General features: G+C 39.1%; 35 protein-coding genes and 2 tRNA genes. 13 read left to right on the top strand and 24 right to left on the bottom strand.

Annotated elements, in window-relative coordinates; all coding sequences use genetic code 11:
- Nucleotides 1–262: 262 nt before the first annotated feature.
- The 4 genes from M0R21_08980 to M0R21_08995 form a co-directional block, all read right to left on the bottom strand.
- Nucleotides 263–2,404, bottom strand: coding sequence for a S9 family peptidase (locus M0R21_08980; protein MCK9617952.1), 2,142 nt, complete (start codon nt 2,402–2,404; stop codon nt 263–265).
- A gap of 72 nt (nt 2,405–2,476) precedes the next feature.
- Entirely contained in the window at nt 2,477–3,211 is a 735-nt protein-coding gene (locus M0R21_08985; protein MCK9617953.1) for a geranylgeranylglyceryl/heptaprenylglyceryl phosphate synthase, read from the bottom strand.
- Nucleotides 3,212–3,330: 119 nt separating this feature from the next.
- Nucleotides 3,331–4,782 (bottom strand): outer membrane protein transport protein, encoded by a 1,452-nt coding sequence (locus M0R21_08990; protein MCK9617954.1) that lies wholly within the window; start codon nt 4,780–4,782, stop codon nt 3,331–3,333.
- Between the two features lie 26 nt (nt 4,783–4,808).
- Complete coding sequence (locus M0R21_08995) at nt 4,809–6,494, bottom strand: hypothetical protein (protein ID MCK9617955.1); 1,686 nt, start codon at nt 6,492–6,494, stop codon at nt 4,809–4,811.
- A gap of 124 nt (nt 6,495–6,618) precedes the next feature.
- On the opposite strand from M0R21_08995, the gene proS reads away from it, so the two are divergent.
- Both proS and M0R21_09005 read left to right on the top strand, forming a co-directional pair.
- Nucleotides 6,619–8,094: a proline--tRNA ligase gene (gene proS / locus M0R21_09000; protein ID MCK9617956.1), complete on the top strand. Its 1,476-nt coding sequence runs from the start codon at nt 6,619–6,621 to the stop codon at nt 8,092–8,094.
- 6 nt (nt 8,095–8,100) lie between these two features.
- Nucleotides 8,101–9,033: an AraC family transcriptional regulator gene (locus M0R21_09005; GenBank protein MCK9617957.1), complete on the top strand. Its 933-nt coding sequence runs from the start codon at nt 8,101–8,103 to the stop codon at nt 9,031–9,033.
- A gap of 135 nt (nt 9,034–9,168) precedes the next feature.
- Here the strand turns inward: M0R21_09005 and M0R21_09010 are convergent.
- Nucleotides 9,169–9,242: transfer RNA gene (locus M0R21_09010), tRNA-Arg, on the bottom strand.
- 98 nt (nt 9,243–9,340) lie between these two features.
- Here M0R21_09010 and fbaA point away from each other — a divergent pair.
- Nucleotides 9,341–10,420 (top strand): class II fructose-bisphosphate aldolase, encoded by a 1,080-nt coding sequence (gene fbaA / locus M0R21_09015; GenBank protein MCK9617958.1) that lies wholly within the window; start codon nt 9,341–9,343, stop codon nt 10,418–10,420.
- 46 nt (nt 10,421–10,466) lie between these two features.
- Here fbaA and M0R21_09020 read toward each other — a convergent pair whose 3' ends face one another.
- From M0R21_09020 to M0R21_09030, 3 genes are read right to left on the bottom strand one after another with little or no spacing between them, the layout of a single operon-like run.
- On the bottom strand, nt 10,467–11,318 hold the full coding sequence (locus tag M0R21_09020; GenBank protein ID MCK9617959.1) for a universal stress protein: 852 nt from the start codon (nt 11,316–11,318) through the stop codon (nt 10,467–10,469).
- A 4-nt stretch (nt 11,319–11,322) separates the two neighbouring features.
- Nucleotides 11,323–11,766: an SPOR domain-containing protein gene (locus M0R21_09025; GenBank protein MCK9617960.1), complete on the bottom strand. Its 444-nt coding sequence runs from the start codon at nt 11,764–11,766 to the stop codon at nt 11,323–11,325.
- A 22-nt stretch (nt 11,767–11,788) separates the two neighbouring features.
- Nucleotides 11,789–12,637, bottom strand: a complete 849-nt coding sequence (locus tag M0R21_09030) for a universal stress protein (GenBank protein MCK9617961.1) — start codon at nt 12,635–12,637, stop codon at nt 11,789–11,791.
- 167 nt (nt 12,638–12,804) lie between these two features.
- Here M0R21_09030 and ruvB point away from each other — a divergent pair, with 167 nt between their 5' ends.
- The 4 genes from ruvB to M0R21_09050 are packed head-to-tail and all read left to right on the top strand — an operon-like array spanning nt 12,805 to nt 17,740.
- Complete coding sequence (gene ruvB / locus M0R21_09035) at nt 12,805–13,833, top strand: Holliday junction branch migration DNA helicase RuvB (GenBank protein MCK9617962.1); 1,029 nt, start codon at nt 12,805–12,807, stop codon at nt 13,831–13,833.
- The gene (gene queG, locus M0R21_09040) at nt 13,830–14,753 is read left to right on the top strand and encodes a tRNA epoxyqueuosine(34) reductase QueG (protein MCK9617963.1); all 924 of its coding nucleotides are present in this window, start codon (nt 13,830–13,832) and stop codon (nt 14,751–14,753) included. Before ruvB ends, queG begins: the two co-directional genes overlap by 4 nt.
- 36 nt (nt 14,754–14,789) lie before the next feature.
- Nucleotides 14,790–15,374 carry a gliding motility lipoprotein GldD gene (gldD, locus tag M0R21_09045; protein MCK9617964.1) on the top strand — a complete coding sequence of 195 codons (585 nt, stop codon included), beginning with the start codon at nt 14,790–14,792 and terminating at the stop codon, nt 15,372–15,374.
- Nucleotides 15,375–15,382: 8 nt separating this feature from the next.
- Complete coding sequence (locus M0R21_09050; protein ID MCK9617965.1) at nt 15,383–17,740, top strand: immune inhibitor A; 2,358 nt, start codon at nt 15,383–15,385, stop codon at nt 17,738–17,740.
- A gap of 39 nt (nt 17,741–17,779) precedes the next feature.
- Here M0R21_09050 and M0R21_09055 read toward each other — a convergent pair whose 3' ends face one another.
- Nucleotides 17,780–18,772 carry a glycosyltransferase family 9 protein gene (locus M0R21_09055; protein MCK9617966.1) on the bottom strand — a complete coding sequence of 331 codons (993 nt, stop codon included), beginning with the start codon at nt 18,770–18,772 and terminating at the stop codon, nt 17,780–17,782.
- Nucleotides 18,773–18,954: 182 nt separating this feature from the next.
- On the opposite strand from M0R21_09055, the gene M0R21_09060 reads away from it, so the two are divergent.
- Nucleotides 18,955–19,042: transfer RNA gene (locus M0R21_09060), tRNA-Ser, on the top strand.
- 207 nt (nt 19,043–19,249) lie between these two features.
- Here the strand turns inward: M0R21_09060 and M0R21_09065 are convergent.
- The 11 genes from M0R21_09065 to M0R21_09115 all read right to left on the bottom strand — a co-directional run bounded on the left by M0R21_09065 (nt 19,250) and on the right by M0R21_09115 (nt 38,098).
- Nucleotides 19,250–19,483, bottom strand: a complete 234-nt coding sequence (locus M0R21_09065) for a hypothetical protein (protein ID MCK9617967.1) — start codon at nt 19,481–19,483, stop codon at nt 19,250–19,252.
- 90 nt (nt 19,484–19,573) lie between these two features.
- Nucleotides 19,574–23,638, bottom strand: a complete 4,065-nt coding sequence (locus M0R21_09070) for a choice-of-anchor D domain-containing protein (GenBank protein MCK9617968.1) — start codon at nt 23,636–23,638, stop codon at nt 19,574–19,576.
- 431 nt (nt 23,639–24,069) lie between these two features.
- Entirely contained in the window at nt 24,070–27,939 is a 3,870-nt protein-coding gene (locus M0R21_09075) for a choice-of-anchor J domain-containing protein (protein MCK9617969.1), read from the bottom strand.
- Between the two features lie 112 nt (nt 27,940–28,051).
- Complete coding sequence (locus M0R21_09080; protein MCK9617970.1) at nt 28,052–29,899, bottom strand: AraC family transcriptional regulator; 1,848 nt, start codon at nt 29,897–29,899, stop codon at nt 28,052–28,054.
- 313 nt (nt 29,900–30,212) lie between these two features.
- On the bottom strand, nt 30,213–30,800 hold the full coding sequence (locus tag M0R21_09085; protein ID MCK9617971.1) for a TIGR00730 family Rossman fold protein: 588 nt from the start codon (nt 30,798–30,800) through the stop codon (nt 30,213–30,215).
- Complete coding sequence (locus tag M0R21_09090; protein ID MCK9617972.1) at nt 30,797–31,561, bottom strand: NADH:ubiquinone oxidoreductase; 765 nt, start codon at nt 31,559–31,561, stop codon at nt 30,797–30,799. Before M0R21_09090 ends, M0R21_09085 begins: the two co-directional genes overlap by 4 nt.
- A 10-nt stretch (nt 31,562–31,571) precedes the next feature.
- On the bottom strand, nt 31,572–33,095 hold the full coding sequence (locus M0R21_09095) for an NADH-quinone oxidoreductase subunit C (protein MCK9617973.1): 1,524 nt from the start codon (nt 33,093–33,095) through the stop codon (nt 31,572–31,574).
- Nucleotides 33,096–33,112: 17 nt separating this feature from the next.
- On the bottom strand, nt 33,113–34,546 hold the full coding sequence (locus tag M0R21_09100) for a hypothetical protein (protein MCK9617974.1): 1,434 nt from the start codon (nt 34,544–34,546) through the stop codon (nt 33,113–33,115).
- A 2-nt stretch (nt 34,547–34,548) separates the two neighbouring features.
- Nucleotides 34,549–35,178: a hypothetical protein gene (locus M0R21_09105; GenBank protein MCK9617975.1), complete on the bottom strand. Its 630-nt coding sequence runs from the start codon at nt 35,176–35,178 to the stop codon at nt 34,549–34,551.
- 6 nt (nt 35,179–35,184) lie between these two features.
- Nucleotides 35,185–36,093: an NADH-quinone oxidoreductase subunit H gene (locus tag M0R21_09110; protein MCK9617976.1), complete on the bottom strand. Its 909-nt coding sequence runs from the start codon at nt 36,091–36,093 to the stop codon at nt 35,185–35,187.
- A 10-nt stretch (nt 36,094–36,103) separates the two neighbouring features.
- The gene (locus M0R21_09115) at nt 36,104–38,098 is read right to left on the bottom strand and encodes a hypothetical protein (protein MCK9617977.1); all 1,995 of its coding nucleotides are present in this window, start codon (nt 38,096–38,098) and stop codon (nt 36,104–36,106) included.
- Between the two features lie 244 nt (nt 38,099–38,342).
- Between M0R21_09115 and purN the strand changes: the two genes are divergently transcribed.
- Together purN and M0R21_09125 are read left to right on the top strand one after the other, a co-directional pair.
- Complete coding sequence (gene purN, locus M0R21_09120; GenBank protein ID MCK9617978.1) at nt 38,343–38,924, top strand: phosphoribosylglycinamide formyltransferase; 582 nt, start codon at nt 38,343–38,345, stop codon at nt 38,922–38,924.
- An 89-nt stretch (nt 38,925–39,013) separates the two neighbouring features.
- Nucleotides 39,014–42,331 (top strand): CotH kinase family protein, encoded by a 3,318-nt coding sequence (locus M0R21_09125; protein MCK9617979.1) that lies wholly within the window; start codon nt 39,014–39,016, stop codon nt 42,329–42,331.
- 17 nt (nt 42,332–42,348) lie between these two features.
- On the opposite strand, the gene M0R21_09130 is transcribed toward M0R21_09125, so the two are convergent.
- Nucleotides 42,349–44,127 carry a right-handed parallel beta-helix repeat-containing protein gene (locus M0R21_09130; GenBank protein MCK9617980.1) on the bottom strand — a complete coding sequence of 593 codons (1,779 nt, stop codon included), beginning with the start codon at nt 44,125–44,127 and terminating at the stop codon, nt 42,349–42,351.
- 360 nt (nt 44,128–44,487) lie between these two features.
- Between M0R21_09130 and M0R21_09135 the strand changes: the two genes are divergently transcribed.
- Together M0R21_09135 and M0R21_09140 are read left to right on the top strand one after the other, a co-directional pair.
- Entirely contained in the window at nt 44,488–44,793 is a 306-nt protein-coding gene (locus M0R21_09135) for a hypothetical protein (protein MCK9617981.1), read from the top strand.
- A gap of 136 nt (nt 44,794–44,929) precedes the next feature.
- Nucleotides 44,930–46,285, top strand: a complete 1,356-nt coding sequence (locus tag M0R21_09140; protein MCK9617982.1) for a beta-lactamase family protein — start codon at nt 44,930–44,932, stop codon at nt 46,283–46,285.
- Between the two features lie 97 nt (nt 46,286–46,382).
- Here the strand turns inward: M0R21_09140 and preA are convergent, their stop codons facing one another.
- Both preA and M0R21_09150 read right to left on the bottom strand, forming a co-directional pair.
- Nucleotides 46,383–47,624 (bottom strand): NAD-dependent dihydropyrimidine dehydrogenase subunit PreA, encoded by a 1,242-nt coding sequence (gene preA / locus M0R21_09145; GenBank protein MCK9617983.1) that lies wholly within the window; start codon nt 47,622–47,624, stop codon nt 46,383–46,385.
- On the bottom strand, nt 47,621–48,964 hold the full coding sequence (locus tag M0R21_09150; GenBank protein ID MCK9617984.1) for an FAD-dependent oxidoreductase: 1,344 nt from the start codon (nt 48,962–48,964) through the stop codon (nt 47,621–47,623). Before M0R21_09150 ends, preA begins: the two co-directional genes overlap by 4 nt.
- Nucleotides 48,965–49,120: 156 nt before the next feature.
- Here M0R21_09150 and uraA point away from each other — a divergent pair, with 156 nt between their 5' ends.
- The gene (gene uraA / locus M0R21_09155; GenBank protein ID MCK9617985.1) at nt 49,121–50,419 is read left to right on the top strand and encodes a uracil permease; all 1,299 of its coding nucleotides are present in this window, start codon (nt 49,121–49,123) and stop codon (nt 50,417–50,419) included.
- A 6-nt stretch (nt 50,420–50,425) separates the two neighbouring features.
- Here uraA and M0R21_09160 read toward each other — a convergent pair.
- The coding region (locus tag M0R21_09160; protein MCK9617986.1) for a hypothetical protein at nt 50,426–50,605 on the bottom strand (180 nt) is incomplete at its 5' end.

Below are 50,605 nucleotides of genomic sequence, written 5' to 3' on the forward strand. Positions count from 1 at the left end.
CCACTTTTTTTGGTGATTTTGGAACCGCAATAAAAGCAAATTTTTTATTCATAGCTTTCAAATGCTCCAAAGTTATACTATTGCTGCATTTGAATGGCCTGTCAGCATCATTTTTGTCTATTAAGCCTAAAAATACATTCTTTGGTATATCTCGCAAATTTGGTAGAGCGTCCCGATTCAATCGGGAAGGTCGTGGGTTCAAGTTCCATGAGTGGCTCTGAAAAAGGCAGGCAGTCGTGAAAAATTGACTACCTGCCTTTTTTTACCTGTAAAGGTTGTGGTATTCCGCAATTTTTTTGAATAAATGTGCCCTGTCTACCCCCTGAACATTGTGCTCATGTCCGGGATATACAAAATAATCAAGTTGCTTACCTTTTTCTACACAGGTTTTCACGAATTGCAGGCTGTTTTGCCAAACTACAGTTCCATCCACAGTACCATGAATTATCAAGAGTCGGGTTTTAAGATTGTCAACATAATTCAGCAGACAGGCGTTTTTATACCCTTCCGGGTTTTCTTCCGGTGTGTCCATGTAACGTTCACCGTACATCACTTCGTAATATTTCCAATCAATTACCGGTCCCCCGGCAGTAGCGCATTTAAAAACTCCCAGATTTTTCAGGATCATGGAAATAGTCATAAATCCGCCATAGCTCCATCCGTCAATGTGAAAATCAGTAGTATCCACATAAGGCAGTGTCTTCAGGTACTTTATACCCAACATCTGGTCATCTACCTCAATAGTACCGAGATTTCTGAAAATTGCCTGTTCGAAATCCTGACCACGGTTAGATGTTCCATGGTTATCCATTGTAAAAACAATATACCCATTCTGCGCCATATAATTTAGGAACAAACCTGCATTAGCTAACCATGAATTGGTTATCAACTGACTGTGAGGACCTCCATAAACATACACAAAAACAGGATATTTCTTTGTAGAATCGAAATCCGTTGGAAAAATCATCCTGCAATATAAATTTTCATTATCCTTACTTTTAACGGGAAAAACAGATGTATTACCTAATTGATAGTCATTTAATGGATTTTTGTTTTCAAGAAGAGTTTGTAATACTTTCCCTTTGCTGTCTAAAAGCGCATATTCATTGGCGATGGTATAACTTGTGTAACTATCAACAATATAGTTGCCATTGGCTGAAACATAGGCATTATGTGTTCCTGAAATTCTGGATAGTTTACTTGTTTTTGCTTTTCTGAAGTCGAGCGAATAAATATGTTGTTCAAGGGGGTCTTCCTGGTTTGAAAGGTAATACAAATGGCTGTCGTTCTCATCGGTACCGATAAGTTCGCTCACTTCCCATTTCCCCTTTGTAAGCTGCGAAATCAGTTTCCCTTCAGTATTGTAAAGATATAAATGGTTATATCCGTCGCGGCGGCTCTGCCAAATAAAAAACTGGGGTTTTGTTTTCAGAAAATACAAACCATGTAAAGGTTCAACATACTTTTCATTTGCTTCCTCAAAAAGAGTTTTAACGAATTTACCTGTAGCTACATCATATTGATTCAGCCACATGTGGTTTTGTTGGCGGTTAAGAACCGCAATGAAGATATATTTTTCGTCGGGAGACCATGTGATATTGGTCAAAAATTGGTCAACTGGTTCTCCTGTTTGTAAATAAACCGTATTTTGAGTGGTCGTATTAAACACTCCTACTGTTACCTGGTGGCTCGTCATGCCCGCCATGGGATATTTGGTATTTTCAACAGTAGCAATCCGGGTATCAATATTTACCAAAGGATAATCCGTAACCATAGTTTCGTCCATGCGATAAAATGCAAGCAGATTGCCTTTGGGCGACCAAAAAGTTCCCTTGCTGATACCCCATTCGTTACGGTGTACCCGTTCGGAGCCAAAGACAATTTCTTTATTATTTTCATTGCTTACAGCTGTTTCTGTTCCGTTAACCGTTATGTAAAGATTGTTTTCTTTTGTAAAAGCTATTTTAAAAGATTCATTGTCAATATCAATGTTTTGTGCGTTTTCATCAAAACTATTGATAATATCATATTTTTTTGAAATAAGATTAAAACGGATTAGTTTATTTTTCTGGGTAAAGATGAATGCTTCATTATTTACCCATGTTATAAATGGGCATCTGCGAAGGTTATCAATTTTTAATTCAGATAGTTTTTCATTAATTTCGGAAAGTTTTAGTAATGTGTCTTTTTGCAATGTTTCTGCATTACCTCGTATTATTGCTTTAGAAGTAATGTATGAATATATATTGCTACTCCCTATCCACTGAAAATTTTGTAAAGATGTCGGATACAGACTCCTGTTTGTCATAAATTCTTCCGGATTTAATAATTTGCTCTGCCCTGAAAGAACAATACTCCATATTGTGAAAACTACAAAGAGTAATAATCTGATATTTTTTTGCATTTTATTAACGTTTTATTATTAAAGTGATGATAGATTTTCCGATTTATTGCAGATTTTCCTGGATTTTCAGGATTACATTTTTATTGCATTGGCTATTTCTGTGATAAGTGCAGGTGATTTTTCGATGGCGTTTCCTACAACTACCACATCGGCTCCTGCATCACAGGCATTTTGGGCTTGTTCAGCCGTACAAATACCTCCTCCCACAAAAACAGGAATTGAAATGGCACTTTTTACAGCATTAATCGTACGCGGAGGAATGGCACATTCGGCTCCGCTACCTGCATCCAAATACATCATTTTCAACCCTAACATAGCCCCTGCTATGGCTGTACATACTGCAATATCTGTTTTTTCGGAAGGAATTGGCATGGTATTACTCATATAGGCAGCCGTTGTTAGTCTTCCGCTATTTATAAGCATATAACCCGTAGGAATTATTTCAAGTTTGCTATTTTTTAATACCGGAGCTGCAATTACATGTTTCCCTATGAGGAAATCAGGGTTTCTGCCGGAAATAAGAGAAAGGAAAAGAATGGCGTCGGCGTTATTGCTGATTTGCATCATATTTCCTGGAAATAAAATCACAGGAATATCTTGTTGTTGTTTGAGCAGAAGGATGCATTTTTCAAAGGTATTTTGAGTTAAAAGACTTCCTCCCACCAAAAAAAAATCTACTCCTGCACGCAGGCTTAAACTAACAAGCTGATTAATCCTGTTTTCATCCACTTTATCAGGATCAACCAGTACCGCAAAGAATTTTTTCTTTCCTTGTACCTGTTCAATTTTTTCTGCAATACCGCCCATATTTTACCATCGGAAAATATTTTACAATAGTATAAAATTTTCGGCATTTTTAAGGTTAATAATAAAAAAACCGGCTAATATCAGGAAAGCCGGTTTTGTAAACACATGGTAATTACAGGTTAAAATTTAAATCCCATTGTCATTATGAAATTGTTGTTGTTAATTTCATTTTTTACGGGTTCTGTAAAATAAATCTTGTCGTAAAGATAATAATCCTCATTACTTTCGGTACGAACATATGCAAAATCAACGAAATAAGTCTTTTCACGGAATCCTATCCCGAACGACATTGAACGGCGTTCATAGTCGTTGATATTATTTGCATAGGGAGAGCCATACCATGCATAACCTCCTCTTAAACTCATGCTGCCAAGTCTCCATTCTGTTCCCAGCCGTATATTGTTTTGATCAGTATAACAATTATTTATTGCGTCATTGGCATCGAAAAAATCGCCGTCGTCGGAACGCAATTTGGCTTCAGAATAGTCAAGATATTCATAATCACCGCTAATTAAGCCATAATCGCCGATAATGAAGGCAATGCTTCCCATAAGACGCATAGGAGTTTCGAGGGTATATTCAAATTCACCTTCCGGTGAATTTTTCTTGTATCCCTGTGCATTATCAAAACGTGATGTCATAGAGGCACTCCAGTTGTCTTTCATCCAGTTGTAAAAAGTAGGTGTATGCACTGCGGCACCCAATCTCAAAAAATCAAACGGACGATAGATGATTCCGGCTTTCAGATTGTAGCCATTTCCTTTTGTTTCCAGGTCCTGGTGGTAATCAAACGATTCAAAATAGGGGTTCAGATCATTAATGTCCGATTCCGTATATTTTGATTGCTCAAAGTAACGGAGTTGTGGAAACCCCAGCGTTGCGCCAAAATACAGTTTGTTATCAAAGTTTCCACCAACAGATACTACCAGTTCATTTATTGAGCCATTGGTTGTAATGGATTTGGTTTGTTGCACTCCTCCATTGGGCATATCGGAATTATAATGGTATTCTCCATCGCTGATGGTATCAAAAATAAGATCGGTTTCGTATGCTAACTTTGTATCAAATACATACAAATCATCGGGATTTATTCCATCGGCATAATCTAAAAACGGAGTTAGCAAAGAAGACTTGCTGTTAAACCCGTCAATGTACATACGGTTATTAAAATTGGCAAGGCGGTTTAATCCAAAGCCAAATTGCACATTTTTCCATCCAGCCTTTTCGGCATTAGTAGAAAGTGGAAATACAAAAACAAAACCTACATTGCTGATATTCAAATTATATTTTGAATCAGAAGCTTCAGAATTGCCGAAAGTGGAGGTGGTATTCCCTTTGTAAAAAGAAGGGCTGAACGTAAATTCCGATTTTTTATATAAACCTATTCCCGCAGGATTTGTACTGAGGGTGGAAAAATCGGCTCCCAATGCTCCGAAAGCACCACCCATTGCCATGTAACGGGCTGTTCCTCCAAAGGTGAGTTGCGAATAGCGTAGAGCATCTATTTCTGTTTGTGCCTGGGTAAAGTTATAAAAGCACAACATTATACTTATTAAAACTATTTTTTTCATTTTTTTAATTATATTACGTTATACAATTACCTTCTTCTGCCTCCCGAACCGGATGATCCCGAACCACTGCTGCCAGATGACCGTGAAGGCGCGGAATATGAACCACTGTTAGAACTGGAACGCGAAGGAGCAGTGTACGAATTATTTCCTGAACTTGACCTTGAAGGGGTAAAATGATTTTTGTTTTCATTACCAGAGGAATTATCACTTGATTTCTTTACAGGTTGCGAGTAATTCTGTTGGGCTTCACGGGGAGCAGGACGAGATGGAGTATAATTGTTTGGTTGATAGGTTTTGCGTTGTCCATCAGTTGTTCTTTTTTCTGCAGGTTGGTTTATTTCTTTTCTGATTTGTTTGTTTTCTTCGGGTTTTTGTTCAGGCATTAAACGGTTACGGTATTTAGGAGTGGTATATTCATCTCTTGATCCGGGTTTTGCATAAGTTGGAGGGCTGTAAGGCTGGGGTTTTCTGTTGTCGGATTGACGCACTTCGGTTGGTTTTTTCAATCTTTCACTCTGTGGTTTTATCTCAGGTTGCGTATTACGGCTCTTTTCGTTTTGAATGATATTTTCATCGGGTTTGCTAAACCTGCCGGTATTTCCGCCTATGGGATTGGCTTTACGTTCAGTATTTGGTTTTTCTTTTTGAATAGATGTATTACGGTTTCCGGGCAAAACAGGTTCTGCTGTTTTGTTTCTTTCATTAGTATTTATTGTAGACTCTTTGCCATTTGTATTCGAAAAGCGGTTTTGCTGTTCATCCTGGATTGTCGGTTTTTGTCTTTCCGAATTGGTAGAAATATTATCAATGGTATTTTTGCGTGTTGTAGTGGAAACTTTGGGTTCAGCACCTTGTTTTTGCTTATTTTCCCGCGGATTGAGTTGGGTGTTCCTGTCTTTTTCCAAAGCAAGAGCTTTTTCATAACGTTCACCAAAATTTATATCATTTCTTCTGCCTGAACCACCGCCCGGGGTAGTTCCGCTTGTAGAACTCCGGTCTGTTCTTTGTCCATAATAATGTGAATTATAATCGTAGCTGTTGTAATAAGGGATATAGGGATTGTACCAACTACCATTATAATATCCATCCCAATAACCGTTCCAATAGCCCTGGCTGTATCCCCAGTTATACCCATTACCGTAACCCCATGGTTGGTACCAAAAGAAGTCATTATTATATGCATACGGATAAAACGGACGATACGACCAATAGTAATTAGACCCGGGATACCACCAGTTGTATCCTAAATAAATACTGGTTCCCCAACTGTAGGGATTGTAATCGTACCAATACAAATTGGTATAGTAATCGTTATAATAACTGGGATAATAATAATTGCTGTAAAAACGGCGAAGACGGGCAGAGTAAGCATAGTCGTAATAATCATCGGTATTGTAATAATAATTATTGGTGATATTATTGCCGTTTTCATCCTGGTACGATTCTGTTACCGGTTGGGATTCCTGCAATTGGCTGTTATCAGGTGTGTAATTTTCAACAGGCTGCGATTGCTCTGCTTCGTAATCACTTTCTGGGGTAGTAACATTTCTGTCTTCTACCATTACAATATGTTTTTCTTCTTTTACCTGTTGGGGCTGTTTCCTTTTCGATGAATAATAAACATCGTCATCGTTGCTTGTTGCCTGGTATGCTGTGGTGCACGATGCAAAAACCAACATTATTCCTGCCAGATATACACTTAAGGTTTTCATGGGTTTTTCCTCCGTTATTTTAGTGAATGACCTCATTTTTTGCTTTATTTTTATAATTTTGCTGCTTATAATTTCTATTTGAAATTTATACTGTTAAAAGCAAATATTATACCACAATTTAACTATGGCAAAAGAATTAACGTCGAGGAAAGAAAACTATGCCCAATGGTACAACGACCTGGTTATAAAAGCCGATCTTGCAGAAAACTCAGCTGTTCGCGGTTGTATGGTTATTAAACCTTATGGGTATGCTATCTGGGAAAAAATGCAGGCAACATTGGATAAAATGTTTAAAGATACCGGGCATGTAAATGCTTACTTTCCACTATTTATTCCAAAGTCATTTTTCAGCAAAGAAGCCAGCCATGTGGAAGGTTTCGCCAAAGAGTGTGCCATAGTAACCCATTACCGGTTGAAAAATGCTCCGGATGGCTCTGGCATTATTGTAGATGAAGATGCGAAACTGGAGGAAGAACTTATCGTTCGTCCCACTTCCGAAACCATCATCTGGGACACCTATCGTTCGTGGATTCAGTCATATCGCGATTTGCCTTTGTTGATAAATCAATGGGCTAATGTTGTACGTTGGGAAATGCGTACCCGGCTGTTTTTGCGTACTGCCGAATTCCTTTGGCAGGAAGGACATACCGCTCACGCAACCCGCAAAGAAGCCATTGAAGAAGCCGAGCGCATGCTTAATGTGTATGCCGACTTTGCCGAAAACTGGCTTGCTATTCCCGTTCTGAAAGGCATAAAATCGCCTAACGAACGGTTTGCCGGTGCTGTGGAAACCTATTGTATAGAAGCGCTGATGCAGGATGGAAAAGCATTACAGGCAGGAACTTCCCATTTTTTGGGGCAAAATTTTGCTAAAGCTTTTGATGTTAAATTCCTAAGCAAAGAAAACAAACTCGATTTTGTGTGGGCTACTTCCTGGGGTGTTTCTACCCGACTGATGGGAGCACTCATCATGGCACATTCTGATGATAATGGATTGGTTTTACCTCCCAGATTAGCACCAGTTCAGGTGGTTATTGTTCCCATTTATAAAAATGAGGAACAATTATCCTTAGTTTCAGAAACTGCTGAAAAAATTAAAAAAGCCCTTCAAAACAAGGGAATAAGTGTTAACTATGATAACAGAGACACTTACAAACCCGGATGGAAATTTAACGAACACGAATTCAAGGGAGTACCTGTTCGTTTGGCATTGGGACCAAGAGATATCGAAAACGGAACCGTAGAGGTTGCCCGACGTGATACCCTTGAAAAATCGGTTTATCAACTCACAGATATTGAAGATAAAATCGTTAATTTACTCGAAATCATTCAAAAAAACCTTTATAACAAAGCGCTCGATTTCCGCGAAAACAATACTTTCCGGGCGGATAGCTGGGACGAATTTATAAATATCATCGAAAACAAAGGTGGTTTTGTATTAGCACATTGGGATGGAACTACCGAAACGGAACAAAAAATTAAAGATTTGACCAAAGCTACCATTCGTACTATTCCGTTGAATAACAAGCAGGAAGAAGGAAAGTGTATTTTAACCGGAAAACCTTCCCACCAACGAGTGGTTTTTGCAAGAGCATACTAAAAATCTATGGAATTTCCAAATCCATATCAAAAAGAATACATTGCGCGTATTCATAAAGTAATGGATTATATCGAAGCCAACATCCACCAGCCATTGAATCTTTCGGTACTGGCGGATGTTGCTAATTTTTCACCATTCCATTTCCACCGGATTTTTTCGGCCATGACCGGCGAAACCCTGAATAATTACCTCAAACGAAAACGGATAGAAAAAGCTGCTTCGCTTTTGATTGACAACAGAGAAACTCCCATTGGCGAAATTGCTGAAATTTGTGGGTTTAACAGTCTTTCAGCCTTTGCCAGAGCCTTTCGCGAACGTTTTGAAATGAATGCCTCCGAGTTTCGTAGCAAGAAACATCCGCATCTTAGCAAGAATCGTCAAACACAAAGCAAAATCGGTAAAACGGAACCGGCATCCGAGGAGTACTTTTGGCTTATAAAACCAAACGAAAAATGGAGGTCAATTATGGAAACAAACATTCAAATTAAAGAAATGCCGGCAATGAATCTGATTTGCTGTCGGCACACCGGAGCTTTCGACCAGATTGGAAAAGCTTACGACAAAATTTTTAAATGGGCTGGTGCCAGAGGATTGCTCGACTTTCCCAAAACTAAAGGAGTAACGGTATATCACGACGATCCCAAGGTTACCGAAATCGGCAAGCTGCGCCAGAGTGCCTGCATTACCGTGGAAGGTGATGTGAAAACAGAAGGAGAGATTGGCAAACTAAGTATTCCCGGAGGAAAGTACGTGGTGGGAAGTTTTATAATCAGCCCAACAGAATTTGAAGATGCCTGGAACTCTGTATGTTTGTGGCTTACCGAAAGCGGTTACCAGCCAGCGGATGGTTATCCGTATGAGTTGTACCACAACGAAGGGGATAAATGCCCTGAAAAGGAATTTGTTGTGGACATTTGCATTCCGGTAAAACCGATGTAAGAAAGGAGAAAAAGCCACCTAAATGGTGGCTTTTTTAATGAAGGTGCCCTCCCGGGGAGATTCGCTCGTTCCGCTTATGATCCCCTGGAATGTATGTAAAAAAAAAGTTACCTTTCGGTAACTTTTTACCAGATGTGACCCCGGAGGGATTCAAACCCACGACTTTCAGAACCGGAATCTGACGTTCTATTCAACTGAACTACGGGGCCCCGTTTCTCAGTGTGCAAATTTACATAATTATTAACGATTCTGATTCCTGCATTTTTTGTAATTTTGACTCTTAAAATAAATTCTTAAAAATAAGCTTATGTTAGAAAAAATTTCATCAAAAGTTGCCCCGGGCGTAGCTACCGGCAATGATGTACAAGAAATATTCAGAATAGCTAAGGCAAATCATTTTGCTCTTCCTGCTGTAAATGTTGTTAGTACCGACTCGGTAAATGCGGTGATGGAAGCTGCAAAAGCAGCTAATTCTCCGATTATCATCCAGTTTTCCAATGGGGGAGCCATTTTTTATGCAGGGAAATCTCTTCCCAACGACGGCGAAAAAGCAGCTATTACCGGTGCAATTTCAGGCGCCGAACATATCCACAAATTAGCCGAATTATATGGAATTCCGGTAATTATACATACCGACCATGCTGCGAAAAAACTTCTTCTCTGGATAGATGGGCTGCTGGATATTGGAGAAAAATATTTTAAACAACACGGAAAACCGTTGTTTAGTTCTCACATGCTTGATTTGTCGGTAGAGCCTCTTAATGAAAATATAGAAATATGTAAAAGATACCTGGATCGTATGAGTAAAATAGGCATGACTCTTGAAATTGAACTGGGCGTTACCGGAGGCGAAGAAGACGGTGTTGACAACACAAGTATAGATAGTTCACGCCTTTACACACAACCGGAGGATGTGGCTTTTGCATGGAAAGAGCTTAGTGCTATCAGTCCCAATTTTACTATAGCTGCTTCTTTTGGTAATGTTCACGGTGTTTACAAACCCGGAAATGTTCGTCTGGAGCCTATAATTCTTAAAAATTCACAGGAATACATTCAGAAGAAATACAATACACTGGAAAAACCAGTAAATTTTGTTTTTCATGGCGGATCGGGTTCCGAACCGGAAAAAATTGCGGAAGCAATTTCTTATGGCGTAATAAAAATGAACATTGATACCGATACCCAATGGGCTTTTTGGGAAGGTGTTTTAAAATATTACCGTAAGAATGAAGGTTATCTGCAAGGACAACTTGGCAATCCGGAAGGAGCTGACAAACCCAATAAAAAATTCTACGACCCGCGTGCATGGTTACGCGAAGGGGAGAAAACGATGGTGGAAAGATTAAAAACAGCTTTCCTAAACCTAAACGCGAATAATTGCTATTAAACAAAAAAGTGCCGGAAATTCCGGCACTTTTTTTATTCATCATGTTCTACATCGAAGTTACCATTAACAGTTCCTGTGAATGTAAAATAAGAACTGGTATCGGCGAACGGTTAACCATTTGTTGTGCATAAGTGCCCATCAGCAGATTCGACATGGATTTTTCCTGTTCCGACATGATGGAAATAAGATTGGCATCAACTTTTTCGGCATATTCTATTATTGCAGTGGTAATGTTATCGGCTTCCACCTGGACGCCAACACCTTTTATCCCTTCTTTTTCTAAATGCTTCATCACTTGGCTCGAATATAACAGAACTCTGCTACGCAGTTCATCCACTTTTGAAGTCAATACACTTAATACATGAATTTCCGCATCAAAATAACTGGCTAAAGAAACAGTAAAGGGCACTTTCTGGCGGGTTTCGAGAGTGTTATCAATCGGTAAAATTATCTTTTCCAGGTTCCGCCTGATACTTCTGCCTGCCCTAATGGTAATTACCGGGCAGGGTGCTGCAGAAACAATTTTATTAGCATTGCTCCCAATCCAAAACTCTTCGAAGCCCGAAGCTCCGTGAGTACCGGCTACTATCAGAGTAGCTTCACTTTCCTTTGCCTCCATTACAATTTCGCGGTACACTTTCCCCTCTCTGATTTTAAAATCAATTGTTGACTTTCCGAGTTGAGACTTGTATTTTTTAATTAACAAACCAAATTGTTTCTGCACTTCACTTATCAGTTCGTCCGACTTACCGGAAAAAATTTCTATTTTGGTAACATTCGGATTATTAACCCAAACCATATTGATATTCAAATGGGTTTTGTTAGCAATACTGATAGCATGTTCTAGGGCATTTATAGAACAATCGGAAAAATCAATAGCTACAATAATATCTTTCATAGTTTTAATATTTTAAATAGTTAGTTGTTTTATTTACTTCAACATTTATTTGTTCTTCTTTAACCACATAGGCATTTGGAAAATCAAGAGCTATCTGTTGCAAAAAACCCTGTGCTTCAATCCGAGTTCTGAAGTCTCCTACCCTTACCTTGTAATAAGGTTCCTGAAATGTTATATATGCTTGTATATCCGGATACTTTCCGATAAATTGTTCTTTTGAATCTGTGGCTTTTCTTTTAGAGTAGTTTCCCGATTCAAAAAGAATTTGTATCCGGTATCCTTCTATTCCCGGGAATTTTTCGTTCAATAGTATCTGTTTTTCTACCAATTTTTCTACTCTTTCATCTTGAATCAGTTCAACGGATCCTGATCTTGGATTCTGGGCGAAAATACCGGAACAAACACTTGTAAAAAGACAACTCAACAGATATACTTGTAATTTTTTCATTTTATATTCCTCTTTACAAATTTTATAACGAAAAAAGTTCATTCGGTTGTATGCTCAACACGGGAATTGTAGAATTATTTATCATTTGTTGTGCCGAAGCACCTAACAGGCTTTGAATGGATGCCGATTCCTGCTCTGTCATTATCGAAACAAGACCTGCCTTTATGATTTCGCCATAGTGAAGCGTTGTATTGGTCACATTTTCGGTAGACACAGGTTCAATATATGCATGTAACCCTTTAGATGTAATATACTTAGCTGCCTGCCGTGCCACACTTTCTGTTTTACGGTTTACCGAAGCTATGTTGGTAGAAAACAACGTAAGCAGGTGCATTTCGCTGTTAAAGAAAGAAGCAAGTTGGGTGGTAAACGGTACTTTTTGTATCGTTTCGGGTGTATTGTCTATGGGTAATACTATTTTATCGAGGTTGTTATCGAATTGGAACGACTGCCGGATGGTAATAACAGGGCAGGGCGAAGATACTACTATCCTGAAAGCATTACTGCCTACCCAATATTCTTCGTAGCCGGTAATTCCATGCGCACCCGTAAGAACCAGGTCGGCATTGGAGGCTTTTGCCTGATAAGCAATTTCCTGATACACCTTGCCTTTGCGTTGCCGGTAATAGAGTTTACTTTTATACAAATCTTTTTTGTACCGTTTAACCAACTCTTCCAGATTTTCTTTAGCTTCTTCTTTTATTTCAATGCTTTTTGCTGTTTCGTAAGGGAGTAAAGTGGATTGTCCGCTAATATTATCCACCCAAACCATAAGCAAGTCGCTTCCAATTTTATTGGCAAACATAATCCCACATTCAAGGGCATGAACGGAATCCCTTGAGAAATCAATGCCAACAATGATCTTTTTCATTGTGTGAAATTTTTGTGAATAAATGATTAAGAACAGTCTTCGTATTCCAATCAAAACTTAGTAAAGATAAAAAAAAATTACATTTCACATAGTATTTATAGAAAAACACGGGTAATTTTGTAAAAATTTAAATTTCACGTAGGTTTGTTGCTAATAATTTACAAATAATGAACGAAAACCTGAATCCGGAGGGTAGCAGGCTGAGTGCCGCCGAGAAAGAGATGGAAAAGATGCTCAGACCTGTTGATTTTACTGAATTTTCGGGACAGGAAAATGTGGTGGAAAACTTGAAAATTTTCGTAAAAGCCGCCCGGCAACGTGGCGAAGCGCTGGATCATGTTTTATTGCACGGACCTCCCGGCTTGGGAAAGACTACTCTCTCTCACATCATAGCCAACGAAATGGGAGTAAATTTAAAACTTACTTCGGGTCCCGTGCTCGACAAACCTGGCGATCTTGCCGGATTGCTTACCGGCTTAGAAGCCAACGATGTACTTTTTATTGACGAAATCCATCGCTTAAGTCCTGTAATAGAAGAATATCTTTATTCCGCCATGGAAGATTTTCGTATTGATATACTGATAGAAAGTGGTCCCAATGCCCGTAGTATCCAAATTAACCTTAACCCGTTTACACTTGTTGGAGCTACTACCCGTTCCGGTTTGCTTACGGCTCCCCTTCGTTCGCGGTTTGGGATAAACTCCCGTCTTTCATATTACAATGCAGTAACGCTCGAAAAAATTATTCTTCGCTCGGCAACCATACTTAATGTCCCAATACATACGGAAGCAGCATCCGAAATAGCCCGGCGCAGCCGGGGAACCCCACGCATTGCTAACTTATTACTCAGACGGGTACGCGATTTTGCCCAGATAAAAGGTAATGGAACCATCAACATTGAAATTGCCCATTTTGCTCTTGCTGCTCTTAATGTTGACAAAAACGGACTCGACGAAATGGATACCCGGATTTTGACCACCATCATCGAAAAATTTAAAGGAGGTCCGGTGGGGATTACCACTATTGCCACGGCAGTAGGTGAAGACCCGGGGACCATTGAAGAGGTGTACGAACCTTTTCTTATCCAAGAAGGATACCTGATGCGAACACCTCGTGGGCGGGAAGTTACTGAAATGGCTTTTGTTCATCTTGGAAAAAGAAAAACAAAATCACAACCTAATTTATTCGAAGAATGAATTCAGAAACATCAAAGTTAATTCTGCTGGAAGCCGAAAAACTCGGATTTGAACACTGTGGTTTTGCCCCGTATGAATTTCTTGAACAAGAAGCTAAATATATTGATGGATGGCTGAAAAGGGGATATAATGGTTCGAAAAAATATTTGCAAGATAACTTCGAACAAATTATTGACCCGTCGAAAATTCTACCTGGAGTACAATCGGTAATAGTATTATTAAAAAGTTATTACCCACCATATCTGCAACCTGACTATTGTGCCTATAAAATTTCAAAATATGCCTACGGAAAAGATTACCATCAAGTAATGAAGAAAAAAATATCTCGTTTGTCAAATTTTATCCGTAAAAATTTTACAAATTCACATGCCAGGTCTTTTGTTGATTCAGGAAGGGTGCTCGAAAAAAAATGGGCAGTGAAGGCAGGATTGGGTTGGCAAGGAAAAAACACTCTTTTTATCAAACCAGGTGAAGGCAGCTTTTTCTTTATAGGCGTAATTCTTACCAACCTGGAACTTGATTATAATGAACCCTTTGCACAAGACCTTTGCCGGAATTGTTCCTTGTGCATCAGCAACTGCCCCACTGGTGCATTGGTCAAACCCTATGTTCTTGATGCACGAAAGTGCATTTCGTACCAAACTTTTGAACCCGGTGACGAAATACCTGAAAGTTTCAGGGGAAAAATGAACAACTGGATTTATGGCTGCGATACCTGCCAGGATGTGTGCCCGCATAACCGACATCCCTTTGTTACAACCGACAACTCTTTTATGCCAATACAAAGTATTGTAAACATGACTACTGATGATTGGAATGATTTAAACGAAAATAATTTCGATTCAGTGTTCGAAAAATCTGCAATCAAGCGCTATCCTTTGAAAACATTGAAAAGAAATATATTTTTTTTAGAAAAATAATCTACTTTTGTGTCTTTCCGACATTATCCCTTAACAATGAAGAGAATAATTTTTTACGTATTACCGATAATTTCCGGTATTATCCTTTTCGCCTGTGGGCAGAATTACGTTCCCAAACCTACGGGATATTTTCGTATTGACTTGCCAGAACATACTTACCGTACATTCGATACTACATTTCCCTATACTTTTGAAATTGGAAGGATTACTACGATCGAACACGATAAGTTTTCGCCGGAGGAACCTTACTGGATCAATATTGTTTATCCGAAATTTAAGGGCAGAATACACCTCAGCTACAAAAAAGTTGACAATAATCTGAATCAATATCTCGACGATGCATTCAAAATGGCAAACAAACACATTCCCAAAGCTAATTCCATAAAACAACGCGTCATTAACACACCTGAACACCATGTGTACGGGCTTATTTACGATATCACTGGAAGCGAAACAGCCTCAGCCTACCAGTTTTTTTTAACCGATAGCCTGCATCATTTTGTCAGAGGCGCCCTATACTTCAGCGTAACGCCCAATAACGACTCATTACAACCTGTAATAGAATTTATTAAAAAAGATGTTGAGCATATGATTGAAACTTTTAAATGGACAAATAAATAAATTGAAACATGAGAAAACTATTACTATTAATTCTTGTATTATGCACTACCGGCTTCGGAAGTTTTGCCCAGCAGCAAAAATATTCGAGAGTAAAAATTATTACCGGTGACGATGGTCTTCGTAAATTAGCCTCCCTCGGTATTCCTGCAGAGGAAGGTATACACGGTAAAGGCTATTTTATTTCTGAGTTTTCACAGGATGAACTGGCAAAAATCAGGTCAAATGGTTTTGCAACCGAGGTGCTAATTGACGACTGGCAGGCTTATTACCTCGAAAAAAACCGGCAGGAAATGCAACAGCCCCTCAATGGCGACCCTAAGTTCTCCAAAGAATGGCCTGTACCCAACGGTTTTTCATTGGGAAGCCTCGGCGGTTTTTGCACCCGTGCCGAATTTCAGGCACATCTTGATAACATGGCGGCACTATACCCTAACCTCATCACGGTGAAACAGTCCATCGGCAATACTGTTTTAAATGAGCCGATTTATTTTGTTAAAATTTCCGACAATCCAAATGTTGCCGAAGACGAACCACAGATTCTTTATACCGGGATGCACCATGCACGCGAGCCTATTGGGATGCAACATCTTCTTTATTACATGTATTATCTTCTCGAAAATTACGAAACCAACCCCGAAGTAAAATACTTAGTTGACAATACGGAAATGTATTTTGTTCCTGTTTTTAATGTTGACGGATATTATTATAATGAAACCACCAACCCCAATGGTGGGGGAATGTGGCGTAAAAATCGCACGAACAATGGTGGAGGTTCCTATGGCATTGATCTTAACCGTAATTATGATTATATGTGGGGTTATGATAACAATGGGTCATCGCCTTATCCTGACGACGAAACTTACCGGGGTACAGAAGCTTTTTCCGAACCCGAAACACAGGCTATACGCGATTTTTGCACCAGTCATAATTTTAAAATCGCCATTAACTACCACTCGGTATCAGGCATGCTGTTGTATCCCTGGGGATATACTGAAGATGTTTGTCCCGACGACCAGATATTTTATAAACAAGCCACCATTTTAGCTACCGAAAACCATTATACCTACGGACCGGCAAGCACAACAATTTACATAACCAACGGTGGTTCCGACGACTGGATGTACGGCGAACAAACTACAAAAAATAAAATTTTATCCTATACACCAGAAATAGCAGGTAGCGGATTCTGGCCTACCGTAAGCGAAATCATTCCACTTTGCCAGGAAAACATGTACCAAAGCTGGATGGCTGCCTGGTTTGTACATGGATATGGCTTTATTGAAGATGCTACTCCCGGAATAATTTCCGAACCTGACGGCTATTTGAAATTTGAGGTATCGCAACTGGGAACCGACGACTCACAGGATTTTACCATAACGGTTACCCCACAGAACAATGCCATTAGTACAATAGGAGAACCTGTAATCATTACTGGGTTACAAAGCGGGCAAAGTAAACTGGATTCTATTCCCTTTACCCTTCGCGACGATATTGCCCAGGGTGATTTAATTACCTACTTTCTCACCCTCAACGACGGATATCGGGAAATAACCGATACGTTGACAAAAATATTTGGTACCCCTGTAGTTATTTTTAACGATACCTGCGAAAATCTGAATAACTGGAGTTCTACCTACGGATGGAATACCACAAGCAGTGCTTACCATTCCGCTCCCAAATCCATTACCGACTCTCCAAACGGCAGTTATCAGAATAATACCAATTCCTCCGTCACCCTGACCACCCCGGTTGACTTAGCCCATGCCGGTTACGCAATATTAAATTTCTGGGCAAAATGGGAAACCGAACCAGGTTACGACTTTGTTCAGGTAAAAATTTCTGACGACGGAGGCGCTACATGGACACCTCTTACAGGAAAATATACCAAACCTGGCAGCGATAACCAGATTCCAGGCGAACCTCTGTACGATGGGACACAAAATGCTTGGGTAAATGAAGAAATTGACCTCGGCGATTATTTAGGAGAGGAAGTTCTCTTCCGCTTCACCCTTATAAGCGATGGAGGCGTTACGGGCGACGGATTCTATTTCGACGATTTCCAGGTCATCATTATTGATAACACTACCGGGATTGGCGAAAATAGACCCTTCCAGGCAATGCTTAGCCCGGCTATGCCTAATCCTGCTGATAATTTTACGGCTTTTGGCTATCAGGTTCCTGGCAATGCGCAAAATGCAGCTTTACAAATTTACGATATTACCGGTAAACGGGTAAAAAGTTTAATTTTGAACGAAACTACAGGGCAGGTAAATATTTCGCTGACCGATTTGCTTCCCGGAATGTATTTCTGCAAAATCGAAGGAAATAATTTCCAAACGGCTGTTAAAAAATTAATAGTGAAATAATCTATTCATAAATTTTCCCCATTGATAAAGGCTGGGATTTCAGTCCCAGCTTTTATTTTTCACCTGTTCCGCAACGGCATTTTCGTCTATTTTCATCATGCAGTCGAAATGTTTTTTGGGGCAGCGGGCGTATCCCAATTTGCTGCAAGGACGGCACTTCAGGTTTTTTACCTCTATAATTACAGCGTTTCCGGGGTTCTGCGGAAGGTAAGGATACATACCGAACTGCGGTACGGTGTTTCCCCAGATGGAAACAATCTTTTTATCGAAAGCCGCGGCAATGTGCATTAATCCCGTATCGTGTGTTATCATTATCCGTGCCTGCTTTACCAGCGAAGCCGAACCATGCAGACTGTACATTCCGCAGGCATTTACAACTTTATTGCCAAGAGCCTCCCGTATTTTTTCTCCTTTTTCAAAATCTTCTTTACCACCCAACAGTATCACCGGTTGTTCCAGCTTCTGACAAACGGCAATAATTTTTTCTGCCGGAAGAGCTTTGGTTACCTGTTTGGCTCCAATAGCAAAAGCAACAAAACCGTTCTGGTGGATTGGCGGCAGAGCATATAGATTGATTTCCTTATCTTGTGGAAGGGAGTAATCAAGACCTTTGCCATCATTTGTAACGCCCAGCTTACGGACTGCCGCAAAATAACGATCTACGATATGGACATTAGGCAGCAGGTTTATTTTAAACTTTGTGTACAAAAATTTCCGCAGATTTAATTTGGAGAAACTGCCGAAAGGTTTCCGCAGCTGTAGCAAAACGATAAACGAACGCAGGTTTTTGTGCAGGTCAACGATAAAATCGAAATTTTCGGCTTTCAGTGCAGGGACAACTTCCGTTACATTTTTACCAATCACATGAATTGCATCCAAGTAAGGATTGGCTTCCAACAGCGGAAGGTATTGTCTTTTTGTAAGATAATGTACTTCGGCACCAGGAATCTGCATTTTAAGACAACGTACCACCGGGGTGGTAAGCACTATATCGCCAATGGAGCTGAACCGAATGACAAGAATTTTAGGCAAGCAAGTACGTTTTGATCGGACAAAAATAAGAAAATCCCGCAGTTTGTAGGAAGCATTATTCATAAAGGCGGTTTCGTGGTTTATACAAGAGGGAAAACAAAGGAATGATAATGGCTTATTTTGCGCATTTTACACAATATTTTGCCATTAACAAATTAATCGTACTTTTGCACCGCATTTTTGGAGAGATGGCCGAGTGGTCGAAGGCGCACGCCTGGAAAGTGTGTAATCGTCAAAAGCGGTTCATGGGTTCGAATCCCATTCTCTCCGCTCCGGTTCAAATTGGCGGGTTTAGCCCGCCTTTTTTGTTTTATAAACCATAGCTGTGGAAAAATACCAAAACCCCAGATAGCCATGCCAACAGTATATGATACCAAATGAAATTTGGGGGAAGTTCCGGAAAAATAACTGAGAGAAAATACAAATAAAGGGACCAACCGATTGGTTAGCCCCTTTTTATTTCCAATTAAATACTAATTATTTTTTACGAAATTCATAAATTTTTTTATAGCCATAGGCAGTAGCCATAATAAGCAACATCCCTATGCCGCCACCTATTGGAGCGCCACCGCCCGGAGCAGAACCGTTGATAGGACCGCTGCCACCAGTACCTCCACCAACACCAGAATTGTTGGGATGAGGCTGACTAAAAACTATGGAAGCTATAAAAGTGAATCCGACGATAAGTAGTAATCTGATTAAATTTTTCATGTTCATAAAGTTAAATTGTTATCCAAAATATTTGTTAATATTGGTAACGGCTTTGCTACCAGTAACCAATGACTAACAACCAATATATCACTATTTAATTATTACTTTTTGTGAATAAACACTGTTATTTGTAAACACCTTAATGATATAACAACCTGATATAGTATTCAGAGGCAAACAATATAAGGAAGAGATGTCAATCTGTTTTGTAATTACCGGTTTCCCAAGTATATCGTAAACAATTATTTTTCCGTTCAGAGTTTCCTTGCCAGGATTTACATAAACCATTTTACCACAGGAATAAATGTTTACCTTATTTTCCGATGGATCGTTTATGCCATTAACCGATTTAAAATGAAGATTAAACCGATCAGGATTGTCGCCAATGGAAGCCGTGAAAGAATATGCCGGATTTTGGGTTAAATCCTGAGTGATGTTTAGTGTTTTATCCTCCAGCATAACCGGCGAACTGTTAAAATTAAGAATTTCGGTTGCCCGGAGGGTAAAATTACCATTTACTCCGGCATTTAATTGCAAAGGGATAATCAGTTCGTTTTCCATTTTTGGAAAGGTATTAATTGCCATATTTACATTATCGGTAGTAACAGTAGATAATTGCGGCACATTGGAAACAAACAATTTCCAGCAATCATAAGCATTGTCGGCTCCGGAGGTTGCATTGGCATCAAAACGGACAACGGCTTCGTCGGAATAGTTTCCGTTAGCCACTTGTAATCTTACCAATAGGTTGATATTGTAATCTTTATAAAAAGGAGTATTATTATGAACACGAATCCCATTATCCATTCCAAGTGTGGCAGAAGCCGAGGTTTTTACAAAGAAACCCTGCATCGGCGGAATATAACGGGAACCACCGCTTGCTCCAACACCTTGGTTAGAACCTTCGGCACCTAAGTAATATTTATAATTACCAACTCCAGCGTTCAGGGTGTTATCCCAGAAATAGATGGAGTTGTTCATTTCGGCAGGTTTTGTCCATCCAGATACAGCATCCCAGTCAATTGCCGAAGGATAGGGGTTACCAACCAAATTCCATCCTTCGCCTTGTCCGGTGGTAAATGATAATGGAATAGAATAAGTTCCGTCATTCAGACTTCCGGTAAATTCCAACGTTTTGGTGGTAGGAGCGCCGTTCTGATAACTGTACATGGTGGAATAGCCTTTTCCGATAGTATTCAAAGGTGTTGTTCCGGCTACATCTTCATAAAGGTTCACAGTTTCATTGTATTGTTTTAAATAACAATAACTAAAGACATCACTTGCCTGTGCAATGGAAGCAACAGGTTGCGAAATCAGATGCCATTTGTCGTTATCACCGACTAAAGCCCCTTCGATAGTCTGTTGGACATTGGCGGTTCCGGTTACGGTAAGATTTGCATTTCCCAGCAATGAAGCACCGGATTCTATGGTAAGATTATGGCAGATTCCGGCAGCCGAAAGAGTTGGGTAGTTGGTTAATCCTGCCGGGATAATAACATCAGTAGAAGCTACGGGAAGTTGTGCGTTATCCCAGTTGGAAACATCTGCCCAGTCGTTGCTGATGGTTCCGTCCCACAAACCAGCCTGACCAGTCATGGTAGAAAACGACCAGATGGGACATCCTGTGGCATCGCCTCCGCTATTGAACGGCACAACCTGCCAATAATAAGTTGTACCAAAAGTTAATGGAGCAGCAGGTGAATAGGGCGAAGTTTGAACCGTACCATTTTCGATATTGGTGGGGGCAACTGTACCACCGCCATCGGTTCCGAAATATAATTTATATCCTTGAGGTGTTCCTCCGGTAGCGCCGGCAGACCATGTAAGTGTGGTATTGATGTTTACTTTGCTGGCGGCATTGGCAGGAGCGCCGATAGTTGCCGGTTGCGGTGGCGCAACGTAAATCACAGGTCCTCTTACATAGTCTACATAAAATTTAGCAGAACTGTAAGTCGTGGTGGCGGCTATTGCCAGATAATAATTATTGCCTGCAATAGATGAAAGATCAACGACATATTCTGCCCAGGTAGCGGTAAGTGTATTGGCAATTCCAATATCGGTCCAGGTTATAAGGTCTGGCGAATATTTTACCTGTAAGGTTTGTGTTGTACCTGAATTTGTTTTTGCATAATACTTTAACGTACTACCAGTTATGATGGTAAGTTGTGGGGTGATAAGTTTTTTATCAGAAACCACGGCATAAGGAGTGTAATAAGTACATTTTACGCCCTCGTAATATTGTGAAGATGATTGTCCCCAGGTAGAAGGATCTATGCTCCAGCCCTCGGGTGGGAAACTACCTTCAAAACTTTCTCTCAAAGAACCTTCGGCAAAGGCTGTACCGCTTAAATCGGCGATGTGTGTTTCTTTGGCATTAGCAGCTATTTGCAACTGGGCTGTTTTGTTTCCTGTGGAAGTTGGCGAAAATGAAACGCTAACCGTTGCTGTCTGCCCGTAAACAAGGTTGATAGGATAAGTATTGGCATCACTAAGCGTGAATTGGCTGGCATCGGTTCCCGTAAGGGTAATATCGCCGCTGGCGATGACCAGTGAAGCCTGTCCCTCGTTACTGATGGTAAATGTTTGGGGGGTAGATGTTGTATTGGCAATAATTTCTCCAAAATTTTTGCTGGTTGGGCTCATCAGGAAGATTGCATTTACCGGAATTTCTTCCACCACTACATTATCGAGATAAATGTAATCCACATTGTAATTACTTGTCCCCTGGAAAGCAATTCTCACATTATCATAGCCGGCGCCGGTATAGGCGCTGATGTCTTTTAATTTTTCAGTCCAGGTACTTTGACCGGTTAATCCCGACCAAAGAATATTAGGATACGTATTTCCTCCATCGGTAGAAAGCAATACAGAGAAATCGCCTCCATAGGAATTTTTAAAATAAAATTTTAAACAAGCGGAAGACAATCCGGATAAATCAAGCACTGGTGTGATTAATTTTGATTGATTACCCGAAGGATTATTGGCTGTTTCAAATGCAGCACTCTTTCCTGAATAGCCTCCTGCGCTGCTTCCCCAGCCGTAGGAAGAAGAAGGTGTACGAACTTCGCTCCAGCAATCTGCTGTGGGCGGTACGCTTCCTTCAAAATTCTGGGTAAAAGGATAGGTGATATTTTTACCACAGGGAGTAGTGGCGTTGGCAATTTTTCCAGTAGAATAAGCAAAGGTGCCATCCACAGACCAGGCTTTATAATAATAGGTTGTATTTGATAATACAGGTGTATGGTTGAAAGTTGTCTGATCGCCATTGTACAGCACTGTTCCGCCACCGGTAATGGTATTTCCAGCCGAATAGGATGTGCCATTTGCAGGTGCCCCAAAAGTGTTTGAAGTATTCCATGCAACCATCACATTATCATTTGCCAGGTTTTTAGTCCAGGACAAATCAATTTCAGTAGCATTGGCGGCAGTAGCCGTAAAGGTTACGGGGTTTGCGGTATTCGAAGGTGGGGTAAACGTATATAGTGTTCCATTGGAAAGTCCCGTATTACTTGAAATATTGTTATTTGACGTTGTCGAACTTACAGTACTCAACGAAGGCGTAGCGTTTGGTGTAACGCTCAAATAATGTCCCGAACCTCCTGTAGCATCGTTCATTCCGATTGAAATTGCGGCCATGTAAAATGCAGTTGTATTTCCAAAAATGATTTCTATTTTGTTTGTCGTTTCATATAATTTTACCTGAAAATTCTGACTTGCACTACTACTAGCTTTTGAACATTTTACATTTTTCCATTGTACAGTAAAAATCCGGTTAGGAGATATTCCATCAGTAGTATACTGAATATCACCAGAATAGTTATCATCCCATAATGGTGCAACAAGCGGTTTGTAAGATGTTGATGCTAAATTATTCCCTTTTGCATGATTTGACATTGCTGTACCCAATCCTACCCAGCAATTCGTAGAAATTTTCACCTGAGTATAAGCAATTCCACAATAGTTAAATGAAAATCCGATGTCAATAGCAGAAGATAAATAATCATCTCCGGTAGTAATACCAGTGGTGGAGCCTGTGATTTCTGTGTACGTTCCTGTGCTTCCGGCAAATTGATACTCAGCAGCCGTCTGAGCCATGGTCTTTATGCCGCCAGCCAGAAACAGCAGGATAATTAAAAAAGTAAACGTTTTTTTCATATTTTGAAAATTTTATGAGTAATATTGATGAATTTTAGTGCTTTATTGTAAAATATGTTTAATTTTATTATTCAACGTTTAAATATATTCTGCAAATAAAATCTATCAGATTATATATTTCAGATTAAATACTTATTAATTGGTATATTTGTAAGATTTTATAAAATTTATATTTTTTTGTTGGTCAGTTTATTATAGCATAAATTTAGTTTCAAACTTATATTAATTTTGAAATCCAGACTATGCAGGCTCAATTGGAATGATTTTTTATTGATTGTTTAGCTTATGCGGTAGCATTCTTGTATTTATAAAATAAAGTATATAAAAGTGATTTTTTTATGATTTTTAAAAAATAAGGTTACTCATTGTAAAGAATAACCTTATTTTTTATTAATACTTTATTATAAAGATTTTATAATTTACAAAATGATTTACTTTATTATTATTTTTTTGATAATAATAGCATTATTCACATAAATTTCAGCAAAATATAAACCTTTTGTCAGATAAGAAACATTAAAGACTTTACTGTTACTTGCCACATTTGATAGTGAATAAGAACCTAATATCTGACCCTGAATATTTTTAATTTTAACAAATACATTGTTTATAATTCCTGAAGGAAACTCTAATGCAAAATATCCATCAGCAGGGTTTGGATAAACTTTAATTTCCGAAGCCATATCTCGTTCTGGTACAGAAACCTTAGGAGTAAAGTTAGCTGTTAGCGATCTGTTTGCAATGGCAGAAAATGAATATATTGAATCAGTAGATACTTCCGTTCCGTTTTCCATCCAGTTAACAAATAAATAATCAGCTCCGGGAATGGCTGTCAGAGTAACTGTTTCATTGTAGTTAAATGTACCTTCCCCTGTAACTGTACCACTTTCAACCGGATAAACATTAGCGGTTATTACAAAAGCCTGAATTTCAAAATTTGCCACCAACGAACGATTGGAAGTTACTTCAAATGAATATGTTAAGTCTGTTGATACAATTGTTCCGTTTTCTGTCCAGTTTACAAAATTATAGCCGGTGTCAGGAGTTGCGACTAAGGTTGCGGTAGAATTAGCTACATAGTTTCCGGCACCGGTGATTGTACCACCTTCTTCCGGATTGGCAATAGCAGTAACAGTGTAAGTATTTGTTTGATTTTCAAAAGTAGCCACCAACGAATGGTCGGTTACAACAATAAAAGAGTAAACAGGCGCAGTAGATAAAACTGTTCCATTTTCCGTCCAATTTATAAAATCGTATCCCTGTTCCGGTGTTGCAGTTACCGTTGCGGTATAGCCATAGCTATAGTATCCGCTTCCGGTAGTAGTACCGCCTTCAGCAGGTTCGGAAGAAGTGATAACGTTAAAAGTCTGTAACTCAAAATTAGCCACCAGGTTACGGTTAGAAGTTACAACAAACGAATACACAGAGTTATTTGACACCGTGCTACCATTTTCCGTCCATTTGACAAAGTTATAACCAGTTTGTGGTGTTGCTGTTAGTGTTGCAGTGGTATTTCCAGCATAGGTACCGGCGCCGGTAACCATACCTCCACCCGGAGGATTTGAGGTAGCTGTAATTGTATAATTTATCAAACCAAACCATTCCAGAGCATCCTCTATCGTTGAATTAATATCATTGTTATTGGTAAACTGTGAAATATCAAAACTTAGAAAATAAGATTTATAAATAAGATCATCAAGCCAAATAGCACAACCATTTCCCTTTGAATAGGCATCTCCATCGAAAGGTCCGTCTTCAAATACATAAGAACCCCAGGAATTTATCTCGGGATTGGTAACTTCATTGGCATACCATTCAGGACAATCCCCGTTCATAATTACATCAGGACTGTCAGCATAAACATTTATTTCCTCATCTGTTTCCCCTATTGGTGTTCCTGCCAATCCTTTAATGCTTCCGGAAGCAAATCCTATGGAATCAGGTCCTCCTATCCCATCGTCTCCACCAAAAATAGGTGGATTTACCTGAGCAATATATTCACCACGGATGTAAGCAGTAAAAAACTTTTTTAAAGGTTTTGCATTGGGTTCGGGATACTGCATTTTTGCCATATTATCGGATGCCAGAAATAAGTTTTTAGGAGATGTTTCGGTTCCTGAATCCAGAAAATTCATCAGAGCAACCGATAAAGTATCATGAATGGCAGAGTTACCCGATGAATTCGAATATGCAAAAATTATATTATAGCAATCCGGAAAACGATAAGAGGGATATTCTGCCCAGTTGTAAACATCGTAATCCACGCCTGCCAAATCCAACGCATTAATATATTTTGGATATTCCTTATTTTGATAATCCTGATAACCTGGTTTGTTACCCGGAGTCAAAAACAAAATATTTACACCTGCTGTTGGGAGGATTTTAAATGAGAAATATTCTGTTGGAATATTGGAAGGTAAAGTACCACGATTGTGGTTGGTAGAATTATCGGTTGCAGCAAAATAATAGCTGATGGTGCTGCTGCTTGGAATTGACGGTAACTGATAATGATAAATATTAGGAGCTTCGAAAGAAGTATGCGTCATACTTTGCCAGCCATTTCCGATGTTGTAATACAAAGTATCAGAACTTATTCCGGAAATATCGAGTATAGTAGCAGTTATTTCCGGAGTATGGTTAAAGGTATTCCAGACGTCTTCAGATGCCATTATCGGTGCCTGGGTATCTTCTCCCATGTAAAACTTAATAGCCATGTTGTTTTTCAAAAGATTGCCCGGAGGTTCTGGCCCAATGTATTGGTTATTTTCCACAATTTCACGAAGATAGCAAAGTCCTACGGTACCTTCGTCATTCTGTATGGCTACAGTGGCACTTTGTCCGTAATCATGAATGGCGGGGCTACCTGTTTGCCCGTTTGCAACATTTTTGTATTGCATGGCAATTTCTCCGTTTTCGTATAAAATCGCTTCAAAACACAAGGTTGGTGTTCCACCTGTTCCGGCAGCAAACCGTAAATTATTCCATTCAATCACACAATAACGATTGGGAGCAGTTCCAAAAGTTTGATAATAAATATTTCCAGTACCTTCATCTGCATACAAATCATCCCAGTAAACAGAGATTAATGCCGGCATTTCGGAATATCCGGGTATTGGATAAGTATAATTAAAAATATTGCCATCACTATGCCATCCGTTGGAAGGATATTCTTTATACCACTGGTTATCTGCGAGTAATAATGTACCATTAATATCCGCATAAAACTGGCTTCTGTTTATCCCATAAAAAGGAAAATCAAATCCTATGGGTATTGGTTCCGAAAAATTATCATCTCCATAAAATCCGGTTACTCCATATGTTATTGTGGAAGCACCTGTATTGCTGATTTCTATCCAATTATAAGCTGGTCCGCTTGGCTCACCACTGTCTATCCAGCGATAACTTAACGAATCCGGACCTCCGGTACCGTAATGCATAACAAGATGTGTTGTTCTCGATAAGGTATCATTGTTTGGAACAGCATCGTTTGCCAGTAACGAAAACATATTAACATGATATAACCCGGTATCAGCACTTTGCCAAGCCTGAAAATTAACCACATCCGTTGTACCCGAAGGGAATGCGCCCGTATGAGAAACAGTATCGGAATATACCATGCTTCCGGATGAATTTGTAATGATGCAACCAACAGGAAAATCAGAAGTTATGCTGGAAGTTCCATAATTTTTTATTGTAACCGACGGAATAATCGGAGTGTTTATGAGATTATGATTTATTGGAGACGTAATAGATAACAATCCTACATCGTAAGCCTCTGGTGCTCCAACTTTAACATCATCAATAACCAAAGCATAATTATCTTCAACCCACTGAATGGCAAGGTAAACATTTTGTCCTACATAAGCACTTAAATCGTATGTATATTCCACATAGCTATTCCCCAAGCCCGTAACTGATTGTAAGGTAACATTAAAGTTATTTATTGCATTGCCCGTGGTTGAAAGTTTTACATTCATCTTTTCAGTTGAAAACCACGACCTTGCATAAAATGTAAAAATATAATCTGACTGAACTGCAATCTGTGGTGTTACTATCCAATCGTTGCCATTGTTGCTGAAACAATCTACAAAGCACATGTAATTTCCGGTGTGTGCATAAGCATGATTACGTGGACGCCAATGGCTTCCGTCGTTGTTTGCATCGTAGTAAGTCCATCCTGCAGGGAATGTTTCACTTTCAAAACCTTCGTTAATAACCCACTGGGCATTTGCGAAAGTGGATAAAAATATTATCCACAGCAAAATGCCCCATCTTTTTAAGCTAGTAAATCTGTTCTCCATTTTTGTGCTATTAATATTATTACTGACTATAATTTTCTGATGCAAATAAAATCAGAAATCTTATAAAAGAGAAAGTATATACTATTTAATTGGTATATTTGTTATTACAATTTTATGATTTACTTGTTTGATTATCTGTTTCTTTCTTAAAGACAGATGGGGTGATTCCGGTATATTTTTTAAAAACAGAATTAAAGTTCGAAATGGTGTTAAATCCGGCTTCGTTGGCTATAGCTTCAATAGAATATTTCTTTGTAAACTGGATATCCGACAGCATCAGCATTGCCTCTTTTACCCGATACTCATTAATAAAGTCTGTATATTTTTTATCAAACTCTTCATTAATAATTTGCGACAGGTATGTACGGTTTGTCAATAAACGTTTTGCAAGTTTTTCGATAGATAGATCTGTCTTTTTATAAATTTTATCTACTTCGAGCAATTTTTCCAGCCGTCGCAAAACCTTTTCCTTTTCGTCTTCCGATATGGTGTTTTTTTGTTCCTCTGTATCCAAAACATTTCGTATCTGATTACGCATTTCCTTTATTTCGTGTTCTTTGCTCATTAAATCTATATTCTTTTTCACAATATATTTATAAGCAATGTTCTTTTTTCTGAGCTGAATAACGATAATAATAATAGCTGCAATAGAAAGAAGTAATGTAACTAAATAGGTTATATTTAATCTTCTCTGGCTATCTATTTTTGTTGATTGTATGTCGTTTTTAAATTTTAAAGTTAAATTTTCCTTTTCTAATTTTTCATTTAAATATTTTTCTTCAAATATTGCTATCTTTTTGGTTTTCTCAATATTGAACAAACTGTCCTTCAACCCTGCCGATTCCAGATACACTTTGTATGCTTTATCGTTATTACCGGTAAGATGGTATATATTTGCTAATTGTTCTAATGCAATCCGTTTTTGATCTAAATCACCTGATTCTGTAAATAATTCAATACTTTTTTGACAGTAATTTTGTGCAATATTAAAATATTTTCGTTTTGTTTCTATGCGGGATATATTAAAATATACACTCGCCAAGCCATTAATATCGCTGCTTTTTTTGTAAATTTCTTCCGACTTTCTGAAATATTTCATTGCCGTAGCATAACTATTTAATTGATAATATGCGGATCCTATGTTGCTGTAATTGGAAGATATTCCATCCAAATCATTGTTTTTCTTGTCTATTTCAACAGCTTTTAGGAAATATTTCAGGGCTTGCTTATAATTTTTTTGTATATTATAAATGGAACCTAAATTGGTTAAGCATATACTATAACCCTTTGTATCATTAATTTCTTTAAAATCATTCATGGCTTCGCTGAAGTATTTGAATGATTTTTTATAATCTGATAATTTATAAAACAGCGAACCAATATTTAATTTACACCGGGCAATTTGTTGTTTATTATTATTTTTTTGAAAAATTCGTAAAGCATTAAAACTGTATTCATTTGCCTTTTCGTAATCACCAAGCCGAATATAAACTAAATTTATATTACTATATATTATCGCTTTATTATTTTCATAGTTATTATCTTTTGCAATCTGCAATGCTTTGGAAGAAAATTCAAGCGCTTTATAATTATCCCCTTTATAAAAATATTGAACAGAAATCGCATTATAACATTGCATTACATTATACTTTAAATCAAGCTCCGTATAAATTGTTACTGCTTTCCGGAGATAATCCAAAGCCAAGGTGTAATTGTTTGCATTTATGGGGTCATTAGCCATTGTTTCATAAATGTCGGCTGTACCCTTTTTGTAGCCTGTTTTAACAGTAAATTCTAATGCCTTTTGATAATAATATTTTTTTAAAAATAGCTTGTTATTATACTCATTAGCCAATTTTATATAAGACAAAACAACTACAGAATCCGATTTTGATTTATGAATTATTTTTTTTAAACTATCAACTAACTTATAGTTCTGACTAAATGCAGGTGTTATCAATATTATAAAACATATAGCTATAATCTTCTTTATACAATATTTATATATTGATAACATTGTGCAATTATATAAATTTTATTAATATAGATAATTTATTGCCTCTACCACTTGTCATGCAAAAATAGGCAACATCTTCCATTAAAAGTATCAAAAATACATAAAAAGTTGGTATTATTTTAAAAATCCGATTTAAAGGAATATTGTTGGAAATCTATGATTTAATTTATAGCCATAGCAACAATAGATTTCCACAATTATTAAAAAACATTATCTATAGTGCTATTTTTCCATTAGTTGTAAATAAAACAGAAAATCACCCCATCTCTTTCAGCCGGTCAATCCATTTTTCAACATGTGTGGGTTGAAAATCCAAAAGTTTCTCAAGCAAACATTCCATATCTGTATCCACAATCACGTTGGCTCGATGTTCAAAGCGGATAAACTGTTCTTCCACGCAATGGTCAAGAAACTGCAGCAATTGATCATAGTAACCATTGATATTCAATATACCACAAGGCTTTTCTACAAGATTTAGTTGAATCCAGGTTAACATTTCGAACATCTCGTCTAAGGTGCCAAAACCTCCTGGAAAAACCACAAAAGCATCAGAAAGTTCTGCCATCAGCGCCTTGCGTTCGTGCATACTTCCAACAATGTGCAACTTAGTTATTCCACGATGCGCCACTTCCCTTTTCACCAGATTGTCAGGCATCACTCCAATGGCTTTGCTGCCAAATTCCATCACAGTGTCAGCCAGCACTCGCATCAAACCAATATTGCTGCCGCCATACACAAGGTCAATATTTTTACGGGCAAGTAACTTACCAAATTCACGGGCTTTTTCGCGGTAAACCGGGCGGCTTCCCATGCTGGAACCACAAAATACACAGATGGTTTTCAATGTTTTCTGCTTTTTATAAGATTAAGAATACCATTGACAATGGTGAGTGGATGAGGCGGACAACCGGGAAGATAAAGGTCAACAAAATGGTTTTTAATGAAATCCCTTTGCAGCGCGAGGCTGTTTTGAAAAATGCCTCCACTTATGGCGCAGGCACCGGCAAGAATAAGTATTTTGGGTTGTGGAATTGCATCGAAAGTAGATTTTATGGCAAAATTGCTGTTCTCAACCATTGGGCCAGTGATTACCAAACCGTCGGAATGACGGGGTGATGCCGTAAATTCTATTCCGAAGCGTCCCATGTCGAAGTTTACATTTCCGGCAGCATTCATTTCCAGTTCGCAGCCATTGCAGCTTCCGGCAGATACAAGTCTCAATTTTAATGATTTACCAAAATAACCTTTGATTTCTTCCCTTATTTTTCCCGGGTCAAAAAGTGGCAATTCAGACAAAGAAGCATCCATCACCAAAGCTTCGCGGCTGTTGGAGGCAAGGTGGTAATCCGTAGTAAAGGTGATCTTTTTTGCAGGACAAACGTTTTCGCATTCGGTGCAAAAAACACATTTTCCAAGGTCGAGTCGAACGGGGTCTTTTTGTATAGCCTCTGCCGGGCAGATATTTATACATTCCTTACAGCCATCCGTGCAGGTGGAGTTTAGCAAAAGGGGTTTTCCTGAATGCTTACTGGAAATCTTTGCATTTTCGAGGTCGGGAATATATTGTTTGCCCTGGTGATATAATATTTTCAGCGAGTTACTCATGAGATAAGGTTTACAGATCGTGTCCGCAGTACGAAAGATCAAAACTTTTATTGCAAACCGGAAAATCGGAAATGTCGTTGTTGCGAACTGCTAAAGTCAGTGCCATCCAGTTGTGCAGAGATGCATCTGCAATTTTGTAATTCAGCAGATTACCATCTTGGTCGGTAATGGCGCAATGGCAAATTTCTCCTCTCCAGCCTTCGGTAAGTGAAACAGAAAAAGAATCGGATGCCAATGGCAAATTTAAATTTCTGATTTCAGATTTCTGATTTTGGTTGCTAACTAACTGTGGATCGTCCAGCATATTGCGTATATATTGCAGTGATTGTTTTACTTCTAATTGGCGAAGTTTTGCACGTGCATACACATCGCCAGAGGTAAGGGTAATCATTTCATGTGGCATTTGTACAAAATATCCAAAAGGATGCGTCTGCCTGATGTCGCGCGGCAGTCCACAGGTACGGGCAGCCATTCCCACGCTTTCAATAAGTTCTGTCTGGCGAAAGGTAACAATACCGGTTCTTTCGAAGCGGGAAAGTACACTCGGAAGGTCGAACATCTTGTAAGTCATTTCCTCAAATCTTTCTTCAAAATCCGAAAAAATTTTCAACAAAGCTTTCCGAAATTCTTCAGACAAGGGAAAGGGATTTTCGCCAACACGAATCAGTTTTTGGGCAAAACGGTTTCCACACCAGTTTAAAAAAGAATTGATAATCATCGTTCTCAAAGCCTGAAGGACAGAGCTTCCCAACTGGTAAGCCACGTCGGTACAAAGAGCGCTCAAGTCGCCGGTATGGATGGCTATGCGCTCCAGTTCAATGGCTATGCTGCGTACAAGCTGAATTTGAGGACTAACTGAAATTCCTGAAAGGCTTTCAATATTGGCAGCAAAAGCCCAGGTATGACCCACCACCGTGTCGCCGGCAATGCTTTCTGCCAACAAAGTTTTTTTAAGCAAATTATCTTCGGCAATCAACAAATACTCAATGCCTCTATGCTGGTAGCCCAGTTGAATTTCGAGATGAAGAACTTTTTCACCATCACAGATAAATCGAAAATGCCCCGGCTCAATCACTCCGGCATGGATGGGTCCAACTCCCACCTCATGCAATTCGTGGCTTTCGACGCTGTAAAAGGGATAATTAGCTATAACCTTCTCTTTATCAAAACGATTGAAAGGATAGCGCAAAGGTTTGTCCCAGGGATTATCTTTAAACCGGACTCCGAAATTTTCTGTAATTTCCCTCTCGAAAGGGTGCATTCCAAAACGGACAGCCGTTATAGATTGCAGTTCCGGATTATCTTTCAAATTCAGTTCGTGAGCGTTGACGTAAATTTTAGTATTGCTGTCGTCGGCAATGCAGCAAAGTAGCTTCAGAAAGAAATCGCCAGTTTTGTATCCAAAATAATTTACACAATGGCACCCAGTTTTGTCGAGCAAGCGGAGATTGGTTTCCAGAAATTCAGGATAGGATAAGACAGGTATTTCGCTCAGTTTTATTTTCTGGTTATTATGAAGTGTTTGGTATTTCATATTTCTTTCTCCCGGAATTATTTTGGCAGATATATCAGTGCATCATGAATGGTGGTAACAATTATTTCAGGAGGGTGGATGCCAATGTACAAAGCAAGTACAAGTAAAACAAATTGTGGCACACTTTCCCAAAAACTGATTTTTTCTGCATGTGCTCTCACCGAATCCGATACCGGCTGAAACAAAATCTTCAGAATGTTTTTTCCAAAAATCCAGATGATGAAGCACATCAGCAACAAGATAATGCAGCAAAGCCACAGGTAGCCTCCTGCAATCATCGCTTTAAAAATCATCAACTCAGTAAAAAACATACCCGAAGGCGGAATGCCTAAAATAAGAAAAAAAGCCATCAGCACCACTATTCCCCCGAAAGGGTTCATCCGGAAATATTCCCCGGCTCCGTAAATTCTCTTGGTTTTAAACATCCGGATAAACTGTGCCACCTGGAAAAATATCCCAGCTTTAGTAAACGAATGCAAGATAAGATGCAGGATTACAGCAAAACAACCCACGCCTCCCATGGCAATACCCACGGCAGAAAGTCCCATGTGCTCTACACTGGAATAAGCAATCAGCCGCTTGTAATTTTTCACTTTTATCATGTAAACGGCGGCTACGAGAATGGAAAGGAACCCCACAATCAGTAGAACATGGTCAATCCACCCCGCAAGAGAAGTTTTGGCAAAGATGAAATAAAAACGGAAGAGTGCCACAAAGCCTACGTTCATCAGTGAAGTGGAAATCATCGCACTTACCGGACTTGGAGCCACCGAATGTGCATCAATGCAGACGGTATGCAAGGGAAAAACACCCATTTTTACACTGAATCCGATGAGTATCATCAGAAAAGATATCTGAAAAAGCAAAGCGTTGTCAATATTTATTGCCTGGTTTGCCAATTTGGAAAACAAAAGATTGTTGCCGCCAAAACCTGTAGCGGCAATGTCGAGCAAAAGAATCCCAATAAACGAAAATGACAGCCCGATGGTGGAAACGAAAACATATTTCCAGGTGGCTTCGATGGATTCGATGTGCCTTTCGTGGTAAATCAGAATGGCGATGCAAAGCGTGGTGGCTTCCGCCAAAATCCACATCACAAAAATATTACCTGCAATGAAAACCCCTGTCATACAGCCAATAAATGCTATCAGCGAGCCAAGGTAAACCGAACGATGAAGTAATTTGTCCTTACGTTTTTCAAAATACACAAAACTATTGATTACTGTGGCTATGCTGGTGATAGAAAGCACGGTAATAAATATCAAAGCAAGACTGTCGGCTTTAAAATAATTCATCAAAACCACACCTTGATTGAAGAGTAAAAAAGTATTAAAAGCCCATTGTAAAACCAGAAAAAGCGATGCCGCCAGCACTTGCACTATTTTGTTTCTTACGAAAAAAGCAATGGCACTTAATGTTAATATCCCTCCGCTATACATCAGCAATTCCATAATCAATCAGATAATTTGCTTAAATGAGAAATTTCAAGGTCTTTGTAAACACTGGCTATTTTATTAATAAACAAACCAAAAAGCAGAACACTGATGAGAATATCTAATAAAATTCCCGCATTTACAGCCATCGGCATTTCTTTCCCAACCGAAAAAGAAAGTATTACGATACCATTTTCAAGAACCATATAACCAACGGTGTGAGTTATAAGTTTTTTCCGCGAAACAATCAGAAACAATCCGGTAGCTATGCCCGAGAAAGCTGCTGTAAGAAACGTTACTTTAAGTTGTGCATTCTGAAGATTAAACGAAAGAATGAAACTCAAGAAAATAAGTACAGACACTATTATCAGCGAATTATATCCTGAAATGTAAGGTTCAACTTCGCGTTTTATGTTGTTGGTACGTATTACTCTTTTGAAAAAATAAGGAACTACTATTGCTTTAAAAACCAAGGTTTCGATAAGGATTACCAAAAAATTCACCAGATTGATCTCTCTAAGAGTTAAAAATGCCACACCAAAAAGTAGAATGCCCTGCACTGCCAATAAATTGATAACTGCAAACATTCTCCCCGAAATTGCAATGTAAAACAGGGTCATTATAAATATCAGAATCAGCAGGTTTATCATACTTTCTTAATATTGATTAGTAACAATGAGCAACACCCCGAAAAATACCAGCATTGCAATAGAAATCAGGATGAGAATGGCTTTATTATTGTTTCTCAGCATAAATCTTGCACGGAACGACTCCATCAGGCCTACAGCAATGGCAAACAACATTTGCACCCCGATAAAAATCAAAATGCAAAGGATAAGCGGCATTTGTGGGGTAAGGAAAAGGTTACTGATGAGCGAACCAAAAATTACAAATTTTAGTGAGGAAGCGTACTGTATCAGTCCCAGGTCGAAACCGCTGTTGTCTAACACCATTACTTCGTGTATCATGGTAAGTTCAAGATGTGTCTTGGGGTCGTCGTAAGGCATGCGACTGTTTTCTACCATTGCCACCTGAAAAAGGGTAATTGCTGCCAGCAATCCCATAAAAACCGTGATGTAAGTATTGAAATATAGTGAATTATATATCTCCGAAAAGGATGTAAAACCGGTAAGCAGGGCAAAAGAAGCCATCAGGATAAAAAAAGCCGGCTCTACAAGCATTGAATAGAGTGCTTCACGGCTGGCACCCATCCCCTCGAAACTGCTGCCAGTGTCCATTGCACCGATAATCATAAAAAATTTTCCCAACGCCAAAAGATAACTAAAAAAAATGAAATCTCCGGGAAAGGCTATCACTGCTGTTTGATTCCCAAAAGGCAAAAGAAAAATTACGGAAACTATTGAAGCAAAATAAACTACGGGTGCTATCCTGAAAATGAAACTGGTTGTACTGCTGTAAATAGTACCCTTTTTCAACAACTTAAGAATTTCCTGCATAGGCTGCAGAATACCAGGACCTTTACGCCCACTGGTAATGCTTTTTACCCTTAGGATGATTCCGGGAAAAAACAAACTACAAACTATCAGCAGAAAAATACTCAGCATATTTTTAAAATTAAATCAGGTTAAAAACAGTAAGCAATATCAGCACCACAAGCAAAACAAAAGCAAACAATATATAATGCTGGGTATGACCCGTTTGCACAAAAGCAAGTCGTTTGAGCCATCTTTCGAGCTGTTTTACCAAAGGATTATTCAGTTTTTCCTCTATCAGATCCTTACTTTTAGTTTCGAAACTACGGACAGCAGGAAAAATCTCCGTTTCGGCAATGGGATGATACATTTCACGAATATTGGTAACTGATTTGGCAACATCGGTATAATTTTCAGCAAAAGAGGAGGCTGTATATTGCATCTTGTCTGCCAGCCCATTGTAACCGCAGCCCCATGTAGGATGAACTTCCACCCGGCGATGATGATTTACCCAAACCTTTATTCCGTAAATCAGGGTAACCAGGATGATAAAAATCAGCCCTGTAAAACTTATCTGCTGCAGATTAAATAAAGTAGATACCGGGAAAGCAATATTTGCCGGAAAAAACTGAGCAGCTACTTTCGTAAAAGGAAGGAGGAAAAACGCCGGGAAAATACCGATGCAAATGATGATTGCTCCTATAATATATTGTGGAAAAAGGGAATACCAGGTAGTATCTTTAAACTCACCACCATATTTATGACGCGGATTCCCCAGAAAAACCACTCCGAATGCCTTGGTAAAACAGAATATTGCCAGCCCTCCTATCAGTGTTAGTCCGAGAAGTGTAAGCATCAATAGTATTTTTATCATCACCCCCGCACCTATCAGTCCCTTTATCAAACCAATATAAATCAAATATTCGGAAATAAAACCATTGAAAGGAGGCAAGCCACAAATAGCTAATGCTGCGAGCAAAAACAGAGCAGTAGTTTGAGGCATCTTCTTTGCCAACCCTCCCAGCAGGTTCAGGTCTCGGGTATGGGTTTTCTGGTAAACCGTTCCGGACGTAAAAAAAAGCAGGGATTTGAACAATGAATGGTTGAAAATGTGTAACAATGCCCCTGAAAAACCAAAAAGTACAAGAACCGGATTCTTCAATCCCGAACCTATCAGCCCCAATCCGATTCCAATTCCTATTATTCCGATATTTTCGATGCTGTGAAAAGCTAACAGCCTTTTCAAATCGTGTTGTACTATTGCAACTCCAACCCCGCCTAATCCGGAAAGCACCGAAATTATTAGCATAAATATTCCAATGGCAACCAAATCAGATTGTACATGAATCAATACCCTTAAAATGCCGTATATCCCGAGTTTTATCATTACTCCCGACATTACTGCCGAAACGTGCGATGGTGCGGCAGGATGGGCATGAGGAAGCCAGGTATGTAAAGGAAAAAATCCAGCTTTTATACCAAAACCCACAAAAAATAGAAATAATAATAACAAAGGATTATGTTCGTAAAAATATATCTTTAATCCGGTAAATTCCAGCGAACCAGAGTTGATGTATAAAACAAGAAAAGCAATCATTAGGAAAATAGCACCAATGTGCATTTGCACAAAATAATTAATCCCTGCCCGGATAACACTTTCCTTTTCGTTTTCAAAAATTACCAGTAAGAAAGACGAAACTGCCATCAATTCCCACACCACCATGAATGCGAAGATGTTTTGTAACATACAAACCAGCACCATGGAAAGGTGCAACAGGTAAAAACTAAAAAAATGCAGCGATAGTTCGGTGGCTGATTTATTCTGATATTGTCTGATATATTGTATGGCATATACCGAGCCGGTAAGCATGGTAAAGTTGATAATCAGCACAAACAATGCCGAGAGATTGTCGAGGCTCAAAGCGATGGTCTGGTTCCAGAAAGTTACCGGTAATGTTTCGTTAAAGGTTTGGTCGTTGAAAAGAACATTCACTGCCGGAATCCCGCTAAGCAAAGTCAGTGCTATCACCAGCAGTAGCTGGAAGAAAGATTTTTGCCTTTTAGGAATCAAAAAAATAAATAAAGCAATAAAAGTTAAAGCGGCTATGCTCATTACAGTTCTGTTAATGGCGTACAAAGGTAAGGCGAATTTTTATTTTTTACCGCTTATCGAAAATGGATTATTGAATAAGATGAGTAAATAGTCAGAAACTGGGTGTTAGGAGTATTTGCCAATTTCTAAATAAAACTGACTTGTTTTTTAGCTAAACGACTGAAGAAAATGCCTCTCATTGCTTCTGGCTCCATGCCCGTCGCTCATTGCTCAAAACTTATCGCTCCTGACTCACAACTTTTCCCTACTTTTGCTGAAAGCTTTTTATATGAAACGCATTGCAATTTTTGCTTCCGGCAATGGAACCAACGCCCAAAACATTATTGAACATTTCATTGATAATCCGGAAGTTGAGGTATCATTCATTCTATCAAATCGTAAGAATGCTTTTGTGCTGAAACGGGCTGAAAAATTTAACATTCCGTCTTTGACTTTCAACCATAAAGAATTTTACGAAACCGAAATAATTTCCCGGCTACTAATTTATAAAAAGATTGATCTTATTGTTCTTGCAGGTTTTTTATGGCTTATTCCTGATCATATGCTGAAAGCTTTTCCCGGAAGGATTATAAATATCCACCCGGCATTGCTGCCAGGCGTTGGAGGAAAAGGTTACTATGGTATGAAAGTGCATGAGGCAGTGATGGCTTCGGGAGCCAAAGAAAGTGGCATTACAATTCACTATGTTAACGAAAAGTATGATGATGGACAAACGATTTTCCAGGCACGATGCCCGGTAGTGGCTTCGGATACAGCAGAAAGCCTTGCACAAAAAGTACATGCCTTGGAATATGCTCATTTTCCCGAAGTTATTACACAGATGCTAAAGAAAATAGAAACAATTAAATAAAAACATTCACTTCACAAACATTTATAAATTAAAAACAAATATCTATTTTTATACCTGAAATTTTGATTATACAACAAAAAGTTTGCTAAATGATTTCTGTAAAAATGAATCGAAATTTTTTCATCACACTTGCTTTTACTTTAATCTTTGTGATAAATGCAAATGGGCAAAATCAGGTTAAAGAATATTTTATCTCCTGCAATCCTGACGATTTTGCATATATTTATGCAAATTATTCTCAGGACATCTACATACCCATTACTTTGACTTATAACGGAACTACATGGAATAATGTTCAAATGCGTATTCGTGGCGATGGTTCTCGATCACTTCCCAAAAAATCGCTGAAAGTAAAGCTTAATCATACTCCCTTTGCAAATGGCCGGTTCGAGTTGAATTTTAATGCCGAATATGAAGACCAGAGCTATATAAGAGCTTTCGTAAGTAGCTTGGTGTTTAGGCAGGCAGGGCTTGCCTGTTTCCAAACAGAATTTGTAAGGCTTTATCTGAATGGCAATTTTTTAGGCTTATATAACTATACTGAAAATGTGGACGAACAATTCTTGGAAGCTCATAATTACGACTCTAACGGAAATCTTTATAAAGCAGCCGAGGATGGTTCATGCCTGAGTATTTATGATGATATTACTAATTTTTGGGAACAAAAAACCGGAAGCGGGAATAAGGAAGATCTTGTCGCTTTTATAAACCAGATCAACAATGTGAGCGATGCAAATTATCTTCAGTTTTGTGAGGATCGGATGAATTATAGCCAAATGATCAACATCATAGCTTGCAATATGATTACATCCAACCAAAGTACTTATTACCATAACTACTTTATGTATCATGATGTTAACGGCAGTAATAAGTGGGAAATGATGCCCTGGGATTTGGATAAAACCCTTTCAGTGCAATCCTGGAGAAATTACACCAATTCGTCGGCAAACTGGGTTCACGACAATCCTTTTCTTGAAAGAGCATTGCTAAATCCAACAATTTTCTCTGATATTCAAAATCGTGTTCGGGAAATTGGCAATCAAATATTCACAACCAATAATTTGTGGCAAAAAATAGACAGTGTGGTATTGGCAATTCAACCTTCTGTAGAAGAAGATGTTACCGATGATATTGAAAATGTCCAGCAATGGCTCGGCGAGGTTACTATTGAAAAAAACCATATTGCCAACTGGCTTGCTCAACTTCAATGGCAGTTCGCTCATGTACAGTCTTCTTTTGTTGCAACACGCACTCCTGGCTATCACGGTTCGGATGTTACATTCCACTGGACACCCTCGGTTGATCCCGATGGTGGCTTTGTTTTTTATCGTTTTTCAATTACAACTAATATATTTGAACCTGAGACAACTACTGTTTACGACAGCATCAGCGACACCACTTTTACTTTGACAAATCTTGCAGAAGGAAATTATTTCTGGCGTGTGTCGTCAATCAAAGATAATCAAGAAGTTGCAGGATTCGATTCGAGAAATCCACTGATAGTAAAAAACTTAACTACACTTCCTTGCTCTATCACCGAAAATACTGTTTTATCGGTAGAAAATTCTCCTTACAGGGTAAGTTGTAACGTAACTGTTGAACCGCAAGCAGTTCTTACTATTCCGGCAGGTGTTTCTCTTCTTTTTGATGACAATATGTTTCTTGATGTTAAAGGCGGTTTGGAGGTTAGCGGAACTAAAGACAACCCTGTGCATTTTAAACCTTACAATGTTGGTAGTACTTTCGACAGCCTGGTTTTTACCAGTCCTACTCAAAATATTCATTTGAATTATTTATACCTTACAGATGCCGCCATCCATGCACATACAGCGAATATAACATGGAATCATTGTAAAGTTCTGCTTGAAAACAAGCATCTTGTCGGAGAAAATGTGATTTATAGACATTATTATGGAAATGTTGAAATATACAATTCTACCTTTAACGGTAATCGCCACGGACAGGGGCTTGAATTTGGCTATTGCCAGTCAGCTATTGTAGAAAACTGTAATATCAGTAATTTCAGCGATCCTGTTGAATATATGTCTGTTGCAGAAGGATATATAAAAAATAATATTTTAAAGAATTCTTACGACGATGGCATTTATTTCGATAATGGAGATAATATTGTAATTGAGGGAAATAAAATTTTTAATTGCAGCGATAATGGTATTTCACTCGGAAATGAATTTTTTGGCACAAGCGATAACGTAATTCTCAGAAAAAATCTGATTGTTGGTTGCACAACCGGAATTACAGTCCAGAATGGAAGTTCTGCAACTTGCGACGGCAATACCCTTTATAGTAATAATACAGATGTAAAACTCCGGGAAAACAACGCCGGACTTGGTGGTGGACATTTAGACATAGTGAATACTATCTTTGCCTCTACCATCAATAATGTATTTGATGTCGATGACACATCACAGTTTACAATCTCCTATTCGTTGTGCAATACCGAAAACATCGAAGGCACCGGGAATCTTTTTGCTGAACCGCTTTTTGTTTCTCCTGCCGATAGTAATTTCCAGCTTCTTACCGAATCGCTATGTATTAATGCCGGTAATCCGGCAAGTCCTGCCGATCCCGATGGCACACGTGCTGACATGGGAGCATTCTTTTACAATTTAGGAATACGTAATGTGGTTTTTAATGAAATAAATTATAAATCAGCAAACGACTTCGACACCGGCGATTGGGTGGAACTGTATAATGCCGACGACAATGCTGCAGATATTTCAGGATGGATTTTTAAAGATGAAGACGATGCCCACACCTTTGAAATTCCTTACGGTACTATCCTTCAACCTGATGGATACCTTATTTTGTGTGCCGATTTACCACTTTTCAGGCTACAATATCCTGACATGGAAAATGCTATCGGTGATTTTTCTTTCGGGCTGAGCAGCAATGGCGAATTGATCAGGCTTTATAATCAAACCGGAACTCTGGTTGACTCAGTAGTTTATGGAATTCAAAGTCCATGGCCAACGGAACCAAACGGTCATGGATCAACCTTAGAACTTAAAAACCCGTCATACGATAATACACGTGGCGAAAATTGGTGTTCTTCGTCAAACCACGGAACTCCAGGTCAGATGAGCAGTTGTTTTGTTCATAGAATTGATGAAGTTAACAATCTTCCTTTTGAAATAAAAGTTTTTCCAAATCCTGCAGCTACCCATGTTTCCATCCAATTTAATCATTTTAGCGGTGGCAATCTGTCCATCCAGCTTTTCACAGCCACAGGAGATCAAATATTTGAAGCCGAAAAATCTTTTAACGGTTCCGGAAAAACACTTTTTGAGCTTAACCAGCTACCTGCAAAAGGAATGTATCTGCTTAGGGCTACCTTTACAAACAAAGGAATTAGCTACAGTGAATCTGTTAAATTCATTGTTTATTAGAATTTCTTGTAACTTTTTTAGAACTTAACCACTTTTTGAATAGCTACAATTGAATTATTTTGGTATAAACCAATTATATATAATCCTTTTGAGTAATTTTCCAGTTGAAGAGTGGTGGAATGGTTTCCTTTATTAAGAAACGGTAGTTTTTGGGTATATTGCAGGGTACCCACAGAATTAAAAACTTTAATTTGTAAGTTTTTCTCATTTTTTGCAAGAGAAAATAATAAATTTACATTATCGTAAAATGGATTAGGTGATATTTTTATAAGCAGATCATTTCTATCGGTATGTTCAGAAATACCGAATAAAGAATTAATTAATCCTAAGTTTCCGCCATCTGCCGCCATCCCGATTCCAGGAGAATTCGGTTGTAAAAAGTAATTCGAATCAAAGAGGGGAGTTCCTGTAATACAACCAGTATTTGCGTTATAATCAATATCATTAGTCATAGAATAACTTATAGCTATGGCGTCAGGGATTGGTCCCTGGGTAAGTAAATCATAATTAAGTATATTATCTTCGTTACCATACATTATCGAATTTATTGCAGTAATATGTCCACTGCATCCCCAGTCGTACGAATCACCAAAACGAAGTCCTACATTGTTGTTTATCATTACGCAGTGGTCAATAAGCACTTGTGGTGAATAATAACCGGCTTCGATACCTTGGTCGCAATTTTTAATCAGAGTATTATATACGGTTAAAGAGTTTGTATTGGAAGCCGCGATACCTTCATGATAGAATCCCTCAATCCAACTATTACGGACTTCGAGAATTGAGCCATTATGGTCAATTCCATCATCTTTACCAGTTATAAAGGTACAATCATCAATTACTGATGAATTGGAAGCAAAAGGATAAACGCCATAAACATAAATAGCATCGTTATCATCGTCTATGGGGATACCATCATCAGAAGGCATATCAATAAAATATGTTTTCGACATATTCAAACTACAATCATCATATTCTCCGCCAGTATCACATCTTGAAAAAACACAATTATTTATTTTAAAAGAACTTGCCAATCCTCCAACTGCTTTCCCGGGATTGTCAATGATAAATGAATTATTAATATTTAGAACAGAATGGTCAGCAAATATAATAGGCTGGCTATTTGAATGTCCATAAATGTATTCTTCATTGTTGCCTCCGTAAGTAAAAAAACTATAATTAATTGTTGAACTATCACTACCGTTTATAAACCTTAACCCACCCCAGGGCTTTTCAATATTTACAGGCTGAAATACAACAGGCGCTTGCAAAGAACCATTGATTTGAATACTTCCCTGGATTATAAAATTAACTTTTTCTTCAACATAAATTCTTACACCGCTTTCAATAGTTAATTTTGCCGTAGGTAAAATAGTGATATCCTCATCTATACGGTAAATACTATCTTTAATCCATACGGTATTTTGATATATTTCCCCGTTTTGCCGTGAAATTGGAATATCATTTTGTACTAAAACGGTTTTTTGTCCTGTTAAGCTATTTATACTAACAACAATGGTATCTGAAGCGAAAATATGTGTTATAGTGGAGCCAACGCCCCGTTTAATTTTTATAAGGGAATTTTCCAGAGATGCATTAACAGCAGAAATATGGAAAACGCCATTAACCGAATTATTAATTGTTTGATCGGCATTTCTAACTTTTACAACCATTGAAATTTGGTCGTCAGATTTAACCAAACCTGGCATTATTATTTCAGCATTCAGATTTTGTGCTGATATGTTACTATTTACGATTATAAATAATAATATAAAATAATGATATGGCTTTAACATATTTCCCTCTTTTTAATAATTGTCTGGAGTTATATTTTACACTTTCTAAAAAAAACAAGCATTTTTTTATTTAAAAATATTTACAAAAATACCATAAATTTAACTTACCATTTTATTATCTAAGTTTGTTTTGCAAAGAACTTCTGCTTTTTATCTGAGTTTGTCCCGATTAACCGAGATAATCGTTTCATTTTATTACTTTTCACTTTAATATTTTTAAAAATCGGATTGTTTGCAATTGTTATGCAAACTATTATAAATATATCAGTTACATATAACATCAACATATTATTTAAATTATGCTTCTGTTTTTAAATTTAAGTATTTATTTACTTATTTTTGTGAATTATTTTCTGTTTTATGAGAAAACTACTTTCGCCTGTACTGGCATTCGTTTTATTAAATGTATTAATTTACCTGATTTCGTGCCGTCACGACCCCAAAACTCCCTTAACTTTAGTTAGTTTCGACAGTGATGTCCAACCAGTGTTAAATTCCTATTGCGCAAAATCGGGTTGTCATGATGCTACAACTCACGAAGCCGTTGGGGGCTCAGCGAACCATTTTGCGGGGTATTCAGCTATGCCCAAAGGCGGAAGTAAGATTTCTGATTGCAATATTCTTAAAATTCAGGTTTGTATGCAAAACGGAAAACCAAACAACTAAAACTTTTTTTTAAAAAATTTTATCATGAAATGTCCATAAGGTCTATGCCTATACCAACCGATAATGATATTTTATGGATATTCCCCCGAGAAATCGGGGCAGGCTATCTTACCAATAAATTAAAAATTAATAACAGATGAAAAAAAAGAAAAGAATCTGGATTTACGCATTTATTGCTTTGGGGCTTACCTTGTTTTTTAACAATGGTTGCCAAAAGGATGATAACGATTCCAACGGGGATAAAATCGGTGCGGCCAAAGACCTTTTGAGTCTGTCCCCCGAATACCAGCCCGGCACCTATCGTAATATGGATAAGATTTTCAATACCCGCACCTTCAAACGGGGACAAAGCGTATATGAACTGCCCTGTTCTGCGCAGCCGCTGACTTCCGTAACGTATTCCCCCGATGGCGTCAAAACGTATGGCATTGATGATTTTATAGAAAGGAACAATGTTGCCGGTTTATTGATCATCAAGGACGGGCAAATAGCGCTCGAACGCTATGCCGAGGGTAATACCGAAACCTCCAGGTGGACATCATTCTCCGTTGGCAAATCTATTGTGTCAACACTTATCGGCATTGCCGTAAAGGAAGGCAAGATTGATATTCATAACCTTGTAACGTATTATCTTCCCCAGTTGCATGGAACAGCTTACGATGGAGTAACCGTCAGACAACTTTTACAGATGTCGTCGGGTGTGCAATGGGACGAAGAATACCTCGGCGGAGCAACTTCATTTGCCGATATGTGGCAATGCCTTTTGGATGGCAAAGGGGGTATTCTCGAGGTAATGTCGAAGCTGCCACGGGCGGCAGAACCAGGAACGAAGTTTAATTACAATACCGGTGAAACATTTGTGGAGGGTCAGGTGCTGAAAGCTGCCCTTGGCGGCGAATCCTTGTCGAGCTATCTGTCGCGAAAAATATGGGCTAACATGGGAATGGAATCCGACGGGTACTGGCTACTCGACTCGAAAGATGGCAGTGAGTTTGCCGGAGGAAATCTAAGCATGACTCTACGCGATTACGGCAGGTTCGGGATGTTTATGCTTAACAACGGCGTTGTAAACGGAACTTCCATGCTGCCTGCAAACTGGATATCCGAAGCCACGGTGCCTGCAGACGATTCGCCTCAATGCGGTTACGGGAAATTGTATGCGCCGGATAATTGCAGCGATTATCCCTATTCATATCCTCCTGGTTATGGCTACAACTGGTGGGCATTACCCACGGAAAACTGGGGGACATGGGAACATCTGAACGACCCGCTCTGGTGGGGCGCCGATACACTGAATGTAGTTGTCCCGGATCTTCACAATCTATCAGGTTCTTTCGTTGCTCAGGGCGTCTTTGGGCAGTTTATTGTTGTTAACCAAAAGGAAAATCTGGTTGCCGTGGTATGGAGTACATGGAAAGATACCTGGATTGACCCCAAAGAATATGAGGTTTACAGTTTCCTGAATGCAGCAGCAGCTTACCTGAAGAAATAAGGAAGTTGAATTTATTCCGTTGAAAAGATATTCCTTTGATTAAGCATTTGTTTTAAAATGCATGTGCTGATGGCTATCAAAATATCCGGCAAGCTATCTAAAAAATCGCAGCATGTTTTGCGGTCAGCGTATCAACTTCCTTGTACGAAATGCAGTCCCAAACCGGGCAAACGTGTTTACACAGCAGGCAGCCGACGCAACGCTCTTCATCCACGGAAGCTTTTCTCGTTAGGGTGTCGAATTTCATCGCCTGATTTGCACCATCCTGGCATGAAATATAACATTGCCCGCAGCCAATACATTTGGCATCGTCAACCACCGAAACTACCTGGAAACGCGTTTCAAATTCGGAAGGATCAACAATTTTCCGGGCGGCTTTTCCGATAATTTCATCCAGCGATTGGATATTCCGTTCGAGCATAAAATCGCTGAGACCTTCCATCATATCTTCAACAATCCGGTAACCATATCTTAAAATTCCGGTGGTAACCTGCAGGTTGGTTGCGCCAAGCAACAAAAAATGCAACGCATCAATCCATGTTTCTATCCCGCCAATGGCGCTGACGGGCAAACTCAACTCTTTGGAATTGTATAGTTCGGAAACAAAACGCATGGCTACCGGTTTAACCGACGGACCCGAAAATCCTGTTGCAGCCGAATGTCCGTGAATGTTTGGCAGTGGCGTAAAATTGTTGATATCAATATCGCTTATTGCCTTGATGGTATTGATGGCGGAGATAGCATCGGCTCCGCCACTTTTTGCAGCTAAGGCAACCGGAATCATATCGGTTATATTCGGTGTCATCTTTGCCATTACCGGAAGTTTGGTTGCCTTTTTAACCACTTCGGTAAAAGCGGCAACGGCATGGAAATCCTGTCCCACTTTATATCCGGCAAACGTATGCGCCATTTGCGGACACGAAAAATTCAGTTCCAGCATATCGGCGCCGGCATCTTCCGACATCTTTGCCAATTCAGTCCAATCTTCATCCGAATAGCCCATAATGCTCGAAATTAATACCTTTTTAGGATAATTTTTTTTGAGCCAGGCAATATCTTTGAGATTGTCCCCGATGGGTCTGTCGGTGATTTGTTCGGCGTTCTGCAAGCCAACAAATCTTTTATCGTTATAATTATAGGCGTTCAGTCGTGGTGAAGGGACAACGACCTTAAAACTCTTTTCAAGTCCCAGCGTTTTGTAAACAATTCCGCCCCAGCCCGCATCATAAGCTCTTGCGCACATTTCGGCATGGTAGCCCACAGGAGAGGAGGAAAGACAAAACGGATTTTCGAACCTGATACCACAAAAATTGATACTTAAATCTGCCCTCGATTTCATTGGTTGTTCCTCCTGTTTTTTAAATAATTATCAATACTTTCGGCAGTCTTTTTCCCTTCGCCGACAGCCTGTACCACCGTGGCGCCACCGTTTGACACATCGCCGCATGCAAAAATGCCGGAGATGTTGGTTTCAAAATTTTCGTTCACTTCAACGGTTCCTTTTCCTTTTGTTTTGAGGTTTTTGGCAAAGTTTACCACCTCGCAGCCGGGTTTTGTTCCGATAGCCTGAACCACCAGATCAATATTAATAGAGAATCCGGTTCCGCTTATCCGACGGGCATTCCGGGGCGTAAATTTTCCGGGTTCAATCCAGTCAATTTCCATTCCGGTCAATCCGGTTATTGTTTTTTCTTTTGCAGTGATGCCGGTTATTTGGGAGCCAGATTTAAAAATGATGTTCATGATGCGAGCCAGATTGATTTCTTCCCTGTCGGCCGGCAGTTCGTCCAAGTGCTCGAGCGAAACGAGATATACCTTTTTAGCGCCGGCGGCTTTTGCCGAAACGGCAGAATCAATGGCGACACTTCCGCCACCAATCACAGCTACATTTTTATCTTTCAGAGCTATACTTTTATTATCCGTTTTGATCTGCCGGAGAAACGAAATGTAATCAACGGCATTTGAGAAACCATCAAAAAGATCCAGTTTAAAAGCCACGGAAAGTCCGGAACTGAGAACAACTGCGTCATAACCTTCTGCCAGCAGGTTTATCGCCGCCTCGTTTGTGTTGATGGCAGATTTGTACTTTATTTCAACACCCTGGCTGAGCAGATTTTTAACATCATAAGCCAGCGCTTCTCCGGGTAACCTGAACTCAGGGATATTCCATCTGGGTACTCCGCCGGCATTGTCTTCCCGCTCAAATATAGTAACATCATAATTCCTTTTTGCCAATGCCGAAGCGCAGCCCATGCCAGCCGGTCCGCCACCGATGACGGCTATCCTGCCTTTGGTTTTCAAACTTTTATCCAATGGTTCTATGGTAAATTTTTTCCCGTATTCCGAAGCAAAGCGTTGCAACCCGCTGATGTTGATCGGATCTTCCAGCGCTTTGATACTGCATTCTTTTTCACATAGTTTTTCAACCGGACAAACAAAGGCGCAAACACTTCCGAGAATGTTGTTATTTCTTATGGTCCGGGCAGCACCTTTGTAATTATAAAATTTTATCTGCCGGATAAATTTTGCCGGATCGGTACCGGCCGGGCATCCTGCGCTGCAGGGAGCATCGAAACAAAGCAAACACCGGTTCGATTCCTTTATGGCCGCCTGCAGGCTTAATGGTTCGCGCATGCTTTTAAATTGTTCGATTTTAACAGGATCAATAGGATATTTCATGCCTTTTGCATTTAAATATAATTCGTCAATTGTTTGTAAAACTAATATAATTCTTTTTAAAATCTTTCCAAAGATAATTCTTTTTAAAAACTCATGTATATTGCACTCCATTTTTCAGATTTATCAGAAATTCACTAAGCAAAAGGAGGATTGCCCATGCCCAATCGTATTGTAGGTATTAACGAAAAGTTACCGTTTTTTGAGAGTTTGCCACTCAGTTTCCAGCATCTTACCGCCATGTTTGGAGCCACCATTCTGGTTCCGATCCTGCTGGGTATTAATCCTGCTATTGCATTGCTGATGAATGGAATCGGCACTTTAATCTATTCGTGGGTTACAAAAGGAGGAATTCCCGCTTATCTGGGTTCAAGTTTCGCTTTTATTGCTCCTACGCTGCTAATCATCTCCACACTTGGCGGTTTCAGTCATGCGCAATCGGGTTTTATCTTTTTCGGATTGTTTTTCATTATTATTTCTTTGATCGTAAAACGATACGGCATACGATGGGTTGATGTGGTTATGCCTCCAGCCGTGATGGGTGCTGTGGTTGCCATCATCGGGCTCGAACTTGCCCCGGTTGCGGCACAACAGGCCGGACTTGCTCCCAGCCCTACAGCCGTTGGACAAGTGGTTGCTCCCTTTGTTGTTTCGTCCAATGTATTGATTGTTTCCATGTTCACCCTGTTTATCGGGATTATCGGCTCCGTAATCTTCAGGGGATTTATGCAGGTGATTCCAATACTGGTAGCCGCAATTGCGGGATATCTGCTGGCGCTTGCTATGGGCATGGTCGACACGGCTGCCATAAGAAATGCCGCTTGGTTTGCCCTGCCTGAATTTCAGGCTCCTGTTTTTGATCTTAATGCCATAATCGTCATTGCTCCGGCATGTATTGTTGTTTTTGCAGAACATATCAGCCACTTAATCGTTACCGGGAAAATAACCGGCAAAGACCTGATGAAAGACCCCGGATTGCACCGTTCTCTGCTGGGAGACGGCATCAGTAATGTGTTGTCAGGATTTACCGGTTCGACACCTAACACTACTTATGGTGAAAATATCGGGGTAATGGCAATTACGCGTGTTTATTCCGTTTGGGTGATCCGGGGAGCGGCACTTCTTGCAATTTTATTCTCCTGCATTGGCAAAGTGGCTGCGGCCATTTCCACTATTCCCTTACCGGTAATGGGTGGTATAACCATGCTTTTGTATGGTGTTATTGCGGTGCAGGGCTTCCGGATGTTTGTGGAACAGAAGGTTGATTTCAGCAAAAACAGCAATATGGTGCTGGGAGCCATCACATTTGTTGTAGGCGTGAGCGGAGCCGGCATTTATATCGGTTCTGTACAACTCAAAGGCATGGCTTTGGCCGCTATCGTTGGTGTAGTGCTGTCGTTGCTTTTCTTTATTTTTGGTAAGATAGGATTGATGAATAAAGACGGATTCGAAGCGTAATTCAGTTTATTCTATGATCAAACAAAAGTGAATAATCCTGACAAGGCTCAAAGCCGGGCCAGGATTTAATCGCATATTCTCTAAGTTAAGTTGCAGCTCTAACAGTAAAAAAGGGGCAAAAATGGGGTGAATTTGGGGGTTGAGTAAATGCAAGCGGCTGATCATCAATGATGGGTTATAGAAAAG

The sequence above is a fragment of the Lentimicrobiaceae bacterium genome, assembly GCA_023227965.1.
In the GTDB taxonomy this organism is placed as follows: Bacteria; Bacteroidota; Bacteroidia; order Bacteroidales; family JALOCA01; genus JALOCA01.

Bases quoted from the DNA above. Each gene is read 5' to 3' on its own strand.
- M0R21_08995 (MCK9617955.1), bottom strand. From the start codon at position 6,494: ATGAAAACCTTAAGTGTATATCTGGCAGGAATAATGTTGGTTTTTGCA.
- M0R21_09025 (MCK9617960.1), bottom strand. From the start codon at position 11,766: ATGAAAAAATTACAAGTATATCTGTTGAGTTGTCTTTTTACAAGTGTT.
- M0R21_09130 (MCK9617980.1), bottom strand. From the start codon at position 44,127: ATGTTAAAGCCATATCATTATTTTATATTATTATTTATAATCGTAAAT.
- proS (MCK9617956.1), top strand. From the start codon at position 6,619: ATGGCAAAAGAATTAACGTCGAGGAAAGAAAACTATGCCCAATGGTAC.
- queG (MCK9617963.1), top strand. From the start codon at position 13,830: ATGAATTCAGAAACATCAAAGTTAATTCTGCTGGAAGCCGAAAAACTC.
- uraA (MCK9617985.1), top strand. From the start codon at position 49,121: ATGCCCAATCGTATTGTAGGTATTAACGAAAAGTTACCGTTTTTTGAG.
- M0R21_09070 (MCK9617968.1), bottom strand. From the start codon at position 23,638: ATGAAAAAAACGTTTACTTTTTTAATTATCCTGCTGTTTCTGGCTGGC.
- ruvB (MCK9617962.1), top strand. From the start codon at position 12,805: ATGAACGAAAACCTGAATCCGGAGGGTAGCAGGCTGAGTGCCGCCGAG.
- M0R21_09075 (MCK9617969.1), bottom strand. From the start codon at position 27,939: ATGGAGAACAGATTTACTAGCTTAAAAAGATGGGGCATTTTGCTGTGG.
- M0R21_09105 (MCK9617975.1), bottom strand. From the start codon at position 35,178: ATGATAAACCTGCTGATTCTGATATTTATAATGACCCTGTTTTACATT.
- M0R21_09020 (MCK9617959.1), bottom strand. From the start codon at position 11,318: ATGAAAGATATTATTGTAGCTATTGATTTTTCCGATTGTTCTATAAAT.
- M0R21_09030 (MCK9617961.1), bottom strand. From the start codon at position 12,637: ATGAAAAAGATCATTGTTGGCATTGATTTCTCAAGGGATTCCGTTCAT.
- M0R21_08990 (MCK9617954.1), bottom strand. From the start codon at position 4,782: ATGAAAAAAATAGTTTTAATAAGTATAATGTTGTGCTTTTATAACTTT.
- preA (MCK9617983.1), bottom strand. From the start codon at position 47,624: ATGAAATCGAGGGCAGATTTAAGTATCAATTTTTGTGGTATCAGGTTC.
- M0R21_09095 (MCK9617973.1), bottom strand. From the start codon at position 33,095: ATGAAATACCAAACACTTCATAATAACCAGAAAATAAAACTGAGCGAA.
- M0R21_09100 (MCK9617974.1), bottom strand. From the start codon at position 34,546: ATGGAATTGCTGATGTATAGCGGAGGGATATTAACATTAAGTGCCATT.
- M0R21_09125 (MCK9617979.1), top strand. From the start codon at position 39,014: ATGATTTCTGTAAAAATGAATCGAAATTTTTTCATCACACTTGCTTTT.
- gldD (MCK9617964.1), top strand. From the start codon at position 14,790: ATGAAGAGAATAATTTTTTACGTATTACCGATAATTTCCGGTATTATC.
- M0R21_09150 (MCK9617984.1), bottom strand. From the start codon at position 48,964: ATGAAATATCCTATTGATCCTGTTAAAATCGAACAATTTAAAAGCATG.
- M0R21_09135 (MCK9617981.1), top strand. From the start codon at position 44,488: ATGAGAAAACTACTTTCGCCTGTACTGGCATTCGTTTTATTAAATGTA.
- M0R21_08980 (MCK9617952.1), bottom strand. From the start codon at position 2,404: ATGCAAAAAAATATCAGATTATTACTCTTTGTAGTTTTCACAATATGG.
- M0R21_09090 (MCK9617972.1), bottom strand. From the start codon at position 31,561: ATGAGTAACTCGCTGAAAATATTATATCACCAGGGCAAACAATATATT.
- M0R21_09005 (MCK9617957.1), top strand. From the start codon at position 8,101: ATGGAATTTCCAAATCCATATCAAAAAGAATACATTGCGCGTATTCAT.
- M0R21_08985 (MCK9617953.1), bottom strand. From the start codon at position 3,211: ATGGGCGGTATTGCAGAAAAAATTGAACAGGTACAAGGAAAGAAAAAA.
- M0R21_09065 (MCK9617967.1), bottom strand. From the start codon at position 19,483: ATGAAAAATTTAATCAGATTACTACTTATCGTCGGATTCACTTTTATA.
- M0R21_09050 (MCK9617965.1), top strand. From the start codon at position 15,383: ATGAGAAAACTATTACTATTAATTCTTGTATTATGCACTACCGGCTTC.
- M0R21_09110 (MCK9617976.1), bottom strand. From the start codon at position 36,093: ATGCTGAGTATTTTTCTGCTGATAGTTTGTAGTTTGTTTTTTCCCGGA.
- purN (MCK9617978.1), top strand. From the start codon at position 38,343: ATGAAACGCATTGCAATTTTTGCTTCCGGCAATGGAACCAACGCCCAA.
- M0R21_09140 (MCK9617982.1), top strand. From the start codon at position 44,930: ATGAAAAAAAAGAAAAGAATCTGGATTTACGCATTTATTGCTTTGGGG.
- fbaA (MCK9617958.1), top strand. From the start codon at position 9,341: ATGTTAGAAAAAATTTCATCAAAAGTTGCCCCGGGCGTAGCTACCGGC.